A 57,671-nucleotide genomic window follows, 5' to 3' on the forward strand; every position below is an offset into this window, starting at 1 on the left:
TTATTTGGTCGATATTAATTGAAATTAGCCGGCTATTATTAGGCATGCACAGTCCAATTGATCTAATAACAAGCATATTAATCGCTTGGATAATTTCATTAATCAGCTATTTTTATGCTAGAAAATGGCATATAGTAGACAAATAATTTTTAAATATTATTTTTGAAAAACTGCCATTTATTACAGGCGGATTTTATTTTTGAATGTCATTGATAACTGTTTAACTAATCAAAGCAATTTGTATAAACAGTCTAGTATAATAACCAAAACGTTTAATTAAAAATAAAAAGAAAGGTCAACATTATGAAGTTTGTTATATCAATTTTATTGATAATTATCATCTTTGCTATCTCAATAGCAATAGGTTCAGCTAATGATCAAATCGTAACTTTTAATTATTTGGTGGCTAAAACTGACCTCCGCTTATCGGTGTTATTAGCCATTTTATTTGGTTCGGGTTTTATTGTCGGTTGGATACTAACAGGCATCTTCTTTTTAAAAGCTAAATTTCAACACTCATCAACAAAACGTAAACTGAGCAAATTACAAAAAAAATATGATGAAGATATGGCTAATCATCAACAAATACACTTAACTAAAAGCAATTAAGAATAGGTTACTATGTTTGAACTGTTATTTCTGTTACTTCCTATCGCCGCCGGATACGGTTGGTATATGGGAGACAGAAATGCAAAACAAAAATATCTAAATCAATCTAATCGGCTATCGCGTGAATATGTAGATGGTTTAAATTTTCTATTGTCTAACCAAAAAGATAAAGCTGTCGATCTTTTCTTAGACTTGTTAAAAGAAGACGATGGTACACTTGAAGCACATTTAACATTAGGCAATCTATTTCGCTCTCGGGGTGAACTTGACAGAGCGATACACATCCACCAAGCATTGTTAGAAAGCTCATCTTTAACATTTGAACAACGATTATTAGCTATTCAACAACTAGGGCGGGATTATATGGTTGCAGGCCTTTACGATCGTGCCGAGGAGATGTTTTTGCAACTCATTGATGAAGAAGACTTTCAACAATACGCACTACAGCAACTTATCATCATATACCAATCAACCAGTGAATGGATAAATGCCATCAATATGGCAACTAAATTGGTCAAACTTGGCAATGAAAAATACAAAACCGATATCGCACAATTTTATTGTGAATTAGCGTCACAAGCTATTGCTAATGATGACCTTGATAAAGCAAATGGTCTATTACAAAAATCAGCAATGGCAGATGCTAAATGTGCTCGCACTTCGCTCATGTTGGGTCGAGTTTTTATGGTACAAGATAAAACAGAACAAGCTATCCAATCTTTTCAACAAATATTGCAACAAGACAAAGCCTTTATTGGCGAAGCACTACCTTTATTAAAAGAGTGCTATTTAATACTAAATAACCAACATGAATTTCAGCAATTTTTACAATTATGTGTCGATCAAGATACCGGTAATGTAGCCGAATTGATGCTTGCTGATCTTATTGAAAAACAAAAAGGCTTAGATGCTGCACAATACTTTATGTATCGTGAATTACTTAAACATCCTAACTTAAAGGGATTTTATCGATTAATGAACTATCATGTTGCTGATGCAGAACAAGGTAAAGCCAAAGAAAGCCTTTTACTTTTAAGAAACATGGTTGGCGAACAAATAAAAACTGTGCCCAATTATCGATGCCAAAAATGTGGATTCACGGTTAACTCAATCTACTGGTTATGCCCTGCTTGCCGTTCGTGGTCTACAATAAAACCTGTTCGTGATTTTGAACAACATTCAGATAAATAAAAAAGAGATTTTTATGTTTTTAATTGACTCTCACTGCCATTTAGATAGTTTAGACCTTAGTGCTAAATCTATCAAAGATGTTTTACAAGAAGCTTCCAAAAACGACGTTAAACATTGCCTAAGCGTGGCAACAACGCTGTCGGGCTATGAAACCATGAAACAAAAGCTTACACCTTATCAAAAACAATGCTCTTTTTCTTGTGGAATTCACCCACTTAACCTTGATGACGAAATATACGATGCCGAGCGCTTTCAAAACTTAGCCCAAGAAGATAACGTCATAGCACTAGGTGAAACTGGTCTTGACTATTATTACCAACAAGATAATTTTGAGCAACAACAAGAGAATTTTAAAGAACATATTCGATTAGGTCGAAAATTAAGTAAACCCGTCATTGTCCATACACGTAATGCCAAAGAAGATACCTTAAAAATCTTAAAAGATGAGCATGTTCATTCAGGCGTGTTGCACTGTTTTACAGAAGATATCGAAACAGCAAAACAACTATTAGATATCGGTTTTTATATCTCATTTTCAGGAATAATCACCTTTAAAAATGCCGAAGCTCTACGAGAAGTTGCCAAATATGTACCGCTTGATCGTATCTTGGTCGAAACCGACTCACCTTACCTTGCTCCCGTTCCATACCGAGGCAAAGAAAACCAACCCGCTTATGTTCGCGAAGTGGCACAATATTTATCCGCTTTAAAAGGTGTCTGTTTAGAAGAGATAGCACAAAAGACTACATCTAACTTTTGTCAATTATTCAATCTTCAAGGAAAATTAAATGAATTATAAGTTAGCTATTGATTGGGATGATTTTTTAACAAACTATTGGCAAAAAAAACCGGTAATCCTACGCAAAGCATTTGCAGATTTTATTGATCCCATTACACCAGACGAACTAGCGGGTTTAGCGATGGAAGAAGAAATCGATAGCCGAATTGTTTCTAATAAAGATGGTGTTTGGGATGCTAGATTTGGGCCATTTGCTCAATATGATAACTTAGGCGAAGATCATTGGAGTTTGCTAGTACAAGCTGTTGATCACTGGCACGAACAAGCTGCCACACTACTTGAGCCTTTTAAATGCATGCCACAATGGCAATTTGATGATCTAATGATTTCTTACGCAACACAAGGTGCTGGCGTTGGGCCGCATATCGATAATTATGATGTGTTTATCATTCAAGGCATGGGCAGCAGACGTTGGCAAGTTGGCGATCGTAACCAACATTATAAACAATTTAATGCACACAAAGCATTATTGCATGTTGAAGAATATCAACCCATCATTGACGAAGAAATCACTGCTGGAGACATCTTATACATTCCACTAGGTTGCCCACATAATGGCACATCCATTGGTGAATCACTCAGTTATTCTGTTGGTTTTATGACACGAACCTCACAAGAGTTATTAAGTAGCTTTGCAGATTATGTCATTGATAATCTGCCAAATGGTATTTATTATCAAGATCCAAATTTAAAACGACCTAAAGATCCATACCAAGTTCAGCCTTATGAACTAACAAAACTACAAGATCAAATCATCGATTTAATCAAAAAACCTGAGTTATTTAACGATTGGTTCGGTAAACACATTACACTACCAATGCACGATTTAAATATTGTGCCAGTTGAACCACCATACGATTATAACGAATTTGAATCACTGCTAAAAACTGGAGAAAAACTACACCGAGTACAGAGTATTCGAATCCTTAAGGTGGGCGATTGTGGCTACATCCATGGCGAACAAATTAATCTACCTATGCCCGTCATTGATCTTCTTTGTAAAACTGAAACACTCTATTACGAGCAGTTACAAGATAAAAACACACTGCAAGTCATGCACGATTTTGTGAACAAAGGCTATTGGTACTTTGCCGAAGAGTAACATACCATCTCTGCCGATAATAAAATCGGCAGATAAAACGACTATTTAGTGCTTTAAGCTTGGCTTTTTTTAACTTTTAAGGATATACTTGCCCCGCTTTAATTTACCCGCCGTTTAATCAAAAATTAAACATCATAAAATGGAAATTTTAAGTAACTATCTAATTTTAAAAACTAGAGGTATACATGAAAACCGAAGCAAACGCAGCCCTGCAAGCAGAAAGTGAAAGCAAATGCACAACCCCATATCAAAAAAGAACTCTATTTGCATCCACCGTTGGTTACGCACTAGATGGCATGGATATGATGATTTTAGGTGTTTGTTTTAGTCTAATTTCAGTCAGCTTCAACTTAACAAAAACAGATTTAGGCACTTTAACCTCAGTAACCTTACTTGGCGCCGTATTAGGTGGCATTTTATTTGGTATACTTGCCGATAAATATGGTCGAGTAAGAGTCTTTTCATGGACTATTTTAATATTTTCTCTTTTTACTGGATTATGTGCAATTTCACCTAATTACGAATGCTTTTTAATATTTCGCTTTTTAAGTGGACTTGGCCTGGGTGGTGAATTTGGGATAGGAATGACTTTAGTTTCTGAAAGCTGGCCTAAAAATAAACGCTCAAGAGCAACATCTATTGTTGCATTAGGTTTTCAAGTCGGCATTATTTTAGCTGCACTAACCGTCAATTTTATTGGCGAAATTTATGGTTGGCGCTGGGCTTTTGCGATGGGCGTGCTACCTGCGCTATTTGTTGCATGGACACGTAAAGGTCTAAAAGAACCAGAAATCTGGCAAAATCTAAAAGACCAAAATAAAAACAAAATAGCCGTTGGCAAATTATTTAAAAACCCAAGAACCATAGCAACCACAATAGGATTAACCATCGCTTGTGCAGTACAAAACTTCGGTTTTTACGGACTTATGGTTTGGATGCCAAATATGATTGCAACTGAGCTCAAATTGCCATTTAAAAATACCATGTTTTGGACTATTTCAACCACTATAGGTATGTCGTTAGGAATTCTAATTTTTGGTTGGTTATGTGATAAGTTTGGTCGTCGCCCTTCTTATATCTTCTTTTTATTCATCTCGGCCGTTTCAATTTGGTTCTATTTTCATCAAACCGATATGTTTATATTAATTATCTTTGGCTCAGTAATTGGCTTTTTTGTCAATGGCATGATGGGCGGATATGGCGCGCTACTTGCTGAACATTACCCAACAGATGCCCGTTCAAGTGCTGAAAATATTATTTTCAATGTCGGGCGAGGCATTGCCGGTGTATCGCAAGTACTAATTGCTTATTTAGCCACCGTTTACTCAATTAGCTACGCATTAGCTTTACTATCAGCCGCTTATTTATTATCGGCCGCTGCATTTGTCTTTTTAATACCTGAAACAAAAGGCAAAGAGCTCGAATAAAATTACGCAAAAAAACAGGGCAATTGCCCTGTTTTTTATCTCATATAAATTACATCAAAAAACTAAATCAAACTATCTTTAGTTAGCAGTACAAGAAGCTGGCGTCAATTGAACACTAAACAATTTTTCATCATGAATATAGTAATTATGACTAACACCATTTGGAAAGGCATCTTTAAGTTGTTTAACTTGTGCGCTATTACTACAATAAAGTGTTTTTAGACTTTCTGTCGTCATTTTTTGAGTTTCAGGGATTGATACCTCATCTTTTGAACTATTAATTACATATTTATAATTAATTAAATCATTCTCTTTAGTGATATCAATCAAATTGTTTTTTTCATCAACTTTAACTGGAAGCATTTTTTTGGCTTCATTAATAATAGTTTCTTGCAAACGACTAAGTTCAGTGTTTTTTGAAGAATCACTACTTGTTTGATTAGCATTAGATTTTGAATTATCACAACTGCAAAGAACCAAGCTTATCAAAATTGCTGGCACTGTTTTTAAACTTTTCATCATTATTCCTTTAAGTGAATTTTATAAATTACATGTTTACCGCTTATTTAAAGGCGGACGATAAAATTGTAAAATATCAGTGAGAAAAGTACATAAAAACTTTGCAATTTAAAATAAATAACAAATAAAAAAAGGCTTTAATAAGCCTCATTTAGTACCGATGATTTCTACTATTTTTTAAATTGAGTAATAGTTATTTAGAATCACAATCACTCGGTTTCAAATCAAACGACATAATTTTTTCATTGGCAAGATAATAATTATGACTTACTCCATTTGGGAATAAAAGTTTTAACGCTTTAACATTTGGGTCATTACCACAATATAAAGTAACTATCGTGTTTAATACAGATTGCTGATTTTGCTTTAGCAATATCACTTCTTTAGGCATACCTTTAATAATATATTTATAGATAAGTTTATCGTTATCTTTTGATATATCATCGAACATCGTAAATTTATCAACCACAATAGGTAACTTTTCTTTTATACCTGCAACAACCGAATCTTGAGCCAAACTATAATCACTATCTTTTTGATTATTAAATTGTTTGATTTTTTCAGGTGTTGATTGAGCTATAATTTTTATTCCTCTATCAACAACATCCACATTTTCTTGAATATCGGTTTGCTTAGTATCTATAACTTTTGCTTCTGAATTATCAAAACCAAATAATGTTATTGCCATTAACATTACAACTGTTGCTTTAATACCTTTCATATTTATTCCTATCCAAGCTAATTCATGACCACCCGCTATCTTATAAAATACTCATAAAGTTGTAAAAGATAAACTAAAAAATACACAATACTAATAAAAAATTTTAATTATCCGTTAAAAATTAGCAAATGAACAATCTTAAAAAGAATGGCAAAAATAAAAGGGCTTCAAGTAGCCCTTTTATTATGAATAAATTCTAACTATTTGTTAAAGTTAATCCAAATATATCTAGTCATCATCACAATCATTCGGTTTTACATCCACTGAAAAAACTTTATCATCATTGATATAGTAATCATGATTAGCTCCTCGTGGAAATACTAATCTTAGTGTCTTCATACTAGAATCATCACCACAGTAAAAATCTAGCAATTTATTATGTAACTCTTTTTGATTGCTTTCAGCCTGTAATGCATCTTTAGTGCTATTATTCACCACATATTTATAATTAATAGTTTTGTTATCTGTCGATACATCAACTAAAGTTGTGTTCTGATCAATTGTCGCTGGTAATTTTGCTTTAATCGCCTTGATCATCAAATTTTCAGCTACACTATAATTACCTTCTTGTACTTTCTTAAGCATATCTTCTTTTTCAGATTTTGTTTGTTCATACAAATCTTTCGCTTTACCACTAATGGCTGCAGTTGTTTGTTTAGCTTTATCGCTAATCTCAGCACCTATTTCCTTAGCTTTGTCACTAACATCGGCGCTCATTTGCTTAACATTATCGCTCAATTCTGAACCCATTTGCTGGACTTTGTCGCCCATGTCTGAGCTTGTTTGCTCGGCTTTTTGTTTTGTATCATCAACAGTTGATTTTGAATTATCACAATTAACTAAAAAAATTGCTAACACTGCTAAAGTGATCACTTTAAAAAGTTTCATTTTATTGCCCTTTTTGTTTTCTATTTTATATTGTGACGATGATGAATTGATTCATCATCGTCCGTTGATTTTAAAAATTAATAACTTATAACATTAACACCTTTTACCGTCTCAAATATTAATTAATATGCATACCGCCGGTAACACCATAAGTTTCGCCAGTTGTATAGCTTGATTCTTCCGAGGCTAGATGCACATAAACACCAGCAAGTTCAACTGGTTGACCTGCTCGTTGTAATGGTGTTTGTTGACCAAACTCAGGAATAACATCACTTGGTTGACCACCACAAATTTGTAATGGTGTCCAAACTGGACCTGGTGCAACACTATTTACACGAATGCCCTTTGGCGCTAATTGCTTAGCTAAGCCACGAGTAAACGCGATAATAGCTGTTTTAGTTGCAGCATAATCTAATAAATTACCACTAGGTTGATAAGCCTGAACAGACGAAGTTGTAACGATGGTTGAACCTGGTTTTAAATACCCTAAAGCCGCTTTTGTGATCCAAAAAAGCGAAAACACATTAACTTCAAAGGTTTTCTTAATTTGCTCGGTGGTAAGCGCCATAATATCTTCAACTGCAGTTTGCTTACCTGCAACCAATGTCAAATTATCTAATCCACCTAATTTATGGTGTGCTTCATCAACTAATTTTTTACAAAAAGCCTCGTCGCTTAAATCACCAGGAATTAATACGGCTTTGCGCCCAGCAGCTTGAATAACTTTAGCGACTTCTTCCGCATCTTTTTGTTCAACAGGAAGGTAATTTATTGCTACATCGGCCCCCTCTTTAGCATAAGCTATTGCAGCTGCTCGGCCGATGCCTGAATCGCCACCAGTCACAAGCACTTTGCGCCCTTCTAAACGATTATGACCTTGATAGCTTTTTTCCCCACAATCAGGAAGCGGATTCATTTCGCACTGTAAAGCTGGCGCCTCCTGTTTTTGTTTTGGAAATTTATCATGATGATATTTGGTAAGTGGATTATAGATTTGTTTGTTCATAATTTTCTCCTAAGTTAAACATGTATTTGAAAACAAATTCAATATAACTTAAATGAAATCAATTAATAATCACAAAATCCTATTGCTAAGCATATTTTAATCTTTAAAATACCCAATTAATTCAATAAATTATATTTACTGACAACATAAATTAGAATATTCTTTCTTAAAACTTAATCGTATTGTTCAATATCATCCCCAAAATTTAAAAATAAACAACTGAGGCTAATAATTAATAAAGGTGGCTTTCCATGATAGGCTTGGCGAGGTCAGTGAAATTAGTAATGCCTAAGCCATGAGTATTGCATAATCTTGCACCTGATTTAGTGTATCAAATTAAATTTAACTAAGCTAGCGATAACAAATTAAATTATTTTAATTAACATATTGATTTTATATAAAATATTTAAGTTTACTTATTATTAATATCGTAGCGATAGTTAACACCATTAAAAAATCGTTCTTAAGCATGTCTATTTCATCACTACCTTCACTATGCCTCTTTATTAAAGTAGCTATTCCTTTCGGTTTTCCTATTCATTTTAGGTCAAGATGTTTTTGTGAGTGAGTTATTGATTGTTACGATATTTATCGCACGTTTTAACTAATAGATGCTACGAATGCTCAATTAATCACGAAACGGTATAGGATCCTGAATATTTTTTACAAAAATATAATCTAAAAGTAAATACTGCATCTTCATTAAAGTATCTATGGCATTCGGCTTTGCCATTTGTTTGCGGTCAGGTTATTTTTAAGAGTTTTTGATTGATACGATGTTTATCGCACGTTTTAACTAATAGATGCTGCGAATACTCAATTAATCATGAAACGGTATAGGATCCTGAATATTTTTTACAAAAATATAACCTAAAAGTGAATACTACATTTTCATTAAAGTATCTATGGCATTGGGCTTTGCCATTTGTTTGCGGTCAGGTTATTTTTAAGAGTTTTTGATTGATACGATGTTTATCACACGTTTTAACCAATAGATGCTGCGAATGCTCAATTAATCACGAAACGGTATAGGATCCTGAATATTTTTTACAAAAAAAAATTTAACTTTAACCTGACGTTTAATACCACACCTCATGGTTTTATAAGGTTCGTTGTTACTGGTCATGAGAAAGAACACACACCTTCAATCAGGCTTTTTTAGCACGTTATACATGGTCAGCTAACTGACCATAAAGCATTTAGCCAAATCGGTAACAGCTATTTTTTCTTTTTGATATAAGCGTCACATCTCTTGTCTGTAAACGGTGTTAGTTTTGTTTTTTGTATATTCATTACCGCCATTTCTCAAATTACTGTAAACAACACGAACAATTCCTACAGCTACATTATAAAAAATACCAAAATAAATCATTATCCCATAATATTTTTATACTAAAACACCAGCTTTCCTGAAACTTTTTTACAGCTGATTTATTCTACATAACAAAAACGACAAAAAACTATTGCACTTTTTTTTAAAACGAGTATTTTGTTAAAAATAATTTTTAAAAATGACAAAAAAGTTAATTATATCGCATTATGAAATTTTCACTCAAAATCGTCCTCATCAACATTATTGTCAGCGTGGTCATTATTCCAACGCGGGGGCGTTTTTTGAATTAAAAATGTGTTCATACATAAAATCAAAAACCCCCGCTCCCCAAAAAGCGGGGGTTTTTTTATGAATATTTTTTACAAACAGCTTATAAGCAATGTTTTATAAACAGTAAATGAATAAAATAAGAACAAGTGAGGAATAAATGTTAGGAACACAGTGGATAGTAAAAACCTTAAAAGAAAAAGGCGTTACCACCGTTTTTGGATATCCCGGTGGACAAATTATGCCTCTATATGATGCGCTTTATGATGGTGGAATTGAGCATGTACTTTGTCGTCACGAACAAGGTGCTGCAATGGCTGCAATCGGCTATGCTCGTGCAACCGGAAAAACTGGCGTTTGTATTGCCACATCAGGCCCAGGTGCTACAAATATTATTACAGGGCTTGCCGACGCGTTAATTGATTCAGTACCTATTGTTGCCATTACAGGACAAGTGCCAACCAAACTTATTGGTACTGACGCCTTTCAAGAAGTGGATGTATTAGGATTATCACTAGCCTGCACCAAACACAGTTATTTAATTGACGATGCAAAAGACTTGCCCAATACCTTAGAGCAAGCATTTAACTTAGCCTACTCGGGTAGGCCAGGACCAATATTGATTGATGTGCCCAAAGATATACAGCTTGCAAATCTTGACTATCAACAATATTTTACGCCATCCTCATTAAAAACCGCACAAGATAACAATCAACTATACCCAATCTTGCCTGATGATATAAAACAAGCCAAAGAAATGATCGCCCAAGCCCAAAAACCGATACTTTATATTGGTGGTGGTGTTGGGCTTTCTGGTGCCATATCCGAGCTAAGAGACTTTATGGCCTTAACACACATTCCAAGTGTATCAACCTTAAAAGGACTTGGTGTTGCCGATTTGAATAATCCTTATTACTTAGGATTAATTGGTATGCACGGCGCCAAAGCCGCCAATTTAGCCGTACAAGAGTGTGATTTATTAATTGCCTTAGGTGTTCGATTTGATGATAGAGTGACCGGCAATCTTAATGAATTTGCGCGACATGCTAAAGTGCTTCATATAGATATTGATCAGGCCGAAATCAACAAATTACGCCAAACCCATTTAGGATTACAAGGTGATATAAAGCAAGTTTTACCACAACTAAATCAAACGGTTTCGATTCAAGAGTGGCATAAAAAAGTTAATCAATTAAAAGCAGAGCACCCAACTCGTTACGATCATCCTGGCGAAGCTATCTACGCACCGGCTTTATTAAAAACTATCTCAGAAAAAAAATCAGCAACTACAATTATTACTACCGATGTTGGACAACACCAAATGTGGACAGCCCAGCATATGCGCTTTACTCACCCGCAAAACTTCATTACATCAAGTGGACTTGGCACAATGGGATTTGGTTTACCGGCTGCAGTTGGCGCACAAATGGCAAGGCCTAATGACTGTGTGATTTGTGTATCGGGTGATGGATCTTTTATGATGAATGTCCAAGAACTCACCACCATTAAACGTAAAAAACTACCCATAAAAATCGTATTAATAGATAACCAACGTCTAGGCATGGTTCGCCAATGGCAAGAGTTATTTTTTAATGAAAGATACAGCGAAACAAATCTATCAGACAACCCCGACTTTTTAATGTTAGCCAACGCGTTTGACATACCGGGGCAAAGCATCAGCAAAAAATCACAAATTGATACAGCGCTTGATAACCTATTTAACTCAACAGGCGCTTACCTGTTACATGTCTGCATAGATGAATTAGAAAACGTATGGCCACTGGTACCTCCTGGGGCAGCAAACGAAAACATGCTAGATAAAAGTTGCAAGGAGTAAGTGATGAACGAACAAGCGCAATATCAATTGACCATAAGGGCTTATGACAAATTGGGATCACTTGAACGTATATTACGAGTTATCCGGCATCGAGGTGGGCATATTCAATCATTGCAAATGCAAACAATTGAAAATAATGTACTGACTATGACATTAATATTAACCACCGAAAGACCACTATCGACACTACAAAATCAAGTAGCAAAATTAGAAGATGTCATAGCGGTTGAATAATAATTTTTACAAACAACTTATTTTTAAATAATAAGTTAAATAAACAAGTATAGTGTAATGCTTGACCGTTAAAGCGAAAATACCTAAAGCAAAGTACTTACTTAGCAAATTGAAAAAATAAAGAGGAAAACAACATGAGTTCTACAGCAAAATCGGATTATATTTGGTTTAATGGCGAAATGGTTCCATGGGCAGATGCCAAAGTACACGTCATGTCACACGCCTTACATTATGGCACATCGGTATTTGAAGGTGTCCGTTGTTATAACACACACAAAGGACCGGCTATATTTCGTCATAAAGAACATGCACAACGATTATTAAACTCTGCCAAGATTTATCGTTTTCCTGTACCTTATTCGCTTGAAGAAATCATGGAAGCCACACGCCAAACAATCAAGAAAAACAAATTAGAAAGCGCCTATATTCGGCCATTAGTCTTTATTGGCGATGTAGGTATGGGCGTAAACCCGCGTGAGGGTTATAAAACCGATGTCATGATTGCCGCATTCCCATGGGGTGCCTATTTAGGCGACGAAGCCTTAGATCAAGGTATTGATGCCATGGTCTCTTCTTGGCATCGCGTGGCATCTAACACTATTCCTGCTGCGGCTAAAGCGGGCGGTAACTATTTATCGTCATTATTAATTGGATCTGAAGCGCGCGCTAACGGCTTCCAAGAAGGCATTGCGTTAGATGTGCATGGTCACCTATCTGAAGGTGCTGGCGAAAACCTATTTATTATTAAAGACGGTATTTTATATACCCCTACTTTATCGTCATCGGCTCTACCGGGCATTACACGTGATGCAGTATTAACGCTAGCGCGTGATATGGGTATTGAAGTACGTGAACAAACGCTATCACGTGAATCACTTTATTTAGCCGATGAAGTATTTATGACTGGTACCGCAGCCGAAATTACCCCAGTGCGTAGTGTTGATCGCATCCAAGTTGGCATTGGTCGCTGTGGCCCAATCACTAAACAAATTCAACAAACATTCTTTGGCTTATTTAATGGTAAAACCGAAGATAAATACGGTTGGTTAGATCTGATCAAATAAAAAGAAAAATCAAAATCCGCCAACTCACTTGGCGGATAACATTTTCATTTAATGATTGATTTTAAAGAACAACAGACCGTTAAACACGGTCACTTGCATAAAAAATTGGGAGCAAGAAATGCCTAAATATCGTTCAGCAACGTCAGTCGAAGGCCGAAACATGGCTGGCGCCCGCGCATTATGGCGTGCAACTGGCGTAAAAAATGAAGACTTTGGTAAACCCATCATTGCGGTGGTTAACTCATTTACGCAATTCGTACCGGGACATGTCCATTTAAAAGACATTGGTCAACTGGTTGCCAAACAAATTGAAGCATCGGGTGGTATTGCCAAAGAATTTAACACCATCGCCGTTGATGACGGCATCGCCATGGGGCATGGTGGTATGCTGTACTCATTACCATCGCGTGAACTCATTGCTGATTCTGTTGAATATATGGTTAACGCGCATTGTGCCGATGCTATGATCTGCATCTCAAACTGCGACAAAATCACCCCCGGCATGTTAATGGCTTCTCTTCGTTTAAATATTCCAACCATATTTGTATCTGGTGGGCCAATGGAAGCGGGTAAAACCAAACTTTCTGATCAAATTATTAAATTAGATCTGGTCGATGCCATGATCCAAAGTGCTAACCCAAATGTCAGTGACGAAGATAGCAAAGCGATTGAAGAATCCGCTTGCCCTACTTGTGGATCTTGCTCTGGCATGTTTACCGCCAATTCCATGAACTGCTTAACCGAGGCATTAGGTCTTTCACTGCCGGGCAATGGCTCATTAGTTGCTACCCACAAACAACGTGAACAACTCTTTTTAAACGCCGCAAAGCGCATTGTTGAGATCACAAAACGCTATTACGAACATGATGATGCTTCGTATCTACCACGCTCAATTGCCACTAAAGCCGCTTACGAAAATGCCATGTCACTTGACATTGCTATGGGTGGTTCAACCAATACGGTACTGCATTTACTTGCCACAGCGCAGGAAGGCGAAATCGACTTCACCATGTCTGATATCGACAGACTATCACGTAAAGTGCCACATTTATGTAAAGTCGCACCGAGTACTCAGTTATATCATATGGAGGATGTACACCGTGCTGGTGGCGTTGTCGCCATTATGTCTGAATTGGACAAAGCGGGTTTACTCAATCGCAATGTTCATAATGTACTTGGTCTTTCATTAGAACAAACCTTGGCAAAATATGATATCAGGCAAACGGATGACGAAGCGGTCAAAAAAATGTATCGCAGTGGACCTGCTGGCATTCGCACTACCAAGGCGTTCTCGCAAGATTGCTATTGGGATTCACTTGACGATGACCGTGTAAATGGTTGTATTCGCGATAAAGCTCACGCCTATAGTCAAGACGGCGGGCTTGCAACACTCTATGGCAACGTAGCCCTTGATGGCGCAATTGTTAAAACCGCAGGCGTTGCTGCTGAAAATTTAATTTTCCAAGGCCCAGCCAAAGTATTTGAAAGCCAAGAAGATGCTGTTGAGGCCATTTTAGGGGGCAAGGTTGTGGCTGGTGATGTAGTTGTTATTATTTACGAAGGTCCAAAAGGTGGCCCCGGTATGCAAGAAATGCTCTACCCAACAAGCTACCTAAAATCAATGGGGCTTGGCAAAGCCTGCGCTCTGATCACCGATGGCAGATTTTCGGGCGGATCTTCGGGCTTATCTATTGGCCATATCTCACCCGAAGCCGCAAATGGCGGTATTATTGGTCTTGTGCGCAATGGAGATATTATTGATATTGATATTCCAAATCGCAAATTAGTATTAAAAGTCCCTGATGACGAACTTGAACGCCGCCGCGTAGCCGAACTTGCCCGTGGCGACAAAGCCTTTACTCCTCATAATCGCGATCGCTATGTCTCTTATGCACTAAAAGCTTACGCAAGTTTAGCAACAAGTGCAGATAAAGGTGCCGTTCGTGATAAAAGCAAACTAGGTGGTTAACGTGAAACAACAAAATAACAAGCTCACTGGTGCTGATTACTTAAAAGCAACACTCTGTAGCGCCGTATACGACGTGGCCGAAGTCACCCCGTTAGAAAAGATGGAAAAAATCTCGACACGATTAAACAACCAAATTTTTGTCAAGCGCGAAGACCGCCAACTCGTCCACAGTTTCAAAATCCGTGGTGCCCAAGCAATGATAGCTAGTCTAAATGAAGACGAACGTAAATGTGGCGTTATTGCCGCATCGGCTGGCAACCATGCGCAAGGAGTGGCTTTTTCGGCTACAAAATTAGGCATCAGTTCTTTAATCGTCATGCCACTAACAACGGCCGATATCAAAGTTGAAGCAGTCAAAAGCTTTGGTGGCGAAGTACTCCTTTATGGCGCCAATTTTGACGAAGCCAAAGCGAAAGCCATGGAACTGGCAAAAGAGCAAAAACGCATCTTTATTCCACCGTTTGATCACCCGCTTGTGATTGCTGGGCAAGGCAGTATTGCCATGGAATTATTACAACAAAATGCCAAACTCGATCGTATTTTTGTGCCGGTCGGCGGGGGCGGGCTTGCTGCGGGTGTGGCGGTATTAATCAAACAAATCATGCCATCAATCAAAGTCATTGCCGTTGAACCTGCTGATGCCGCTTGCTTAAAAGCTGCATTAGATGCTGGGCATCCTGTTGATTTAGAGCATGTTGGACTCTTTGCCGAAGGCGTAGCTGTCAAACGAATTGGCGAGGAAACTTTCAGGCTTTGTCAGCAATATATTGATGATATTATTACCGTTGATAGCGACGAAATTTGCGCCGCAGTGAAAGACTTATTTGATGATGTGCGAGCCATTGCTGAACCCTCTGGTGCTGTTGCATTAGCGGGTTTAAAAAAATACGTTGAACAACACAATATTTGTGGCGAAAACCTTGCCCATATATTATCTGGCGCCAATCTAAACTTCCATAACTTACGTTATGTGTCTGAACGGTGCGAACTCGGTGAAAAACGCGAAGTCCTGCTAGCAGTCACTATCCCTGAAAAAAAAGGCAGTTTTTTAACATTTTGTCAGCTTCTAGGTGGGCGTTCGGTAACCGAATTTAATTATCGTTATCATGATGATAAATCCGCTTGTATTTTTGTAGGGATTAAAATGTCTCAAAGTAATGAGAAAGATGAAATCATACAAGAATTAAGTGCAACAGGTTATTCGGTTGTGGATCTAACCGAAGACGAAATGGCAAAACTACATGTACGCTATATGATTGGTGGCAAGCCTTGCAAACCAATACAAGAGCAAGTATACAGCTTTGAATTCCCAGAATCGCAAGGGGCTTTGCTTAAATTTTTACAAACATTAGGCACTAATTGGAATATTTCAATGTTCCATTACCGTAGCCATGGCACCGATTATGGACGTGTACTTGCCGCGTTTGAAATCAACCAAGCAACCATTAGCCAGTTTAACCAACACCTAACCGAGCTGGGTTATGGTTTTCATAACGAAACGCATAATCCATCGCTCAAGTTGTTTTTAACTAATTAAGTGTCATAATTACTCGCGTTGTTTATCGTAATTTGAAAAACAACTGTAAAGCATCGACATAACGCCATATCCCATACAAGCGATATGGCGTTATATCATAAAAAAATCCTCATCACCAATTTGGCTAACCGCTTGATGGTCATTCGTCCAACCATTTATTGCACTGAAAGACTTCATTAAACATTAAATCACACGACGCAATTACATATAAACAACATAATTTTTCAGGTGAATTGCGTGTTTACTATGGGCATTTACATAACTATTCACTTTTTAGACCATATTTTTTTGTAAAAAATATTCAGGATTCTATACCGTTTGGTGATGAACTGAGACGTTGCCGTCTCTTATTTGTTAAAACATGTGCTCACCACCGTATCAATTAAAAATTCACCACACTGGCAGCCCTAAAATAAATGGGTAAGTCGAAAGTGTGACAAGTACTTTAATAAAGTATGTACCATAATCAGCAAATATTCGAAGATTCAAAAGATAGCAAGCTAAAAATTTAAGCGATTTCAGGCAAAACGTCTTATGCGTTTTTAGAAGATTATTTTCATCACCAAGTTAAAGCAACCCGAGGTTTTCCTACATATGAGGGATTTAAATAGTGTTTTTTTATCAAAAAAATAATTAAATAAAATCAATATCTTTTCTGATTTTTTTGCCTAATATTGAGTTCTTGTTTTGGAGGGTGGCGTGGATTGGCTAAAGTGGTTTCGGTCATTTGCTGTTTAAATGTTCAAAATAGCTATAGTGACCACATCTGAAACCTTGCCACACTAAAATAGACTATGGTTTTCAGTCATTAAAACTCAAGACTCTCAGGCTTTGCCTGCTCAGCGCCCCAACTTACGCGGGTGCTTTATTCTTTGTTATATTATCCTCTCAAGCACCATAACCACCCCCGCGACCTAAGGATTAAGAAATAAACGCTAAAAGCTAAGGTGCGGTGCAAAGGCCATAGCGGGAGTTGCTGGCAAAGAGGCTGGTGAAGTAGCCGTCGTCCGAGAAGACATCGAACTGGCCGCTATCTGTTGCGTCGCTCGTCCAGAAGAAGCTGCGGACGAAGCCCGCATCAGTGTAGAAGTTCATGCTGCCCCACTCCGTGAAAAAGCCAGCGCCTATGTGACGCTTGTAATGATTACCTGATGAACTAGGTGTTGCACCTAAATTATTATAGTTTGAATTGGTTAAATCTCTTACCCGTGGCATTCGATAACCCAAACTATTACACCATGCTAACTGGTCACTATAAGTTTTCAATTGACCACCACGATTGACGAACCACTGCCTTAATACAAATCCATATTTTACTACCTCACCGCCATATATATCTCTACCCACTAACTCAAACGTCTGCGGTAACCATGGCTTAGCTATTCGACTAGGATTCGGATTATCCCATTGATTGCTTGCCTCTGGACCTGTTAGCCTAACACGTGCTACAACTTGTCCCTTATCCTCACCAGGAACCCACCATTCACGAGCTACAACATTTGTCACTGTCGCAGTGATTCCCTCATGCGTGACTGGTTCCCATGTCAATTGTTCTACATCTCCAGTTATGAGTAAATCAAAATATAAATTATGCGCACCCGTGGTCGGGAAATTTAGATTGTATGATTCAGGATTGATTGATTGAACTAAGAAGCCTTTACTAGGATTCCATATGTCAACTGGGCCTGCATATCTGCCGTTACCCCAATATAGAGTCGGCCTTACATAATCAATAACTGCAACTACCGTTGAAGGTAAAATTATCGCATCACTACGATTATCCGCTCGAGCTATTTTACCATTCAATGCCTGTAAATTCGATGAAGATGACAATAATAACAATGCTAATACTAGCAAAGCTGTTTTAGGTGATTTGAGCGATAATTTCGAAGATATAAATAAGTTTTGTGTAAAAACTCGTCGAATAGGATTATTTGATAAATTTAAGACATAGGTTTGCCAGTGCTTGTGCCTTGTGCCTTGTGCCTAAAATGATAATGCATTATGGCTCACCTGTCAAGTAAATTGTTGTTTTATTTATCTTTTCCGTGTTCTTTCGCTTATTAAATAATCCGTTTTTAAATTGATCAAAGTATAACCATTAAAAAAAAGCTTGGCTAGTTTTTTTTGGGGGATTTTTGGTAAAAATTATTTAGGTGTGACTTCGATTCAGTTTTACGGAAAGATTTAAAGTATTGAAATTTATTGTTTTTATATAAAAAACAATAAAATAAAATCAATATTTTTTCTGACAAGTTTTTGCCTGATATTGAGTTTTTGTTTTGGTGGCTGAAGTGGATTTCAGTCATTTGCTGTTTAGATATTCAAAATAGCTATAGTGACCACATCCAAAACCCTACCACACTAAAATAGATTATGGTTTCAATCATTAAAACTCAGGACTCGCAGGCTTTGCCTGCTCAGCGCCCCAACTGGGTGGGGGCTTCATGCTTTGTTATGTTTTCCGCTATTTGCACCATAAGCCCCCCCCTGCTGCGCCATAAGGATTAAGAAATAAACGCTAAAAACTAAGGAGTAACGCACATAGCATAGTGGATACCTCGTACAATGTCGATGCCGACGTAGCCATCGTACGAGGCGACAATGAGATCACCATGCTTATAACTACCATCTTTTACTGGCATACCATCACTCGTCCAGTAGCTATAGTAAAGGTACGCTCTACTGTAGCGGTTCATGGGGCTCCACTCCGTGAATAATCCAGAGCCAAGTCGTCTCTGGTAATGATTACCACTTGATGATGGTGTAGCACCAAAACGTCCTGCTCTAGCATTAGTCAGATCCCTGACCTGTGGCAAACGATAACCTATACTACTACACCAAGATTGTTGCTCGGGTAGGCGTTTTAATGCCTCCCCCCGAGTCACGAACCACTTTTGCAATACAAACCCATATTTGAGTATCTCATTACCGCCACTATCTCTACCCACTAACTCAAAGGTCTGCGGTAAATTTGGCTTAGCAATTAAACCGGGATAAGGATTAAACCATTCATTTTTTGCCTCTGGACCTTTTAGAAAAACACGATACACGACATTGCATTTGCGATCACATCCTGTTATTAGCCTCACTGTAGCTGTAATTCCCTCATGCGTGACTGGTGCCCATGTTAATTGACTTGCTTCTCCCTCTATGATTAAATCAAAATATAATTCATGAGCCCCAGTAGTTGGAAAATTAAGCGCGTATGATGCTGGATTGGTTGATTGAACTAGAAATCCATTATCAGGATCCCACATGTCCGCAGGACCCGCAAATTCGCCAATGCCGTAGTCATGATCAAAATTAACCCCATCCGACTTTGCGAATTTGATTTCTCCCCATTGTGACGGTGGCAGCATTATGGCATCACTGCGATTTACTCCTCGACTATTTTGACCCGATAATGCTTGTGAATTCAACGAAAACGACAATAATGATAGGAGTATCAACGCCAATGGGATTTTTGGGGATAGCTTTGATAATAATTTGAGGGATAACTTCGGGGATATCAAAGAGGCGAGAGTAAAAATTCGTCTGATGCGTCTATTTAATAAATTTAAGACATAGGTTTGCCAGGTTTGGTGTTTGGTGTTTGGTGTTTAAAATGATAATGCATTACGGTTTACCTGTCAAGTAAATTGTTGTTTTATTTATCTTTTCCGTGTTCTTTCGCTTATTAAATAATCCGTTTTTAAATTGATCAAAGTATAACCATTAAAAAAAAGCTTGGCTAGTTTTTTTGGGGAATTTTTGGTAAAAATTATTTAGGTGTGACTTCGATTCAGTTTATGGAAAGATTGAAAATATTGAAATTTATTGTTTTTATATAAAAAACAATAAAATAAAATCAATATTTTTTCTGACAATTTTTTGCCTGATATTGAGTTTTTGTTTTGGTAGGTGGAGTGGATTGGCGGAAGTGGTTTCGGTCGTTTGCTGTTTAGATGTTCAAAATAGCTATAGTGACCACATCTGAAACCTTGCCACACTAAAATAGACTATGGTTTTCAGTTATTAAAGTACAAGACTCGCTGGCTTGGCCTGCTCAGCGCCCCAAATGCGCGGGGGCGCTACACTAGGGCTTTGTTCTATGATTAATTATCCTTAATCAGTGCCATAAGGCCAACTAGGGAGCAAGGATTAAGAACTACGGCGTGGCGCAAATTCCGCGCGGACTATTACTTGTTCTGTTGAAGTATACGTCGCCGACATCCGAGTCCACATCAAACTGAGTATTTCCCGATGTGTCACTCGTCCAGTATTGGTAATCATAGACGAAGCCAGCTCCAGCATAAAGGTACGTGCCACCCCATTCAGTGAAAAATCCTGCCCCTATTCGACGCTGGTAATGATTGCCACTTGATGATGGCGTAGCACCGACAGAGCCTTTACACCAATCACCTTCCCATGTGCCCAAACAGACTGCGTTGGTGAGATCCCTTACCTGTGGCACTCGATAGCCTAAATCGTTACACCACGCTTCGGTATTAGGATAGTTATCTTCTCTATCTCCGCGATTCACGAACCACTTCTGTAATACAAATCCATATTTTACCAGCTCATTGCCAGTACTAACATCTCTACCCACTAACTCGAATATCTGCGGTAAACTTGGCACAGCAATTCGATTAGGATGAGAATTGTTTATTTGAGCGTTTGCCTCTGGACCTTTTAGTGTAACGCGCGTCACAATTTCACCTCCAGATGGAAGCCAATCATCTTCAGCCCATATCCATGTCACTATGGCAGTTATTCCCCCATGTGTAACTGGCTCCCATATCAATTGACGTGCATCAATGCCCTCTATAACTAAATCAAAATATAATCCATCAGCTCCCGTGGTTGGAAAATTAAGGTTGTATGATGCACCATCGGTTGATTTAATAAGGAATCCCCCTTCGGGATTCCATATATTAGCTGGACCGGCGAAGTTGACTCCGCTAATCTCCGAACCATTTTTACCAAATAGCAAATTCGGCCTTGCAAAATGGAGTACCGGTATTGATGGCGGTAGTATTATTGCATCGCTATGATTATCGACTGTTCGACTATTTGCCTGAGAATCCAATGAATACGGCAATAACAAGACCAACGTTAGCAAGATTTTCGGGGATAATTTTGATAGTAATTTAAGAGATAACTTCGAGGATATAAACGAGGGGAGCGTTAAAACGCATCTAAGGTGTCTATTCGATAAATTTAAGACATAGGTTTGCCATGTCTGGTGTCTGGTGTCTGGTGTCTAAAATGATAATGCATTATGGTTCACCTGTCAAGTAAGTTTATGTTTTATTTGTCTTTTTTTCTTTCATTTGATTGTTAAATCAGCTACTTTTTAATTAATTGAAGTATAACCGTTAAAAAAAAGCTTGGCTAGTTTTTTGGGATGTTTTTTAAAAGAAATGTCACTGTCAGCATTAATTAAGCTTTTGTAAAACACTTAAATGATTGAAAAATTTTCATTATATTATTTTGATAGAAATCATTTCGGCGTGGTTAGGTTTCGGATATTTTAACCTTTTAATAAAATAAATAGTAACAGTAACAACGTCCAACTTAGGGGATTTTGTGCGAAATCCTCAACATTACAAGTATCATCCTGATACTCGCCTCTTCGAGGCTACTTTCGCTTTGTTCAGATGTTCAAATTTGTTCCACAAGACACAAACTCGCCAAACACCCCAGCTTGACATGCTAACCTCACTGAGGTGTCGGTCGGAATGTACCAACAATGAAACAATGTTTTACTTAATAGACTTTATTTAGTATAGGATTAAAGTTTTATTTACCGATACAAAACGAACTGAATATACGACCTAATAAATCATCAGAGGTAAATTCTCCTGTAATTTCGCTCAGGGCTTCTTGTGCTAGTCTTAGCTCTTCAGCTAGCAATTCGCCAGCATGGAAAGTGATAAGTTGGTACTTACCATTATTTAAGTGTTCTGCTGCTTTTTCTAATGCTTGTAGATGACGTCGGCGTGCTAAAAATCCACCTTCGGTGCTACTGGAAAAGCCCATGACTTGTTTAAGATGATCACGCAATAAAGTCATTCCCTCTCCTGTTCGTGCTGAAAGCTGAATCAGTGAGTAGCCATTTACTTCACTGTATCCTAGTGCTTCGCCAGTTAAATCGGCTTTGTTGCGGATGACAGTGACGGGCATCTGTTTTGGTAAGCGTTCAATAAATTCTGGCCATAGTTTTTCTGGATTGGTTTCTATTGTCGTTGTGCTGTCGACCATAAATAATACACGATCAGCTTGCTCTATTTCTTGCCAAGCGCGTTCAATGCCAATGCGTTCTACTTCGTCACTCGCTTCGCGCAAACCAGCAGTATCGATAATATGTAGTGGCATACCATCAATGTGAATATGTTCACGTAGAACGTCTCGAGTTGTGCCGGCGATATCGGTCACAATGGCGGCATCACGTCCTGCCAGTGCATTTAGCAAGCTAGATTTACCGGCATTAGGCCGTCCTGCTATAACGACTTTCATGCCTTCTCGTAATAGCGATCCTTGTTTCGCTTCTTGCCGCACTTCGCTTAAGCGAGTAATTACTTCGTTTAGCTGTGCTTCAATTTTACCGTCTGATAGAAAGTCAATCTCTTCTTCGGGGAAATCAATTGCTGCTTCGGTAAAAATGCGTAAATGGATTAATGACTCAACCAGTGAATTTACTTTTTTAGAAAATACACCTTGTAAGGATGATATAGCTGATTTTGCTGCTTGTTCCGAACTAGCATCAATTAAATCAGCAATCGCTTCGGCTTGAGCAAGATCTAATTTATCATTTAAAAATGCCCGTTCTGAAAATTCACCTGGGCGAGCAATACGGACATGTGGTACTTCAAGAACACGTTTTAAGAGTAAATCTAAAATAACAGGTCCACCATGTCCTTGTAGTTCAAGCACATCTTCGCCAGTAAATGAATGAGGATTTGGGAAGAATAAAGCAATTCCCTCATCTAAGGTTGAACCATCTGAGGCTAAAAAAGGTAAATAATCAGCATGTCGAGGCTTAGGTAATTTGCCTAATACAGCTTGGGCAACAGCCTGAACCTTTGGTCCTGAAATACGTAAAATACCGACACCACCACGACCGGGTGGGGTTGCTTGTGCGACAATAGTATCTGAAGTCATATGTATCAATTTCTAAATTAAACAGCAATACATCATAATACCATGGACAAGACGCAAAAACAGCTTTTGCTTATTTAGCTAATCATGCAAATATACGCCATTTTAAAAATCAAGCGGTTTAAATAAATAGTCAAAAAAGAGCCTGTCTAAAGCTAATTTTTAGGATGATCAAATAACCACGAATTAGCTAATGCTAAAGGCTCTCTTATCATTGCAATATATTTATCAAAATTAGAAAAACGTAATGGCGCCGATAATCCCGATACATCTGTAACTCCTGAACGTTTAGCTAGCATTACCGAGCGTAATAAATGAAAATCATTAGTAACAACAACCGTTTTCCCTAATGGTAATACCTCATTGGCATATATAAATTGTTGGGCTGTTCGGGTTGATTTGTCTTCAATATAGATTCGCGAAGCGTCTATTCCTTGATTTACCAAGTAATTAAACATCACACTAGCTTCAGTGGCTGATTCGTCTTTGCCTTGTCCACCACAAACAACAGCTTTCGTATTGGGATTATTTTGCAAATAAGTGGCAGCTACATCTAAGCGAATTTGTAAGGTTAAAGGCGCCATTGCTGGCGTGCCAACAACTTGTGAACCCAACACAACTAATGTATCAGCGTTATCAATGGGCTTTTGTTGCGCATAGATAAAAATAATAATATTACAAACAATAAAATAACCTAAAATGGCGATAACAGCATAATTGAATAATTTTAAAATTTTCATTAAATCAATATCCTTTTTTAAAGCAATCGTCAAAATGGTCATTGATTAGTCCCATTGATTGCATAAATGCGTAACAAATCGTTGAGCCAACAAAACTAAAGCCCTTCTTTTTTAATGCCTTTGACATCTGGTCAGATAGTTCGGTGCTCACGGGGACTTCACTTTTGTCTTTATAGTGGTTGATAATCGGTTTACCCTTAACAAAAGACCAAATAAGTTGTGAAAAATCTTCGCCATTATTTTGCATAGCTAAATAAGCCTGTGCATTTTTTACAATACTATTAAGCTTTAATCGATTACGAATTAATCCTTTGTTTTCAAGCAATTTTTCGATATCGCCAGACGATAATTTTATAATTTTTTGAGGATCAAAATTGAAAAAACAACGTCGATACTCGTCTCGCTTTTTTAATACCGTGATCCACGACAAGCCGGCTTGTTGTCCTTCTAAACAAATTTTTTCAAATAGCTTAAGGCTATCATATTGGGCTATGCCCCACTCGTTGTCATGATAAGCAATATACAGCGGATCGTTTGTCACCCAACTGCAACGCTTTACTTTTTGGTCTATCATTAAATCATCCTTTTGGATTAACCACCATGGTATGGTAAATGATGATATCTTTTATCCAATAAAATATAAATATATTAAGATTATAAATTAAATACACAGTTTAATCTCATTCATTAAATTTTTTTATGATAGGAAAAAAGGCATCTTTTTGTGGCAGAATGAGGATTCTTTATAAGATTTGGTCAAAAAAAATAAATTTTCTTGATTTTTTATCTCTATTTAACAATAAGAATAAGGTTAGTTCATGAATCAGTCTGAAATCAATGTTCGGTTACAACCCAATTCACGACCATTAAATAGTAAAGATCTAAAAACGTTAGTGTTATCTTCTTTAGGCGGTACGCTAGAGTTTTATGATTTTGTTATTTATGCGCTTTATATCGATACCATCGTTAAACCGCTATTTTTACCTCATACATTATCCCCTTTGACGTTAGATCTGTTTGCGTGGGGAATTTTTGCTGCTGGTTATTTAGTCCGTCCTGTGGGTGGTATTATTATGGCACATTTTGGCGATAAAATGGGCCGTAAAAAGATGTTTACCCTAAGTGTCGCAATGATGGCGCTACCGACTTTCATCATTGGGGTTTTACCCACTTACGAAATGATCGGTATTTTTGCACCACTATTGCTTTTGATTATGCGCATGTTGCAAGGTGCAGCGATCGGTGGCGAAATGCCAGGTGCTTGGGTATTTATTGCAGAGCATGTGCCAAAACAACGTTATGGACTTGGTGTTGGCACATTAACATCAGGAATTACTGGCGGTATTTTTGGGGTGATTTCGGTTTATTTGCGACGTTTTTTATCTGAAACACCTATTTTCAAGGAATTAGCGGCACGTAAAGCGATTGAAAAAAATATTCCCGTTGTTACTGTGCTACAAAAACACAAAACAGCCTGTTTGATTGTTGCATTGTTAACGTGGTCATTGTCCACAGCAATTATGGTGGGGATTTTAATTACCCCGGGTCGTATTGTTGGTGGAATGTATCATTTTGCCAACCTTGATTGGCGGATCGGTGGTTGTATTGCGGCTTTGACCTTAACATTAGGTTGTATTATTTTTGGTTGGTTAGATGATAAGCTTGGTTCAACAAAAACTGGGATGATTTGTTGGGGTGGACTTGCTGTTTCCGGTCTCTATTTTTATAGTTCTTTATCGCCTGATATGTCAATCACTAAGCTTTATTTGATTTGGGCGGTGTTTGGGCTTTTTATCGGCTCTGTCGCCATGACACCAATTATTGGAACAAGGACATTTCCACCAGCAATCCGCTATTCAGGTTTGTCGTTTTCTTATAATTTAGCTTATGCGTTATTTAGCGCTATTACGCCAACGTTAACGATTTATCTATTAAGTCCTGAACACTTATTAGGAGAATATAGTTATTTGGGTGCGGGTATTTATATCTCTTTTGTGGCATTAATTGCAATTGGAGTTGGTTTCTATCCTTTAGCAAAAAAGGGCTGGAGCAGTAACTCAACTAATCATTAACAGTAAGATTTCTTTGCAATAAAAAGCAGGGAACTCCCCTGCTTTTTATTTAATTTAGTGCTATACAGTAGCTACCATATTAACGCATAGTAACAAACTCTTCAGCAGCAGTTGGGTGAATCGCAACGGTGTTATCAAAATCCTTTTTCGTTGCACCCATTTTTAGTGCTACAGCAAAGCCTTGTAACATTTCGTCCATACCATAACCAATACCATGAATACCAACAATTTTTTCATCTTTACCGACGCATACTAACTTCATACGACATGGTTGACGATGTTGTGTAACTGCGGTGTACATGGCCGTAAAGGTGGATTTATAGACTTTGACGTTTTCTTCACCATATTGCAGTATCGCTTCTGGCTCAGTTAAGCCTACTGTACCAATAGCTGGGTGAGTAAATACGACGGTTGGAATATTGCTATAATCTAAATATTCATCAGGTTTATTGTTAAAAAGCCTTTCTGATAAGCGACGACCCGCAGCAACCGCAACCGGCGTTAATGCCATGGCACCTGTATCATCACCGACTGAATAAATGCCCGGTACATTGGTATTTTGATATTTATCCACCACCACGAAGCCTTTATTATCAATTTCAATTCCTGCTGCCTGTAAATTCATGTCATTTGTAGCAGGTTCACGACCAATTGCCCAAATTAAACAATCGACAGTATAACTTTCGCCATTTTCTAGTGTTAACGTTAATGATTCATCACTGTTTTTAGTAACGGATTTTGGCACCGCAAAAGTATGAAGTTGTTGCCCTTCTGTTTTTATCACTTCCATTAAGGTTTCAACAATTAATGGATCAAAAGATCGTAGTGGTGTGGCATTGCGAACAAATTGATGAGTTTGTGCGCCAAGTGCATGCAATACACTTGCGATTTCGCAAGCAATATAACCAGCGCCAACAACTGCCACACGCTTAGGTAAGGCTTTTAGCGCAAAGAAACCATCAGAAGTAATACCATATTGTGCACCTGGGATATTCGGAATCGTTGGTTTACCTCCGACAGCTATCAAAATATGATCGGCACTATAATGTTCACCATTTACCTCAACTGTATGAGAATTAACAAACTTAGCATATCCATGAATCACATCAACGTTGTTATTATTCAGGACGCGATCATAAGATTGATGGATTCTATCAATATAAGCAGTTCGGCTAGCAATTAATTTATCCCAACTGAATTGATTAATAGTAGTATCAAAACCATAATCAGGGCCATAGTGATTAATGGCTTCAGCAATTTGTGCACCATACCACATCACTTTTTTAGGTACACAACCAACATTTACACAAGTTCCACCTAATAATTTTGCTTCAATAATGGCACACTTTTTTCCATAGGATGCAGCTCGGTTAACTGATGCTATCCCACCACTACCGCCACCAATGGCAATATAATCATAATGTTTGGTCATAAAATATCCTTAATACTCATTTTCATAATTTGGTTATTAGCTTTGCATAAAGCGCATAATAAAAAAAGTATTAATTTTGAAATTTAATAATAGTTATTAACGATTGATCATACTAATAATTATTAACGTTCTATATTATTAAGGGATTTGATTAAAGTGATGACCAGTTTTTAACAATTTTTAAGTTATGCTGAAAACAAAATAATAGCTAAATGAGGTTATAAAGATTTGAAAAAACAATCGGCTACTTAGCCTAGTAGCCGATTTTATCTACTACGATTTAGCGATTCTTTATTGCATTAATAATATTAGTTGTGGAACAACCATCTTCAAAGTTAAGCACTTTAACCGTTCCACCTGCGGCAATTACTTCCTTTCCACCTGCAATATCCTCAGGTTTGTAATCACCACCTTTGACTAGAACATCAGGCAAGACGCTAGCAATTAATCGTTGTGGTGTTTCTTCTTCAAATGGCACAACCCAATCAACTGAATCAAGCGCACCTAATACAATCATACGTTGCATTAGTGGGTTAATTGGGCGAGATTCTCCTTTTAACTGCTTCACCGAAGTATCACTGTTCACCGCAACAATTAAACGATCTCCTAGTTTACGCGCATTAGCAAGGTAAGAAACATGACCCGCATGTAAAATGTCAAAGCAACCATTGGTCATAACAATTTTTTCACCACGCATGCGCGCCTTTTGAACTTCTTCTTTAAGTTCATCTTCTGTCATTACCCCAAAACCGTCATCGGCACGGGCTCGAATAGCATTACTTAGCTCGACCTGCGAAACCGTTGATGTACCCAGTTTACCAACAACAACACCGGCTGCAGCATTGGCTAGAAAGCAACTTTCTTCTAAAGATTGCCCCGCTGCTAACGCCGCTGCTAAGGTGGCAATTACAGTATCGCCCGCACCAGTCACATCAAACACTTCTTTGGCTTGAGTCGGTAGATGATAAATCGGTTTATCTAATTGGAGTAACGTCATGCCTTTTTCACTTCGTGTTACTAAAAGCGCTTTTAGATCGTACTGTTTAATCAATTGATAACCTTTTTCTACGATATCTTCTTCGTTTTGGCAATGGCCGACTACTGCTTCAAACTCCGACATATTAGGTGTTAAGATTGTTGCACCACGATAACGCTCAAAGTCCGTACCTTTAGGATCAACTAAAATCGGTACATTGGCTTGATTGGCAAGCTTAATCATTGCTTGAACTGCCGATAATGCACCCTTAGCATAATCCGACAGAACCAACACTTTATGGGTCATTAATGCTGTTTGAATGCGTTCAAGAATCGGCGTTGCATCAACATTGCCAAATCCTTCTTCAAAATCGATTCGAATTAATTGTTGATTGCGTGATAGGACTCGCAGTTTGGTGATGGTTGGATGCGTTGAAACCGATACAAAATCACAGTGAACGTTATGTTTACTGAGTTGTTCATCAAGAATTTTAGCTGGTTCATCAATGCCTGTTAAGCCAATAAGTCGCGCGTTACCACAAAGTGAAGTTATATTCATGGCAACATTGGCTGCACCGCCTGGGCGTTCTTCTAAAGAGTCAATTTTAACGACGGGTACTGGGGCTTCTGGTGATATTCGATTAGTCCCCCCATACCAATAGCGATCTAACATAATATCGCCCACAACTAATACATTGGCACAATTAAAATCAGGTAATGATGTTTTCATTATGACTCGTTATCCTTACTTGTTCAGTTTAATTCATTGTGTATCTGATTCAGACTCTTGGCTGTCGTCTTCTATATTGTCATGTTGACGCGGTTGGTAAAAACGGGCAAAAAAGGTGCCAATTTCAAACAGGAAACAGATAGGTACAGCTAATAATATTTGTGAAAAGACATCCGGAGGCGTTACAAACATCGCGACAGCAAACACCCCAACAATAATATAAGGGCGTTTTTTACGTAGGCTTTTAGGTGTAGTGATTCCAGTCCAGCAAAGCAAAATAATAGCGACTGGCACTTCAAAAGCAAAGCCAAATACCACAAAAAGGGTCATAACAAAATCAAGATACTTGGTAATGTCCGTATTAATAGCCACATCAACCGGCGCCGTATGAATAAAAAAGTAAAATGCCAGTGGAAACACCACAAAATAAGCAAAGGCTATACCAAGATAAAAAAGGATCGTGCTTGATACAATTAGTGGCATCACCAGACGTCTTTCATGTTGGTAGAGTGCTGGCGCAATAAAGCCCCAAATTTGGTACAGTACATACGGAATTGAGATAAATATCGCCACCACGGTTGTTAGCTTAATTGGCGTAAAAAACGGGGCTGTAATATCGGTTGCTATCATGCTACTACCTTGAGGTAATTGGCTGATGAGTGGATTTGCCACAATGTAGTAAATATCATTGGAAAAATAGAGTAAACAAGCTAATACCAACAATATACAGATAATGCAACGTAGTAGTCGTGTTCTGAGTTCAACAAGATGACCAATTAATGGTTGAGTAGCGTCGTCTGTCATGATTTATTTTTATCTGAGTCAATTTGGGGATCAATTTGCGTTGCAGAGTCAATTTCATTTTTTAATGATTCTGTTACGCGCTTTAAATCATCGATAGATTCTTGAATTTCTGGCGTAAGTGTTGTTAAACCACTTTGTTCGGCCTTTTTTAAACTATCTTGTAATTCTTGTAGTTTAAGTTCTTTATTTAACTCTAACTGTACAGTGGCTGACATGCGGCGTAACATCTTTATCCAACCTGCAACTGTTTTTATCGCAACAGGTAACCGTTCTGGACCTAATACTACCAGACCAATAATTAATACTAATAATAATTGACCAAAGCTGATATCAAACACGACTTACTCTTTTTTGTTGTGATTATTAACATCAGATGATGTCAATATTATCGACTTTTTGTGAATTGTCTTGTTGTTTTTTATCGTCATTATCATCGTCATTTATTGCTTTTTTAAAGCCTTTAATTGATTCACCAAGATCAGAACCCAATGAACGTAATTTCTTTGTTCCAAATAACAACACAACAACAGCAATTAATATAAGGAGCTGAGGCAAGCTTGGCATCATGATAATTATCTCCAATGGGGGTACATAACCAAATTATACACGCAAATTAGAATATTCCCAAATAATTAGCTCAACGCACTATCAATATCATAATACATAAAGCGCAAACTAACCCAAGCATTCCATATAGCGTTCGTTCACGCTTTTTACTATGCTGTAATTCTTGATTAATTTGTTTTAATTGAACATTCATCTGTTTGGCGGTTCGTTCAAAATCATTTAATTTTTCTGGTAACTGTGGCAATAGAGTGCGCCACTCGGGCAACGATTCCCAAGCTTGTTGCAGTATTTTTTTTGCACTATATTTATCTTGATACCATTTTTCTAAAAATGGCTTTGCTGTTTGCCATAAATCAAGTTCTGGATAAAGTTGACGACCAAGTCCTTCAATATAAAATAGCGTTTTTTCAAGAAGGGTTAATTGAGGTTGAATATCCATGTCAAATTGGCGGGCAACTTGAAATAATTGCAATAAAATCTGTGAAAATGAGATTTCAGCTAGAGGTTTTGCAAATGCTGGCTCACACACATTGCGCATTGCCATTTCAAGCGCTATAGCATCGGTAGTTTCTGGTACCCAACCTGATGCGATATAAGTTTCAGCTATTTTTCGATAATCTCGATTAAAAAATGCCAAGAAATTCTCGGCAAGATAGCGCTGATCATCATTACTTAATATGCCAACAATGGCACAATCAATACCAATATAGCGAGGATTTTGTGGATCGGTAATATCGACAAAAATATTACCCGGATGCATATCAGCATGGAAAAAGTTATCACGAAATACTTGGGTAAAAAAAGCTTGAACACCTCGTTCTGCAAGTAATTTCATATTGACATTATTTTGCTTAAGTTGCTCGATATCTGAAATGGGAATCCCTTTAATGCGCTCTTCAACAATTACATTTTTTCGACAAAGATCTTGATAAACATAAGGGATATATAAAGTATCACTATTGATAAAATTATCACGCAATCTAACGGTATTATAAGCCTCTTTTTGTAAATCCAACTCTTTTAATAGCGTCATTTCATAATCATGCACTATTTCAACCGCTCGCAATTTTTCGCCTGATTTGATACGTTTAGTAAATTGTTTAGCCACCCAATACATTAAACCGATATCAGCTTGAATAACCGGTAAAATATTAGGACGCAAGACCTTGATGACAACTTCGGCTTGGCTACGTTTTAATACTGCGGTATGGACCTGTGCTATTGACGCTGCCGCTAATGGCTTTTCATCAAAATCGGAAAAATAATGATCTATCGGTTGCTCTAATGCAGACTCAATCAATTGTCTAGCCATTTTTCCATCGAAAGAAATCACTTGGTCTTGCAATCTAGCCAAAGCTTCGGCTATATGTTTTGGTAAAACATCACGCCGAGTTGAAACCATTTGTCCAAACTTTATCCAAACTGGTCCTAATTCTTGCAGCCCTTGTCGTAAACGTTCACCAATTTCTTGATTTTTTGCCTTAGGTCTAACCCAAAATAGGCAGAATAATAAAGTACGAAGCCACTTTGATGAACGATGTTTCGGCAACAGTTCATCTAATTGATAGGCTCGAAATACGGTTAATATTTTAAATAGTCGAAAAAATGTCATTGTTATTCATCGCATCAAAATTTAAAGCCAGTATGTAACGCGACAATACCACCGGTCATGTTGTGATATTTCACATCGACAAATCCTGCATCTTCCATCATTTTTTTCAATGTTTTTTGATCGGGATGCATACGAATTGATTCAGCTAAATAACGATAACTTTCCGAATCATTTGCCACAATTTTCCCCATTAGTGGTAACATGGTAAAAGAATACAGATCATACGCTTTATTTAGGATCTGATATTGTGGTTTAGAAAATTCAAGGATTAATAAGCGTCCACCGGGCTTCAATACTCGCCACATAGAGCGTAAAGCCTTTTCTTTATCAGTGACATTGCGTAAACCAAATGAGATAGTGATACAATCAAAATAGTTATCAGCAAAAGGTAATTCTTCTGCATTGGCTTGTACATATTCAATATTTTTAAATAAGCCTTTGTCTCGCAGTTTATCTCGCCCAACCTTTAACATTGATTCGTTAATGTCAGCTAAAACAACTAATCCTTCATCACCGACCAATTGAGAGAATTTTGCCGTTAAATCACCTGTGCCACCAGCAAGATCTAGAACTTTTTGGCCTTTACGCACACTGCTATATTCAATAGTAATTTTTTTCCAAATTCGATGGATACCAAATGACATGAGATCATTCATGACATCGTATTTATCGGCAACAGAGTGAAAGACTTCGGCAACACGTTTTACTTTTTCTTGTTTTGGTACTTGCTGGTAACCAAAATCAATTTTTTCTTGATTTGTATTGTCTTGTTTATCAGAAGATTGAGACATAGAAATTTACCTATCCAAAGATTTACCTTATTTTAGCATAAGCCACAATAAATGTGATGAACTAAATCAATAATGCTTCAACCTTCTTAGAGACGATTTCAAAATATCCCTGTTGTGAACATTGTGGGGTTAAATCTTTTTCGTGAATAACTAAATCAAAATGGTAACTGTCTTTAAAGGCTTTTAAAACATCATTATCTTTTTGGAAGATTTGACTGTAATATTGCATTAGTGTTGCAAAATCAATTGAGGTAAAAACAAGTTTATTAGCGGTTTCAACAGCTTTTGAAATTCGTTCGACATGTAACATCGCAATTTTAATATAATCAGATTCGCTTAAATAACGCTTGTTATGATGGGTTGAGATTTCCCGCTCAATATAATTAATATAACCATTAGGCACATATTGAGTATTATAAATATTAGCCAGTTGAATAGATAAGTCACAAAATCTACCTTGACCGATAATAGCTACTTTTTTAACAAAAAAAGGTTTTGCTGCTTGGGCAATAAAAGACCAATTTTTATAGGGGTTTTCACGGATTTGTGTCGCGCTGATATTCATAAACTCTCGATTAGCATCGACAATGACTACCGGACAGCCAAAATAGAACTCGTGATTTTTGACATCTTGTGGCTCACTAGTAAAAACCACATCAGGTTTAATTTTATGTGCTGAAAGAATCTGCTTAACACGACAGCTCCAATCTTGCCAACCATTCGGATAAAATTCAATACCCGCTTCATCAAGTACATGGATATGGATATTGTGACGATCTTTAAACGTCTCTTTTAACCAAGAAAAACGGTCGCTTACTTGAGGTTGTTTTGGTAAATGGCTTTTATCAAAGAGTAGCTTATCGCGCGATGCTTCGCAACCAAGAAGAATATGTAATTCATCAACTTGGCTCATGGCTTTTTCAATCAAATAAATATGACCACAATGTAAAGGATAAAACTTCCCAAAAATTAAACCAACTTTATGCTTAAAAGCCATGACAATTACCAAAACACTCAAAAATTAATAACAATTTACAGAAAAAAAAAGCAATTTCTAATCAAATTATGCTATTGGATATATTTTATCAATTAGTAAAATAACTTTTATAACCTAACTAATTGATAGCAAAAATATAAACTAATATTTTCTTATTTTTGCAAGTTAGATAATAAAATACCCGTAGCAACTGAAATATTCAATGCAGGCATGTTATCATTGCCCTTTAAATGTACAACCACATTAGCACAATCGATAAGTTTCATATTAATTTGTTGGAATATGACTAATGCAACTTTTTTATTAAAACGAATTTTATGTAATTCACTTGATGCAATGGACTTTGCTTGACAAGGTAATAGTGCAACAACTTGGTAACCCTGTCGTTTAAGCATATCAAGTGAAGCAACAAAATCATCACTTTTAATTGCTTCAACAGCCTCTACTCCGCCTTCGGCCACACGCATAGCTGCACCACTATCAAGTAAATTTGTTTGGCGCAATATCACACCATTAACACCATAAAATGCAGCACTACGCATTAATCCGCCTAGATTATGAGGATTGTTAATATCGTCAAGGGCTAACACACAATCATGTTCTCTATCACTCTTTTCTTCTAAATAATCTAATAATGTGAGAGGAACACGCTTTTTAACAATTAAACAGACGCCACCATGGTGTTGGGTTTGGGTTATTTTGCTAATTTGTTCACTAGAGACAACATCATAACCTAACCGCTGTTTAACCAACCAGTCGATTATATCTTTAAACTGATAAGCCATCTCTTGAGTAATAAATAGTTTGACAATGGCTGTACGTCGATGTTTGAAAACAGCCTTACAACTATTTTCACTATAAACCAAAGTTTCTTCTTTTCGTTGACGATATCCATCATAACCAAATGTAGGCGTTTGTTCATTAGTGCGAACTTTTTTTTGCCATGGAGAATCGTTAGCGATGAAAGATTGAGATTGATTAAGTTCAACACTAAACTTATTTTTTATAAAATCAGATTTATCATTTCGAGGTTTGAATGTTTCAATACGGTCTTGACGATCGCGTTTAGGTTTCGACTGAAATGAATCATCTTTACGCTTACCTTTCCATCCGGTAGACTTTTCTGTAGCTGAGCGAGCAGACTTCTTTGGTGCACTATTTGTGGCGTAAAAAATAGTAGGTTTGCTTTTTTCGGTATTGTCGTTCATATCAATCTCACAGTTAATCGGTTATCGCGTACGGATGGTTGGGGCTATTTTATCTAATACGCCATTAACAAATTTATGGCTGTCAGCAGCACCAAATGTTTTAGTTAATTCAATAGCTTCATTAATGACCACTTTATAAGGTACATCTTGACGTTTCATTAATTCATATAGTGCGATTCTAAGTACCGCTAATTCAATTTGCCCTAATTCATCAACAGTGCGTTCAGTGAGATAAGGCGCCATTTTATCATCTAATTCGGCGGTATTTTTGGCTACTCCATTCAACAATTCACGAAAATACTTAGCATCAACGCCTTTCATATCTTGTTCTGCAATAAAACTTGTCTCAACATCAGCAAGATCATTTCTGGAAACTTGCCAAGAGTAAATGGCTTGTACTGCACATTCTCTTGCTCGACGACGAGGATTTACTAATGCCACTAAATTACTCCTTAATTGCTTTAATAATATTTAGCATTTCCAGTGCAGTTAATGCGGCTTCAGCACCTTTATTGCCGGCCTTGGTACCTGCACGTTCAATAGCTTGTTCTATACTTTCGGTAGTTAAAATACCAAATCCAACTGGAATGGTGTTATCTAAGCTTGCGCTTAATAAACCTGAGCTTGATTCGCCCGCGACAAAATCGAAATGCGCCGTACTACCCCGAATGACAGTACCTAACGCCACAATTGCGTCATATTTTTTCGACTGTGCTGCAACTTTTGCGGCAAGTGGAATTTCATAAGCTCCAGGAACCCAGATAACCGTGATATTTTTATCATCGACTTGACCAATACGTGTTAATGCGTCAATTGCACCATTTACTAGGCTATCATTAATAAAATGATTAAAACGTGCCACCACAATTGCAACTTTCGCTTTTGGCGCAGCCACTTTACCTTCAATTGTTTGCATATTAATTCCTTACCAATTCTATTATGAATGTCATTTCACTCTCTTTTAAGTGAAAAGAGACTTAATAAATTGTATCATGAAAGAAAAACTTATCCTATTGGCAAATAACGCTACGGCCAAGTTCTGTCCAAGATATTATTTAAAATAAACGCAAAGAATTTTGCTATTGCAAATGTATTATTTGTTAAGTTTAAAATTAATTTAAATTTTGTCGTTATTTCAACTGTCATTATTAAAAATTACCTTAATTTATTTTTATTTTAATGTTTATTTTTACACTTAACGGCATACATTCCTGAAAGTTTTTGACAAGATAGGAAATATTATCGCTTGCAAGCTATTTTGAAAAAATTACAATAGAGAATAAATTTATCGATGGAGAAATATCCGTGTACATTAACAATATTCGCAATGAATTAAACCAAGCTATTGACGTATTAACTAATTTTGTCTCAGATAATAAAAATCTGCAACAAATTCAACAAGCCGCAATCTTAATTGCCGATTCGTTTAAACAAGGCGGCAAAGTGTTATCGTGTGGTAATGGTGGTTCTCATTGCGATGCTATGCACTTTGCTGAGGAGCTAACCGGCCGCTTTCGTGATAATCGCCCTGCTTACCCAGCCATTGCCATATCAGATGTAAGTCACATTTCATGTGTCGGTAATGATTTTGGATTCGATTCCATTTTTTCACGATATGTTGAAGGTGTTGGTCAAAAAGGTGATGTGCTTTTAGGTATTTCAACCTCAGGAAATTCAGCTAACGTACTTAAAGCAATTGAAGCAGCAAAACAAAAGGACATGAAAATCATTACATTAACCGGTAAAGATGGCGGTAAGATGAATGGACTTGCCGATGTTGATATTCGTGTTCCGCACTTTGGTTATGCCGATCGCGTGCAAGAAATCCATATCAAAGTGATTCATATTCTTATTTTGCTGATCGAAAAAGAAATGGCTAAATAATATGTGTGAATTATTAGGTATGAGCGCTAATGTGCCAACTGATATTTGCTTTAGTTTTACTAGCCTAATTAAACGAGGTGGGGACAAAGGTCCCCATAAAGATGGCTGGGGAATTACTTTTTATGAAGGAAAAGGCTGCCGGACATTTAAAGATCCCGAGCCTTGCAGCTATTCACCTATTGCTAAAATGGTGAAAGAATACCCCATCAAATCTAAAGCCGTGATAGCCCATATTCGACAAGCTAATCGAGGCGGTGTCGCCCTAGAAAATACCCACCCATTCACCCGCGAACTATGGGGAAAGAACTGGACTTTTGCGCACAATGGGCAATTAACCGATTACCAACATTTAGATACAGGGCTATTTCAACCCATTGGTGAAACCGATAGCGAATATGCTTTCTGTTACTTAATAAATCAACTACATCAAAAGTATTCGCAAAAACCGACTAATGATCTTGAGCTGTTTAATTTTATTCAACAATGTGCCAATCAGTTAAGCCAACTTGGTATATTTAATATGCTATTGTCTGATGGGCAATATGTGTTTGCCTACTGCTCAACCAATTTACATTGGATAACCCGTAAAGCGCCTTTTGGCAAAGCAAAATTGCTGGACGAAGATGTCGAAATTGACTTTCAAAAACATACAACACCGAATGATGTCGTTACCATTATTTCTACACTACCATTAACTTCGAATGAAACATGGCATAAGCTCAATACTAACGAGGCTATTTTATTTAAAGATGGTGAAATTAGCCAATCTTCCTCATTTTAACGTGTGGCATTGGTGGCTCATTTTTAAATTGATATTGTAGATAACTTAAAGTTAATAGCCCAATGGTAGTCAGCACTATCCATGGAAGATGTGGAAATCCCATTTGCTTAGCAATATCATATAACCAACCCGCACCGGTATAACCTAGAAACCCACCTAGAGCAAGCCCTAAACGACTAAATCCCATATAACTACCTTTTGCCTTAGGATTACTTAGTATTGTTGATAAAGTTTCACGGGCAGGTTCTGCAATAATTGCTCCTAAATAAAATAACGCAATCAGTGATAATAGCACTGTTAATTGTGATGTAAAACCTATGATAATAAAAGCAAATGACATTAAAAATAGACCAAATTTAAGGCGCTGATCTAATCTGAAATATTTTTCACTCCAACGAGCAAGTGGATAAAGCAGTGCAAGCGAAATACCAGCTTGAATAGCATACATCCATTTTACATAACTAGGGCTACCTGATACGCTTGTGATTGTTAAAGGTAACATCAACATAATTTGCACCCATAGTACATAATAACCGGTTAACGTAAGTACATAGCGAGTAAATTTTTTATCTTTTACAACCATTTTCATGCCATTAATAATAGGAGCTTTGCCAATGGCAATGTGATAAGCAGGTAGGAAGAAAATATTAAAAATCCCACATAAGAAAAAAATAAAAGCGCCACACCAACACACTAAATGGAAGTCATAATCAATTAAAATGCCACCGATAAGAGCACCAATCACAGCACCAGCATTATCTTGTATCATTAACAGTGATATGAACTTACCACGCTCATGTGGGCGGGTAAATTTAATAGTTAGTCCCATACGAGGCGGATCAAATAATAGTCCTCCTAACGCTGAAAGTAAGCAAGAAAGTAATAATAACCAAGGCTCGCTAGCAATCGCCATTGAGATAAAACCAACGCAACGTAAAAACATACCCGTCACAATCATAGGCTTTGCACCAAAGCGATCGGCAATAGCACCACCAATAATCCCAAAGCCTTGTTGAACAAATTGCCGAAATCCTAACGCAAAACCAACAAATAGAGCGCTCCAACCGACTTGGTTAACAAAGTGGGTTGAAACCAGCGGAAACACCACATAAAACCCTAATACAATAAACAAATTATCAAGCAGAAGTATTTGCCGGCCTGTTTTACGAATTTGGGATGGTATTGGCATTTACTTCACTCTTTGCGCTAAATAGCTTTGATAATCAGGAATTTCAATGTCAACTTCTTGCGTAAAAATAGAAGATTGGATCAATGCATTGGCTGTAGCTTGATTAGTAGCAACGGGAATGTTCCAAACCGTAGATAGCCGTAACAACGCTTTGACATCGGGATCATGAGGTACGGCATTAAGTGGATCCCAAAAAAAGATTAAGATATCAATTTTACCTTCTGCAATTAATGCACCAATTTGCTGATCGCCCCCCATAGGGCCACTTAGCATTGGTGTGATATTTAGTCCTATTTCTTGTTTTATCAATGTGCCTGTCGTCCCTGTACCACATAAATTATGTCGAGAAAGTTCTTCACGATTTTTTTTACACCAATTTAATAAAGAATCCTTTAAATGATCGTGAGCAACTAAAGCAATATTTTTTTGAGCCGATAATTTACGTGTGGTATAAAGCATCATTGTTATCCTAATTTATTATTATCTTTCTAGATTTTTTAACAGAGTATTAATTAAAGTGCAAGGGATATTTAATCGATAGCAAATAATAAAAAAGGCACCGAAGTGCCTTTTTATACAATATCAAAAGAGATTAGAATTGGTAGATTAAACCAAGTGCCACTGTGTCTTTTGTTGTGCCATTGATTTGTGATTTAGTAAATGAGCCGTCTTCATATAAAGCATGACGTGCACCGATGTCATCTTTATCTAACAAGTTGATTTTATAATCGATAATAGCTTGTAAGTTTTTGTTAAAGTCATAAGTTAAACCAACATCAACATATTTAGCTACATCATTACCTTTAAGCCCTGCATCATTTGAATAATGAGATGCATCTTTAACTTTATGTTGGATATAAGCAACAGATGGCGTTAAACGACCCACTTCAAAGTCAATACCGTATTGCGCAACAAATTCATAACCTTTGGTTTTTAAATCATCAGCGCGGTGATTCGTCGATGCATTATCCCAACCATATTTTTGTTTACCTTGAATATATAACGCAGCTAAATAAAGGTTGTCGTTATCATATTTGATACCAGCTGACCATGTTTTAGCATCCTTATGACCACCCGTTTGTGCATAACCAGCACCAACCGATAAACCTGTATCAAGTACATCCCAATCAACAACAGAACCCCATGCTTCAGCACTATCATGTTTTGCATTACTATTCTGTTTGTTGAAATGATTTGTTGAGCTGTTATCGCCATTATCCGCGTATTGAACAGCAAAACGCAAACCATTTACTAAACCAAAGAAATCTGAATTACGGTAAGTCGCAACGGCCTTTGTACGAGCTGTTAATGCATAAAGATTATTATCTGAAGCATCACCACCAAATTCTGGTAAAACATCAGTATAAGACGTTAATGTTTTTAACACACCATCATTACGACCATAATCAAATGATCCAAAATCACCAAAATTTAAACCAGCAAATGCATAACGCGTTTCGTTATCTGCATTTTTACCAGTATTGGCTTCGTACTCCCAACGGCCATAGCCAGTTACGCTATCTGTCACTTGTGTTTGACCTGACATGCCTAAACGTGCAGTGGTTTTGTCACCTTCACCAGTTTGATTATTACGATCGGTAATATAATTTAAAGCATAAACTCGACCATAAAAGTCCACTTTATTACCGTCTTTATTCCACACTTCGATAGAAGCGTTTGCCGTACCTGCAATTAAAAGCGCAGGAATAGCGATTGCTAATAGATTACGTTTCATTTTGTTACCCTCGTAGGTATTTTATATTATTAAAGACGCAAATTATTTTGCTCTTGTTTTAATAAATAATTGTCAATAAATAACAATCATATTATTACTGTGATATCTATTTTTATTAGATAACAAATAGATTTTATTGCACTTATTGCCTATTTAACAATGTTAACTAGATTATTTCTGCGAATTTACGAATATTTTAATATTTAATGTAGATTTTTTTAGACATAAAATGTGTTTTTAACAAGAAAAGCATTTAGCAGGCGAAAAAAAAGGCACCTAAGTGCCTTTTTATAAGATATCAAGAAATTAGAATTGGTAAATTAAACCAACACCTAACACGTCTTTAGTACCCGGTTTGTATGGATGACGACCATTGCTCTCACGAACAGTATTTGCTTCTGCACCAATGTCGTATTTCTTAAGTAGATTGAATTTATATTCTACGATAGCGCTAAAGTTTTTGTTTAGATCATATGTTGCACCAAGTGAAACATATTTAGCTAAATTACGACCTTCTTTATGATCATCATCATAATAACCATCTTCAACATTGCTCACCTTATGCTGCACATAAGCTAAAGAAGGCGTTAAACGACCTACTTCTAAATCAATACCATATTGAGCAACTAATTCAATACCTTTGATTTTTGGATCTTTATATTTTTCACCATCAGTGCGATCATTCCAAGTATTGAATTTAGATTGGAAGTAGTTAGCAGCTAGATACAAGTTGTAATTATCATATTTGATACCAGTAGTCCATGTTTTGACTCTTTTAAATTCACCTGGTTCGTACGCAGATTTACCAGCTGTTTGAGCATAACCTGCCCCCAGAGTTAAACCTGTATCAAAAATATGCCATTGGACATTTGCACCATAGGCTTCACGGCTTTCACCACTAAATCCATCGAAATCACCGTCTGCATCCTCTTTTATGCTAGCAAGTTTACTATCATAAGTTGCAGCGTTATCACCATTATCAGCATACTGTAATGCAAAGCTTAAATCATCAGTTAAACCGAAGAAGTTGTTGTTACGATAAGTTGCAACAGCTTTAGTACGTGCAGATAACACGTTCCAATCGTTGTTTGCTGCATCACCACCAAATTGTGGTAATACGTCAGTATAAGCTGTGATTGCTTTTAACACACCATCGTTACGACCATAGTCGAATGAACCAGCATCACCAAAATTTAAACCAGCAAATGCATAACGTACTTCGTTGCTAGAATTTTTACCAGCTTTCGCTTCGTATTCCCAACGGCCATAGCCAGTTAGGCTATCAGTAATCTGAGTTTGACCAGACATACCTAAACGAGCAGAAGTATCATCACCTTCACCTGCTTGTCCACGGTCAGTAATGTTGTTAGCTGCTTTTACTCGACCATAAAAGTCAACTTTATTACCATCTTTGTTCCAAACTTCAATAGATGCATTTGCGCTAGCTGCAGCTAAAAGCGCAGGGATAGCGATTGCTAATAGATTACGTTTCATTTTTTACCCTCATGGTTATTTTCTAAAAAGACACTTTCCATTAGTTTAGTGTCAATTTTCATACAATAATTATTCATCCAAAAAATAATATTTTTATCTATTATTTTTATCTACTTTTTACAGTATCGTAAATTATGTATAAATTTTTTATAAAATCAAGCGAACTTTTCATTAAATGTGATGTCTAAGGCTAAAAATGAGCCTGTTTGATTATTTTTTGCACATAAAACTAGTTTTTTAATTTTTATCCCCCAACCAAATTTTGGTTGGGAATTTAATCAACTTAAAAATTCGCATTACGTGGCGTTCTTGGGAATGGGATCACATCGCGTACATTTTGAACACCTGTTACATACACAATTAAGCGTTCAAAACCAAGTCCAAACCCCGAGTGCGGCACTGTGCCGTAACGGCGTAAGTCACGATACCACCAATAATCTTCTTTCTTCAGCCCCATTTCTTCCATTCGTTTATCCAACATATCTAAACGCTCTTCACGCTGAGAACCACCAATAATTTCACCAATCCCCGGTGCTAAAACGTCCATTGCTGCAACGGTTTTACCATCATCATTCATACGCATATAAAACGCCTTAATGTCTTTAGGGTAGTTTTTGACAACCACTGGTGCTTTAAAATGTTGTTCCGCTAAGTAACGTTCATGCTCTGAGGCTAAATCAATTCCCCAACTGACAGGGTTTTCAAACTGAGCATCACAGTTTTGCAAAATGGTAATAGCATCGGTGTAATCCACTTGCGCAAAATCAGCATTAATAAAGTTCTCAAGGCGATTGATTGCTTCTTTATCAACATGCTGGGCAAAAAATTGCATATCATCAGCCCGTTTTTCTAACACGGCTTTAAACACATATTTCAGCATGTCTTCGGCAAGTTTAGCATTGTCATTGAGATCAGCAAATGCCACTTCAGGCTCCATCATCCAAAATTCAGCTAAATGGCGAGTGGTATTTGAGTTTTCAGCTCTAAATGTTGGACCAAAAGTATAAACTTTAGAAAGCGCACAAGCATAAGTTTCGGCATTTAATTGCCCAGAAACAGTTAAAAAAGCTTCTTTACCGAAAAAGTCTTTATCAAAATCAACCTTACCGTTGTCCGATTTAGGCAGATTTAACATGTCCAGTGTTGAAACGCGGAACATTTCGCCCGCTCCTTCGGTATCTGATGCAGTAATAATTGGTGTTGATAACCAATAAAAACCACGTTCATCAAAAAACTGGTGAATTGCTTGTGCAAGCGTATGGCGTACACGCGTTATCGCACCAACAATATTGGTTCTTGCTCGTAAATGAGCCACTTCTCGCAAATATTCAATAGAGTGACGTTTAGCTGCCATTGGATAAGTTTCAGGATCATCAACAAAGCCATATACTTCAACTTGCGCTACTTGTAATTCATATTTCTGACCTTGACCTGGTGATTCCACCACTTTACCCGTGACTTTAACCGAACACCCAGCCGTTAAACGTAAGATCTCTTGTTCATAATTAGGTAAATTATTTTCAATAACCGCTTGAATAGGATCAAAGCAAGAACCATCATAAACGGCTAAAAATGATATGCCTGCTTTAGAATCACGCCGAGTTCTTACCCAACCTTGAACAGAAATTGTGCTACCAACAGCAATTTTGCCTTGTAACACATCAACAATAGGTGCAACTGAAGTCATTTTAATTATCCATCTCTACATTAATTGTTTAAGTAATCTTTAAAGTAATACAGATCTATTCTAACGGTTATTCCATAGCAAAATGGAATTTTTGAATAATAAAATCTTGATTACTGATTTCTATTTTCTAATATGAACATAGGTTAAATATGAATTATTATCAAATTTTAACGCTAAAAGTTCGTTTTAATTCATCAATAAAATCTAAATCCTGAGATATCGTTTTCCCAGGGCTATCTGATAGCTTCGCAACGGATTGATTATTACATTCCGTTAATTTAAGCACAATATTCAATGCTTTAGTATTGGCATTTTTAGAGGGAATATCACAAGCTAAAAAACCACCCACGCCAAAAGATAATTTTACGCGGTGATTAAAATGCTGATAGATGTTAATCGCTTTATCAAAATTTAAGCTGTCTGAAAATACCAATAACTTTGTTTTAGGATCAATGCCTAACTGCTGGTAATGCGCAATCGCTTTTTCGCCCCATTCAATTGAATCGCCCGAATCATGGCGAAGCCCTTGGTAGTGAGATGCAAAATATAAATTAAAATCACGTAAAAACGCATCCATTGTAATACAATCGGTCAATGCTATCCCCAAGTCATGAGGATATTCATCTAACCAAACCTGAAGCGCATTTGTTTGGCAATCCTGAAGATTATGGGTTAAACGCTGATGAGCTTGAAACCACTCATGTGCTTGCGTTCCAACAGGCGTAAGCCCTAAACGATAGGCGAGTAAATAATTGCTAGTGCTATGAAAGTTATTAAAATTCGATTTCAAATAACTAACAACAGCTTCTTGCACCGCAAACGAATAACGCCTACGAGTACCAAAATCCATTAAATTAAAACCCGACATATCCATATTAGCTGTTTTTTCATTAAACAAGGCTAATTTATCTTTTAGCCTTGCCAATGCTTCAGGAACGCCAATATTTGGCGAACGATCTTTATGGACAACCTCACTAATAACAGCAAGTAATGGCACTTCCCATAAAATGACATCTAACCATTTTCCTTTAATTGTAATGGAAAGCTTCCCATCTTCATTTTTTATAGTAAGCAAATTACTATTGAAACGCCATTTTTTAAGCCAATTTAAATAGTCAGATTTAAAAAAGGAGATATTTGATAAATAGCTAAATTCATCATCAGACAGCGCTAATGATTCCATTAATTTCACTTGATGTATTATTTGATCTGCATATTGCCCAAGTAGATCATCACTACGACAACGAAACTGTGCAACCACGGTTGCTTCAGGATAGTGATGAAATACGGCCTGTTGCATATGCAACTTATAAGCATCAGTATCTAATATTGATGTAATTATCGCTGGTAACATGTAAATTTAATGCTATTACTTTAAAGAAAATTCTAGAGATTATAGCAGAATAATAATGAAGATATAGATTAATTATGTAATAAGATTGTTTTTAATCGGCTATAATATTCACTAGCACAACGTATAAATTGAGTCCAAACCAAAAGGTCATAACAACATGAATACAAAAACACCTGAATCGCAACCTATTGCAAAAAACCGTCTTGATTATAAAGCGCCTAATTTTACTATTACCGACATTGATCTTGATTTTGATTTAGCGCCCGAAATAACAACAGTAACAGCTCGTAGCCACGTCGTTCAAAAAAACCAGCAAGTGAGCGATTTAATTTTAGATGGCGAAGACCTTAAATTGATTTCCATTAATATCGACGAGCAACCATGGCATGATTACCAAATCACGAAAACAGGATTAATCATTCAAAACGTGCCTGCTGAGTTTACTTTAACGATTGTTAACGAAATCAAACCAATTGATAATACCGCACTTGAAGGATTATATGTATCAGGCGAAGCGCTTTGTACACAATGTGAAGCGGAAGGATTTCGTCATATCACCTATTATCTTGACAGACCCGATGTACTTGCACGCTTTGCAACACGCATTACCGCCAATAAACAACGCTATCCTTACCTACTTTCGAATGGTAATCGCATCGCGCAAGGTGAACTTGCTGATGGACGTCATTGGGTACAATGGCAAGATCCCTTTCCTAAACCAGCCTACTTATTTGCTTTAGTTGCTGGTGATTTTGATATTTTAAAAGATCAGTTTATCACGCAATCCAAACGCAAAGTTGATTTAGAAATTTATGTTGATAAAGGTAATTTAGATCGTTCGCACTGGGCAATGACAAGCTTAAAAAATGCCATGCGTTGGGACGAAACACGTTTTGGACTTGAATATGATTTAGATATTTTTATGATCGTTGCAGTCGATTTTTTCAATATGGGAGCAATGGAAAACAAAGGATTAAATATCTTTAATTCAAAATATGTGCTTGCCAAACCACAAACAGCAACAGATGATGACTATCTAGGTATTGAAGGGGTAATTGGTCATGAATATTTTCACAACTGGACCGGTAATAGAGTCACCTGTCTTGACTGGTTCCAACTCAGTTTAAAAGAAGGATTAACGGTATTTCGTGATCAGGAATTTAGCGCCGATATGGGATCTCGTGCAGTCAAACGGATTGAAGATGTAAAACTTTTACGTACCGTTCAATTTGCCGAAGATGCCAGCCCTATGTCTCACCCTATTCGCCCTGAACAAGTCATTGAAATGAATAACTTTTATACAGTCACCGTATACGAAAAAGGAGCTGAAGTTATTCGTATGATGCATACCTTGTTAGGTGAAGATAAATTCCAAGCAGGCATGAAACTCTATTTCAAACGCCATGATGGCAGTGCCGCAACGTGTGATGATTTTGTTGCAGCCATGCAAGATGCCTCAGGTATCGATTTAACTCAGTTTAAATTATGGTATAGTCAATCAGGTACACCTGAACTAACCGTTACCGATAATTACGACGAAAAAAACCAACAATATACTTTAACGGTAGAGCAATATACGCCAGCAACACAAGATCAAAATCAAAAACAAGCATTACATATCCCGATTGATATTGAATTATATCAACATGATGGCAAAGTTATTGCCTTGCAATATCAAGGTCAACCTATTCACCATGTTTTAAATTTAACACAGAGCACACAAAAATTTATTTTTGATAACGTGACTGAAAAGCCGATCATTTCATTATTACGTGATTTTTCAGCACCCGTTAAGTTGACTTATGATTATCAAGATAATGATCTCATTTTCCTAATGCAGCACGCGACTAACGCATTTAGCCGCTATGATGCAGCGCAAATGCTATTGGCAAAATATGTTCGTTTAAATGTAAAGAATTATCAAGAAAATCAAAAATTAGCACTACCTGATTCAGTATTAGATGCATTTCGAGCGGTACTGTTATCAGAAAATACTGATCCTTTCCTTATCGCGCAGATCTTGACCTTGCCATCTGAAAACGAATTAGCTAATTTATTTACTGTGGTTGATCCAATCGCTATTCATGAAGTCCGTCTGTTTTTACTAACTCAGTTTGCAAACGAACTTTATGATGAATTATTAGCCGTTTATCACCACAATAACACTTTACAATATCAAATTAAACATAATGATATTGCTAAGCGATCACTTAAAAACTGTTGTTTAACTTTATTAGCCTATGCTGATGACAATTCGCGCGCCAATACATTAGTGAGCCAACAATATCATCAAGCCAATAATATGACTGATTGTTTAGCCGCCTTGAATGTAGCGGTAAAAGCTGAACTTGATTGTCGAACAGAGCTATTAGTAGACTTTGATGATAAATGGCATCAAGATGGACTGGTTATGGACAAATGGTTAGCATTAAATGCAACAAGCCCTGATAAGAATGCCCTTGCTACAGTGAAAAAATTATTAACTCACCGATCATTTACGCTCAGTAATCCAAATCGCATCCGCGCATTAATTGGTGCCTTTGTAAATAATAACCCTGTGGCATTTCATGCTAAAGATGGTAGTGGTTATCAATTCTTAGTTGAAATCCTCACAGAGTTAAACCAAAAAAATCCGCAAGTTGCAGCAAGACTCATCGATCCGCTGATTCGATTAAAACGTTATGACGAAAAACGTCAACAACAGATGCGAAAAGCACTTGAAGCCTTACTAAAAATTGAAAATTTATCTAAAGATTTATTTGAAAAAATTAGTAAAGCATTAGCTGTATAGGTGGTAAAAATATCATCCGGCAATATCATTGCCAGATGATATTAATTAAATTAAAATTTAAGTTTTATACTGAAACACATACCTACCTGAAACTTTTTGACAATTATTCTAATGAGCTTTACATAATGACAATAAAAGAAATCACCCCAGCCGAACTTGTACAAAAATTAAAGCAACAAGATAATCTATTTTTACTTGATGTACGCGAACCCAATGAAGTAGCCATCTGCAGTATCAATCACGCAACGCATATTCCAATGAATATGATCCCGCTATATTTAGATAAAATCCCAGACGAAATAGATATAGTTATTTATTGTCATCATGGCAGGCGAAGCCTAAATGTTGCTTATTATTTAGCAGAAAATGGCTTTGATCCCAACTTCCTATATAACCTTACGGGCGGGATTGATGCTTGGGCATGCATAATTGATCAACAAATGCCAAGATATTAAAATGCCCGTTATCAAACGGGCTTTATTTTTTCTCGTTTATTCTTTAGGCATTACCCAATAACCATTTTGATTATGTGTTTTCATATAATATTTAAAGTATAAAAATTATTTATTTACAAACTATTCACAAATTGGCGATGCGTTTAATTGATTTCTTTATTTACAAATATCAAGTAAAATAGGCACAATTATAATTTTAGTAGTATAGGAAATAATGGTGGGCAAGGCATTACAGCAGAATTTGGTTGAAATCCATGATATGTCTTTTTATCGTGGAACAAGACCTATTTATAAAAATATGAATCTGAATGTCCCAAAAGGAAAAGTCACGGCAATTATGGGACCATCTGGCATTGGTAAAACCACCTTATTACGCCTAATTGGTGGACAATTAAAACCGCAATCAGGAAAAATTTTATTTGATGGTGAAGATATACCCAGCATGTCACGTTCAAGATTGTATGAAGTACGTAAACGCATGAGCATGTTATTTCAATCTGGTGCCTTATTTACTGATCTAACGGTATTTGACAATGTAGCCTATCCATTACGTGAACACCTTAATCTACCTGAACCTATACTGCATAATTTAGTATTAATGAAATTACAAGCGGTTGGCTTACGGGGCGCGGCTCAAATGATGCCAGCCGAACTATCTGGTGGTATGGCAAGGCGAGCCGCTTTAGCTAGGGCTATTGCGCTTGATCCCGATCTAATTATGTTTGACGAACCGTTTGCAGGACAAGATCCTATCTCAATGGGCGTAATTGTTAAGCTGATATCTGAAATTAACCAATCATTAGGATTAACCTGCATTGTTGTGAGCCATGATGTGAGCGAAGTACTCAGTATTGCAGATCATGCTTATATTGTAGCTGAACAGCATATTATTGCAGGCGGTACACCACAGCAACTGCGTGATAATAACGATTTACGCGTTAAACAGTTCCTTGACGGTTTGGCTGATGGACCAGTTCCTTTTCATTATCCTGCTGATGATTACCGATTAGACCTAAGCAGAGGTATAAAATAATGTTGAATTTACTGGCAAAATTAGGGCAATGGTTTATCAATATCATTGCGATGATTGGTCGTTCCGGTGTTATGCTGTTTGGAGCATTGATTGGCAAGCCACAATTTAATAAACAATTTCCATTACTCGTTAAGCAATTTTATTTTGTTGGAGTACAATCTCTCACTATTATTATTGTTTCTGGTCTTTTTATAGGCATGGTTTTGGCTCTGCAAGGTTATTTTATTCTGACTACTTTTGGAGCCGAAGCAAGCCTTGGGATGATGGTTGCGCTAGCCCTACTTCGCGAATTAGGGCCTGTTGTCGCAGGTTTACTGTTTGCTGGGCGTGCAGGCTCTGCTTTAACAGCCGAAATCGGCTTAATGAAAGCAACTGAACAGTTATCAAGTATGGAAATGATGGCAATTGATCCATTACGGCGTATTATCGCTCCACGTTTTTGGGCTGGATTTTTTAGTATGCCGTTTTTAACTGCAATTTTTGTCACCGTTGGCATTTTAGGTGGTGCGCTTGTTGGTGTTGATTGGAAAGGTATTGATGCGGGCTTTTTTTGGTCATCTATTCAAAGCAATGTTGATTGGTGGCATGATTTAGGAAACTGCTTTGTCAAAAGCTTCGCATTTGCCATCGCTAGCACTTGGATTGCACTTTTTAATGGTTATGATTGTGTACCAACATCAGAAGGAATTAGTCGAGCAACAACAAGCACTGTTGTTTATTCATCATTAGTTATTTTGGGGTTAGATTTTATTTTAACCGCATTAATGTTTAGTCATTGAGGTCATTAAACATGAGTCGTAAAATCGAAATTACAGTAGGATTATTTATGGTGCTGGTCATTTGTTCAGTGCTATTTTTATGTTTTAGAGTAACCGATCCAACATCATTTGCTAGCCATAATTCCTATCGAGTTTATGCTGTATTTGATAATATTGGGGGATTAAAAGCACGTTCTCCTATCAAAATTGGTGGCGTTGTAATTGGTCGAGTAAGCAATATAACGCTAAAATCATCAGATCTTGATGTGTATAAACCCTATGTGACAATGGATATTGATGCGCAATACAATCAAATTCCAAGCTCAAGTTCTCTCTCAATTAAAACATCGGGTTTATTAGGCGAACAATTTATTGATATCAACTTTGGACTTGACAAAAATACTGAAATGGAGCTCGATTCATTAGATAGCGAAGGTATAAACAATAGTTTGCCAATAGATCAGCATGAACCAGCCTATTTTCACGACGGTTTTGTAATAAACAACACTAAACCCGCTATGGTTATTGAAGACTTAATTGGTCAGTTCCTTTATAGTGCTGGGGGTTCGACTGATAAAGATAAAAAACAAGATACGCAAGATACAAACGAAAAGTAAGGAGTGACTATGTTAACCAAATTCAAACAAGCCGTTTTTTTAGTATTAGTTTTAATGTTTAGTGCTACAGCCTTTGCTGAAAACGATCCCTATAAAGAAATGCAAGTTTCTGCTGATAAGATTTTTAGCACCATGAATGCACAATCCGCAGCATTAAAATCAAACCCTAACAAACTCAAAGAGATTGTAAGATCGGATCTATTACCTTATGTACAAGTCAAATATGCTGGCGCATTGATTTTAGGTAATTATTATAAAAGTGCAACAGAAGCACAACGTACAGCTTATTTTGCGGCTTTTGAAAACTATCTGGTACAAGCTTTCGCTCAAGCATTATCTATGTATAATGGTCAAACCTATCAAGTTGAATCGCCAAAAGATTTAACTGGCAAAACACTTATTTCTATTCGTGTTTTATTAAATCAACCGGATAAAAATCAACAACCATTACGTATTGATTTTCAATGGCGTAAAAACTCTGTCACTGGCGAATGGAAAGCTTATGATTTAGTTGCTGAAGGTGTAAGCATGATCACCACAAAACAAAATGAATGGTCAACTATTTTACGTCAAAACGGTATTGATGCATTAACTAAGCAATTAACTGATCTTTCAAATCGCAATATTGATCCAAATGCTAAACAAAAAGGTTAGTCGATAATGTCGCGAATCAAAACAGAACAACTACAAGATATATTATGTTTACAGGGTGAACTTGATGTTCACTCTTTAAACGATTTATGGTCAACACAAAACACCATTTTAAACAGTGTCAAATACATTGATGTAGGGCAACTTACTCGAGTTGATTCTTCAGGACTCGCGACGTTAATTTATTTTTGCAATAAATATGATGTAAAGCTCAAAGGTATTAATCCTCAGCTACAAACATTAATTACCTTGTATGATCTACAACCTGTGATCAATGTTTAAAAAGTTAGGTTTTATACTAAAACGCATAGTTACCTGAAACTTTTTAACAAAAATAACTTCCATAATTTACATTAATAATGAGTATGAGTAATGAATAAAGAAGAAATAATCAATAAATTAAAAAATTCGCTTGAGCTTGATGATGTACATGTTTTGACCGACGATGGTAGTCATTTTCAAGTTATTGCTGTCGGTGAATTATTTGCCGATTTAAGCCGCGTAAAAAAACAACAAGCAATTTATGCCCCTTTGGCAGAATTCATCCATGACAACCGTATCCATGCTCTTTCTATAAAAACTTATACCCCTACTGAATGGCAGCGTGAACGCAAATTGATGGGATTATAATGCTTCCCAAGCATGACATTCTCTTGAATTAACTGAATTTGCCACCATATTATGTTCTATCAATAGACAACCCATGTGTATAAAGGTATCGCTACATGACTAATCCATTATTAACAGATGCACCATTACCACTCTTTTCACAAATTAAGCCCGAGCATGTTTTGCCTGCTATACAAGAGACATTAACAAACTGCAGAAATACGATTGAAACAGTACTAAAACAAAATAGCCAATACACTTGGGATAACTTAATCCAACCAATTGATGAAATGGACGAAAAATTTGGTCGAGCTTGGTCGCCAGTTAGCCATCTTAATTCAGTTAAAAATAGCCCTGAATTACGTGAAGCTTATGAAGCTTGTCTGCCATTATTATCTGAATACAGCACATGGGTTGGACAACATAAACCTTTATATCAAGCCTATAAACAACTCAAAGAAAGCGAACAATACGCAACATTAAGCAAAGCACAGAAAAAAGTTATTGATAATGCATTACGTGATTTTGAATTATCTGGAATTGGTTTACCTGATGATAAACAAAAACGCTATGGTGAAATTGTCGCAAAATTATCAGAATTATCCTCAAAATATAGCAATAATGTACTTGATGCGACCATGGGTTGGTCAAAATTAATTACTGATATCAAAGAACTTTCTGGCATGCCTGAAAGCGCGCTTGCTGCTGCTCAAGAACAAGCCAAAATAAAAGGCGAAGAGGGTTGGTTACTGACTTTAGATATGCCAAGTTACCTTCCTGTTATGACTTATTGTGATAACCGTGATTTACGATTTGAACTTTATCAAGCCTATACGACTCGTGCATCAGATCAAGGCCCTCATGCTGGTAAGTGGGATAATACAGAGATCATCAAACAAATCTTAACACTACGTAATGAGCTTGCACAATTACTAGGCTTCAATACCTATGCAGATAAATCACTTGCAACCAAAATGGCTGAATCCACCTCGCAAGTCATCGAATTTTTAACCAATTTAGCAACTAAAGCTAAACCTCAAGGCGAAAAGGAGCTTGCTGAACTTAAACGTTATGCTTATGAGTTTTTTGGTGCTAGTGATATCAAGCCATGGGATGTGGCTTATTATAGTGAAAAACAAAAACAGTACTTGTACACCATTAACGATGAAGAGTTGCGACCTTATTTTCCACAGCAAAGAGTAATTAGTGGTTTATTTGAGGTAGTACACCGCATCTTTGGTATTACAGCCAAAGAACGACAAGGCGTTGAAGTTTGGGATCCTGAAGTAAAATTTTATGATCTGTTTGCCGCTAACGGTGAATTAAAAGGTAGCTTCTATCTTGATTTATATGCACGCGAACATAAGCGTGGTGGCGCTTGGATGGATGATTGTATTGGTCGTATGCGTTTTGCTGACGGACATGTACAAAAACCGGTTGCCTATTTAACCTGTAACTTTAATCGCCCGGTTGGCGACAAACCAGCGCTATTTACGCACGATGAAGTCACCACCCTATTCCATGAGTTTGGTCATGGTTTGCACCACATGTTAACCGAAATTGATACTTCATCTGTCGCAGGTATTAATGGAGTACCTTGGGATGCCGTTGAATTACCTAGTCAATTCCTAGAAAACTGGTGTTGGCAACCTGAAGCGCTTGCATTTATATCAGGACATTATCAAACTGGCGAACCTCTGCCCGCAGACATGTTAGAAAAGATGCTAGATGCTAAAAACTATCAAGCCGCGCTATTTATTTTACGCCAATTGGAATTTGGCCTTTTTGACTTTAAATTATATACACAAAAAGATCCAGATATTTTAAACACATTAGCCGAAGTAAGAAAGCAAGTCGCTGTTGTACCTACTGTTGAATGGGGTCGATTCCCACATGCATTTAGTCATATCTTTGCTGGTGGTTATGCTGCAGGTTATTACAGCTATTTATGGGCAGAAGTATTATCTGCTGATGCATTTTCACGTTTTGAAGAAGAGGGCATCTTCAACGCCAAAACGGGGAATGCATTTCTTGATAACATCTTGTCGCAAGGCGGTAGCGATGAACCAATGACACTATTTAAAAATTTCCGAGGCCGCGAACCTCAACTTGAAGCATTACTTCGTCATTATGGTATCCACTAGTCCTAACTTAGCTCAGCTAAAATTATTAGCTGAGCAGTGGTTATCGGCACATGCCGATTTACCGTTCACTCTGATTACCCAAAACAATCAACTTGAGTTACAAAAGACTGACGAAGCAAAATTAGGTTCGATATGTGTTAATTTCGTTTCAGGAGCAATGGCTCACCGTCGTCAATTTGGTGGTGGTCGTGGTGAAGCAATTGCTAAAGCAGTCGGGGTAAAAGGTGAGTATTTACCTACAGTTGTTGATACCACAGCTGGGCTTGGTCGAGATGCCTTTGTTTTAGCATCTATCGGTTGTCATGTCACTATGTTTGAGCGGCACCCTGTCGTTGCTGCATTATTAGAAGATGGTTTACAGCGTGCCTATCAAGATCCCCACATTGGTAGTTGGCTTGAGCAGCATTTACGTTTAATTTATCATTCAAGCATTGAGGGATTAAGTACTTACCCAGAAAAACCCGATGTGATTTATCTCGATCCCATGTTTCCACATCGTCAAAAAAGTGCACTTGTCAAAAAAGAGATGCGCATTTTTCAACAACTGGTTGGTAGTGATAATGATGCAGATAGCTTATTAGAGCCAGCAAGAAAATTAGCCCAAAAACGGGTTGTGGTCAAAAGACCCGATTATGCACCGTTTTTAGCTAATCAAAAACCAACGGCTGAAATAAAAACTAAAAATCACCGTTTTGATATATATACACCTTTAAAGTAATACAGGAACATGTTTTAAATTATGCGATTAGATAAATTTCTTGCTCATCACTTAGGCGCCAGTCGTACAATTGTCACCAAAGAACTCAAAGCGAAAAAAGTAACTGTTGATGGTGAGATTATAAAATCAGGCGCTTATCAATTATCGCCAAAACAGATTGTTCATTATGATGGTTATCAAATCGAACAAGTTACCAGCCAACGCTATTTCATGCTCAATAAGCCTCAAGGTTATGTTTGTTCAACCGATGATCCCGACCATCCCACTATTCTTTATTTTATTGATGAGCCGATGCCTGAAAAATTGCATGCAGCTGGCAGGCTTGATCTTGATACGACTGGGCTGGTATTGCTGACCGATGATGGTAAATGGTCACACCGAATTACCTCACCTAAACATCATTGTGAAAAAGTCTATGCCGTCACGGTTGAACAACCATTAGACATTGAACTGATTGATATATTTAACAATGGCATTCAATTAAAAAGTGAGAAATCACTCACTAAACCCGCTAAATTACATATTATCGATGATTTTCACGCTGAATTAACCATTAGTGAAGGGCGATATCATCAAGTTAAACGCATGTTTGCTGCAGTCAATAATCATGTTGTTGCGTTGCATCGCATACAGATAGGCAAAGTAATCCTAGATATACCCGAAGGGGAATATCGACCACTTACACAAGATGAAATTGACTCGTTTAATTGATAGGTATAATTTACTGAGATCTGAGCCACAACTTTCCATTTAGATAATTAAAGATTTTTTAAATAATTTTGTGTCATTTATGGTCACGCATTTTGTTATGCGTATTTTGAATACAATTTGAAGGAAGTACGACGTGCCACCCCAAAATACTTTAGTTAATCTTAAAATTTCTAAAAAAGCACTGATTTTTATTCTTGGATTACTCTCTATGCTAATGCCTTTATCCATAGATATGTATTTACCAAGTATGCCAACTATCGCTCGTGATTTTAATGTAGCTGATTCGGCTGTACAGTTAACCATTAGCTGCTATTTATTAGGATTTTCTGTTGGTCAACTTTTATTTGGACCGCTCACTGACAGTTATGGACGGCGTAACGTATTAATTTTTGGTCTAATTATTTTTATAGTTGCAGCGTTAAACTGTGGTATTGCGGCCAATATTAATCAATTAATCACTGCTCGATTTTTTCATGGCATTGCAGCAGCGGCAACAACAATCGTGATTAATGCATTAATGAAAGATATTTATCGTGACCGTGATGAATTTTCTAAAATGATGTCATTTGTAATGCTGATATCCAATGTTGCACCGTTATTAGCACCAATTATTGGTGGTTTTATTTTATATTGGTTTAATTGGCAAGCCAATTTCTACACTATTAGCCTAATTGCTTTGACCTGTTTTGTTCTAGTCATTACATTGATTCCTGAAACACTAGCCAAAGCAAAACGAGATAAATTCAGTTTAATGCGTATATTAAGTAATTTCATTACACTATTTCGCCATAGACAAGTATTAACTTATATGATGATAGGTGCGTTTTCTGGTGCGGGATTGTTTTCATTTTTAAGTTTAGGGCCTTTTGTTTATATGAATCTGCATGGTGTTGCATCAATTAATTTTGGTTACTACTTTGCGTTCAATATCATAGTGATGGTTTTCATGAATACATTAAATAGTCGATTTGTTAAACATGTTGGCGCTATAAAAATGATGCGGCTCGGTCTTTTGCTCCAATTTATTATGGCAATAGGGCTGATGCTCGTCACAGTATTTAATTTGGGATTTGCCTATCTTGTTGCTTGTGTTGCTGGTTATATTGGTTGTATGTCAACCATTGGAGGCAATAGCATGGCCGTCGTTTTAGATTTTTACCCGCATATTGCTGGCACGGCGTCTTCTCTTGCGGGTACAATTCGATTCGCTGTCGCGGGTGCATTAGGAATATTATTATCAACATTGGTAGCAACGCATACCGCTACAACCATAACGATTGATAATACAACAGAGTGGTTAATGGTTGGCTCTATGGTGTTATGTAATTTTCTTTCTGTTAGCTTATTTTTGAGTGTCAAAAACAGCAAAAGGTGATCATTATGATTTATCAACTAGGCGATTTATATCCACAAATTCATCCAAATTGTTTTATTGCAAAATCTGCCGATATCATTGGTGATGTTGTATTACAAGAAGGCGTATCTA

At 37.0% G+C, this 57,671-nt stretch carries 53 protein-coding genes and 1 pseudogene (2 of these 54 cut by a window edge); 27 read left to right on the forward strand and 27 right to left on the reverse strand.

All coding sequences use genetic code 11. From position 1 onward, the window contains the following. The 6 genes from ACYIAM_RS02445 to ACYIAM_RS02470 form a co-directional block, all read left to right on the forward strand. On the forward strand, positions 1–146 hold the final stretch of the coding sequence (locus ACYIAM_RS02445) for a phosphatase PAP2 family protein (RefSeq protein WP_483747118.1). Its footprint begins 574 nt before the window's first position; the window shows 146 of its 720 coding nt (coding positions 575–720); its start codon lies beyond the left edge, outside the window; it ends in the stop codon at positions 144–146. Positions 147–303: 157 nt separating this feature from the next. Continuing rightward, positions 304–609 carry a LapA family protein gene (locus ACYIAM_RS02450; protein ID WP_194240574.1) on the forward strand — a complete coding sequence of 102 codons (306 nt, stop codon included), beginning with the start codon at positions 304–306 and terminating at the stop codon, positions 607–609. A 12-nt stretch (positions 610–621) separates the two neighbouring features. Further along, positions 622–1,800: a lipopolysaccharide assembly protein LapB gene (gene lapB, locus ACYIAM_RS02455; protein WP_483747119.1), complete on the forward strand. Its 1,179-nt coding sequence runs from the start codon at positions 622–624 to the stop codon at positions 1,798–1,800. A gap of 13 nt (positions 1,801–1,813) precedes the next feature. Next, the gene (locus tag ACYIAM_RS02460; protein WP_483747120.1) at positions 1,814–2,599 is read left to right on the forward strand and encodes a YchF/TatD family DNA exonuclease; all 786 of its coding nucleotides are present in this window, start codon (positions 1,814–1,816) and stop codon (positions 2,597–2,599) included. Further along, positions 2,589–3,701, forward strand: a complete 1,113-nt coding sequence (locus ACYIAM_RS02465; RefSeq protein WP_483747121.1) for a ribosomal protein uL16 3-hydroxylase — start codon at positions 2,589–2,591, stop codon at positions 3,699–3,701. The genes ACYIAM_RS02460 and ACYIAM_RS02465 overlap by 11 nt, the downstream gene beginning before the upstream one ends. Before the next feature lie 185 nt (positions 3,702–3,886). Continuing rightward, a complete protein-coding gene (locus ACYIAM_RS02470) occupies positions 3,887–5,128 on the forward strand; it encodes an MFS transporter (RefSeq protein ID WP_174795943.1) in 1,242 nt (413 codons plus the stop codon). 78 nt (positions 5,129–5,206) lie between these two features. On the opposite strand, the gene ACYIAM_RS02475 is transcribed toward ACYIAM_RS02470, so the two are convergent. The 4 genes from ACYIAM_RS02475 to ACYIAM_RS02490 form a co-directional block, all read right to left on the reverse strand. Further along, positions 5,207–5,650 carry a hypothetical protein gene (locus ACYIAM_RS02475; RefSeq protein ID WP_483747122.1) on the reverse strand — a complete coding sequence of 148 codons (444 nt, stop codon included), beginning with the start codon at positions 5,648–5,650 and terminating at the stop codon, positions 5,207–5,209. A gap of 190 nt (positions 5,651–5,840) precedes the next feature. Next, complete coding sequence (locus ACYIAM_RS02480; protein ID WP_483747123.1) at positions 5,841–6,368, reverse strand: protein K; 528 nt, start codon at positions 6,366–6,368, stop codon at positions 5,841–5,843. Positions 6,369–6,596: 228 nt separating this feature from the next. Continuing rightward, positions 6,597–7,256: a hypothetical protein gene (locus ACYIAM_RS02485; RefSeq protein WP_483747124.1), complete on the reverse strand. Its 660-nt coding sequence runs from the start codon at positions 7,254–7,256 to the stop codon at positions 6,597–6,599. A gap of 118 nt (positions 7,257–7,374) precedes the next feature. Then, a complete protein-coding gene (locus ACYIAM_RS02490) occupies positions 7,375–8,265 on the reverse strand; it encodes an SDR family oxidoreductase (protein ID WP_483747209.1) in 891 nt (296 codons plus the stop codon). A gap of 1,757 nt (positions 8,266–10,022) precedes the next feature. Between ACYIAM_RS02490 and ilvG the strand changes: the two genes are divergently transcribed. The 5 genes from ilvG (at position 10,023) to ilvA (ending at position 16,503) form a co-directional block, all read left to right on the forward strand. Beyond that, positions 10,023–11,699, forward strand: coding sequence for an acetolactate synthase 2 catalytic subunit (ilvG, locus tag ACYIAM_RS02495; RefSeq protein WP_483747125.1), 1,677 nt, complete (start codon positions 10,023–10,025; stop codon positions 11,697–11,699). A 3-nt stretch (positions 11,700–11,702) separates the two neighbouring features. Further along, entirely contained in the window at positions 11,703–11,933 is a 231-nt protein-coding gene (gene ilvM / locus ACYIAM_RS02500; RefSeq protein WP_160431106.1) for an acetolactate synthase 2 small subunit, read from the forward strand. 134 nt (positions 11,934–12,067) lie between these two features. Further along, positions 12,068–12,997, forward strand: coding sequence for a branched-chain amino acid transaminase (locus ACYIAM_RS02505; RefSeq protein WP_483747126.1), 930 nt, complete (start codon positions 12,068–12,070; stop codon positions 12,995–12,997). A 118-nt stretch (positions 12,998–13,115) separates the two neighbouring features. Beyond that, positions 13,116–14,966, forward strand: coding sequence for a dihydroxy-acid dehydratase (gene ilvD, locus ACYIAM_RS02510; RefSeq protein ID WP_483747127.1), 1,851 nt, complete (start codon positions 13,116–13,118; stop codon positions 14,964–14,966). 1 nt (position 14,967) lies between these two features. After that, complete coding sequence (gene ilvA, locus ACYIAM_RS02515) at positions 14,968–16,503, forward strand: threonine ammonia-lyase, biosynthetic (RefSeq protein WP_483747128.1); 1,536 nt, start codon at positions 14,968–14,970, stop codon at positions 16,501–16,503. A 942-nt stretch (positions 16,504–17,445) separates the two neighbouring features. On the opposite strand, the gene ACYIAM_RS02520 is transcribed toward ilvA, so the two are convergent. From ACYIAM_RS02520 to ACYIAM_RS02545, 6 genes are all read right to left on the reverse strand, one after another. Further along, the gene (locus tag ACYIAM_RS02520) at positions 17,446–18,336 is read right to left on the reverse strand and encodes a hypothetical protein (protein WP_483747129.1); all 891 of its coding nucleotides are present in this window, start codon (positions 18,334–18,336) and stop codon (positions 17,446–17,448) included. A gap of 695 nt (positions 18,337–19,031) precedes the next feature. Further along, complete coding sequence (locus ACYIAM_RS02525; RefSeq protein ID WP_483747130.1) at positions 19,032–19,925, reverse strand: hypothetical protein; 894 nt, start codon at positions 19,923–19,925, stop codon at positions 19,032–19,034. A gap of 728 nt (positions 19,926–20,653) precedes the next feature. Beyond that, the gene (locus ACYIAM_RS02530; protein ID WP_483747131.1) at positions 20,654–21,586 is read right to left on the reverse strand and encodes a hypothetical protein; all 933 of its coding nucleotides are present in this window, start codon (positions 21,584–21,586) and stop codon (positions 20,654–20,656) included. Between the two features lie 701 nt (positions 21,587–22,287). Next, the gene (mnmE, locus tag ACYIAM_RS02535; RefSeq protein WP_483747132.1) at positions 22,288–23,649 is read right to left on the reverse strand and encodes a tRNA uridine-5-carboxymethylaminomethyl(34) synthesis GTPase MnmE; all 1,362 of its coding nucleotides are present in this window, start codon (positions 23,647–23,649) and stop codon (positions 22,288–22,290) included. 152 nt (positions 23,650–23,801) lie between these two features. Further along, entirely contained in the window at positions 23,802–24,386 is a 585-nt protein-coding gene (locus ACYIAM_RS02540) for a YdcF family protein (protein ID WP_483747133.1), read from the reverse strand. 4 nt (positions 24,387–24,390) lie between these two features. Beyond that, the gene (locus ACYIAM_RS02545; protein ID WP_483747134.1) at positions 24,391–24,960 is read right to left on the reverse strand and encodes a DNA-3-methyladenine glycosylase I; all 570 of its coding nucleotides are present in this window, start codon (positions 24,958–24,960) and stop codon (positions 24,391–24,393) included. Positions 24,961–25,204: 244 nt separating this feature from the next. Between ACYIAM_RS02545 and ACYIAM_RS02550 the strand changes: the two genes are divergently transcribed. Beyond that, positions 25,205–26,458: an MFS transporter gene (locus ACYIAM_RS02550; RefSeq protein WP_483747135.1), complete on the forward strand. Its 1,254-nt coding sequence runs from the start codon at positions 25,205–25,207 to the stop codon at positions 26,456–26,458. Positions 26,459–26,537: 79 nt separating this feature from the next. Here the strand turns inward: ACYIAM_RS02550 and gorA are convergent, their stop codons facing one another. The 11 genes and pseudogenes from gorA to ribH form a co-directional block, all read right to left on the reverse strand. Continuing rightward, entirely contained in the window at positions 26,538–27,890 is a 1,353-nt protein-coding gene (gene gorA, locus ACYIAM_RS02555) for a glutathione-disulfide reductase (RefSeq protein ID WP_483747136.1), read from the reverse strand. Positions 27,891–28,170: 280 nt separating this feature from the next. Continuing rightward, positions 28,171–29,595 (reverse strand): bifunctional D-glycero-beta-D-manno-heptose-7-phosphate kinase/D-glycero-beta-D-manno-heptose 1-phosphate adenylyltransferase HldE, encoded by a 1,425-nt coding sequence (gene hldE / locus ACYIAM_RS02560; RefSeq protein WP_483747137.1) that lies wholly within the window; start codon positions 29,593–29,595, stop codon positions 28,171–28,173. A gap of 33 nt (positions 29,596–29,628) precedes the next feature. Beyond that, complete coding sequence (gene tatC, locus ACYIAM_RS02565) at positions 29,629–30,399, reverse strand: twin-arginine translocase subunit TatC (RefSeq protein ID WP_483747138.1); 771 nt, start codon at positions 30,397–30,399, stop codon at positions 29,629–29,631. 59 nt (positions 30,400–30,458) lie between these two features. Continuing rightward, positions 30,459–30,737, reverse strand: a pseudogene (gene tatB, locus ACYIAM_RS02570) (Sec-independent protein translocase protein TatB); the annotation flags it as partial. A gap of 31 nt (positions 30,738–30,768) precedes the next feature. Then, positions 30,769–30,963 carry a twin-arginine translocase TatA/TatE family subunit gene (gene tatA, locus ACYIAM_RS02575; protein ID WP_483747210.1) on the reverse strand — a complete coding sequence of 65 codons (195 nt, stop codon included), beginning with the start codon at positions 30,961–30,963 and terminating at the stop codon, positions 30,769–30,771. A 73-nt stretch (positions 30,964–31,036) separates the two neighbouring features. Next, positions 31,037–32,578: a ubiquinone biosynthesis regulatory protein kinase UbiB gene (gene ubiB / locus ACYIAM_RS02580; protein ID WP_483747139.1), complete on the reverse strand. Its 1,542-nt coding sequence runs from the start codon at positions 32,576–32,578 to the stop codon at positions 31,037–31,039. A gap of 14 nt (positions 32,579–32,592) precedes the next feature. Continuing rightward, a complete protein-coding gene (gene ubiE, locus ACYIAM_RS02585) occupies positions 32,593–33,369 on the reverse strand; it encodes a bifunctional demethylmenaquinone methyltransferase/2-methoxy-6-polyprenyl-1,4-benzoquinol methylase UbiE (RefSeq protein WP_174795921.1) in 777 nt (258 codons plus the stop codon). Between the two features lie 61 nt (positions 33,370–33,430). Next, complete coding sequence (nadR, locus tag ACYIAM_RS02590; protein WP_483747140.1) at positions 33,431–34,366, reverse strand: multifunctional transcriptional regulator/nicotinamide-nucleotide adenylyltransferase/ribosylnicotinamide kinase NadR; 936 nt, start codon at positions 34,364–34,366, stop codon at positions 33,431–33,433. A 152-nt stretch (positions 34,367–34,518) separates the two neighbouring features. After that, complete coding sequence (locus tag ACYIAM_RS02595; RefSeq protein WP_483747141.1) at positions 34,519–35,574, reverse strand: TrmH family RNA methyltransferase; 1,056 nt, start codon at positions 35,572–35,574, stop codon at positions 34,519–34,521. Between the two features lie 21 nt (positions 35,575–35,595). After that, positions 35,596–36,015: a transcription antitermination factor NusB gene (gene nusB, locus ACYIAM_RS02600; protein WP_174795918.1), complete on the reverse strand. Its 420-nt coding sequence runs from the start codon at positions 36,013–36,015 to the stop codon at positions 35,596–35,598. 4 nt (positions 36,016–36,019) lie between these two features. Next, entirely contained in the window at positions 36,020–36,490 is a 471-nt protein-coding gene (gene ribH, locus ACYIAM_RS02605; protein WP_065586460.1) for a 6,7-dimethyl-8-ribityllumazine synthase, read from the reverse strand. 389 nt (positions 36,491–36,879) lie between these two features. Here ribH and lpcA point away from each other — a divergent pair, with 389 nt between their 5' ends. Beyond that, positions 36,880–37,458 (forward strand): D-sedoheptulose 7-phosphate isomerase, encoded by a 579-nt coding sequence (gene lpcA / locus ACYIAM_RS02610; protein WP_483747142.1) that lies wholly within the window; start codon positions 36,880–36,882, stop codon positions 37,456–37,458. Position 37,459: 1 nt separating this feature from the next. After that, a complete protein-coding gene (locus ACYIAM_RS02615) occupies positions 37,460–38,239 on the forward strand; it encodes a class II glutamine amidotransferase (RefSeq protein WP_483747143.1) in 780 nt (259 codons plus the stop codon). Here the strand turns inward: ACYIAM_RS02615 and mdtH are convergent. The 6 genes from mdtH to pncB all read right to left on the reverse strand — a co-directional run bounded on the left by mdtH (position 38,217) and on the right by pncB (position 45,698). Continuing rightward, positions 38,217–39,428, reverse strand: coding sequence for a multidrug efflux MFS transporter MdtH (gene mdtH / locus ACYIAM_RS02620; protein WP_483747144.1), 1,212 nt, complete (start codon positions 39,426–39,428; stop codon positions 38,217–38,219). The two genes, ACYIAM_RS02615 and mdtH, sit on opposite strands and share 23 nt — an antisense overlap. Then, positions 39,429–39,887 carry a methylglyoxal synthase gene (locus ACYIAM_RS02625; protein ID WP_483747211.1) on the reverse strand — a complete coding sequence of 153 codons (459 nt, stop codon included), beginning with the start codon at positions 39,885–39,887 and terminating at the stop codon, positions 39,429–39,431. A gap of 133 nt (positions 39,888–40,020) precedes the next feature. Continuing rightward, the gene (locus ACYIAM_RS02630; RefSeq protein ID WP_174795913.1) at positions 40,021–41,163 is read right to left on the reverse strand and encodes a porin; all 1,143 of its coding nucleotides are present in this window, start codon (positions 41,161–41,163) and stop codon (positions 40,021–40,023) included. A 306-nt stretch (positions 41,164–41,469) separates the two neighbouring features. Then, positions 41,470–42,657, reverse strand: a complete 1,188-nt coding sequence (locus ACYIAM_RS02635) for a porin (RefSeq protein WP_483747145.1) — start codon at positions 42,655–42,657, stop codon at positions 41,470–41,472. Positions 42,658–42,940: 283 nt separating this feature from the next. Continuing rightward, on the reverse strand, positions 42,941–44,344 hold the full coding sequence (gene asnS, locus ACYIAM_RS02640) for an asparagine--tRNA ligase (RefSeq protein WP_483559630.1): 1,404 nt from the start codon (positions 44,342–44,344) through the stop codon (positions 42,941–42,943). Positions 44,345–44,504: 160 nt separating this feature from the next. Next, entirely contained in the window at positions 44,505–45,698 is a 1,194-nt protein-coding gene (gene pncB, locus ACYIAM_RS02645) for a nicotinate phosphoribosyltransferase (RefSeq protein WP_483747146.1), read from the reverse strand. Between the two features lie 157 nt (positions 45,699–45,855). On the opposite strand from pncB, the gene pepN reads away from it, so the two are divergent. From pepN to ACYIAM_RS02710, 13 genes are all read left to right on the forward strand, one after another. After that, positions 45,856–48,489 (forward strand): aminopeptidase N, encoded by a 2,634-nt coding sequence (pepN, locus tag ACYIAM_RS02650; RefSeq protein WP_483747147.1) that lies wholly within the window; start codon positions 45,856–45,858, stop codon positions 48,487–48,489. Between the two features lie 125 nt (positions 48,490–48,614). Next, positions 48,615–48,944, forward strand: a complete 330-nt coding sequence (locus ACYIAM_RS02655; RefSeq protein ID WP_174795908.1) for a rhodanese-like domain-containing protein — start codon at positions 48,615–48,617, stop codon at positions 48,942–48,944. A 214-nt stretch (positions 48,945–49,158) separates the two neighbouring features. Next, positions 49,159–49,977: a phospholipid ABC transporter ATP-binding protein MlaF gene (gene mlaF / locus ACYIAM_RS02660; protein ID WP_483747148.1), complete on the forward strand. Its 819-nt coding sequence runs from the start codon at positions 49,159–49,161 to the stop codon at positions 49,975–49,977. Continuing rightward, positions 49,977–50,756, forward strand: coding sequence for a lipid asymmetry maintenance ABC transporter permease subunit MlaE (mlaE, locus tag ACYIAM_RS02665; protein ID WP_194240573.1), 780 nt, complete (start codon positions 49,977–49,979; stop codon positions 50,754–50,756). Before mlaF ends, mlaE begins: the two co-directional genes overlap by 1 nt. 11 nt (positions 50,757–50,767) lie before the next feature. Further along, on the forward strand, positions 50,768–51,352 hold the full coding sequence (gene mlaD, locus ACYIAM_RS02670) for an outer membrane lipid asymmetry maintenance protein MlaD (protein WP_483747149.1): 585 nt from the start codon (positions 50,768–50,770) through the stop codon (positions 51,350–51,352). Positions 51,353–51,361: 9 nt separating this feature from the next. Beyond that, positions 51,362–52,006, forward strand: coding sequence for a phospholipid-binding protein MlaC (gene mlaC / locus ACYIAM_RS02675; RefSeq protein WP_174795905.1), 645 nt, complete (start codon positions 51,362–51,364; stop codon positions 52,004–52,006). A gap of 6 nt (positions 52,007–52,012) precedes the next feature. Further along, positions 52,013–52,285 carry an STAS domain-containing protein gene (locus ACYIAM_RS02680; RefSeq protein WP_174795904.1) on the forward strand — a complete coding sequence of 91 codons (273 nt, stop codon included), beginning with the start codon at positions 52,013–52,015 and terminating at the stop codon, positions 52,283–52,285. A gap of 90 nt (positions 52,286–52,375) precedes the next feature. After that, positions 52,376–52,633 (forward strand): BolA family iron metabolism protein IbaG, encoded by a 258-nt coding sequence (gene ibaG, locus ACYIAM_RS02685; RefSeq protein WP_174795903.1) that lies wholly within the window; start codon positions 52,376–52,378, stop codon positions 52,631–52,633. Between the two features lie 95 nt (positions 52,634–52,728). Continuing rightward, entirely contained in the window at positions 52,729–54,756 is a 2,028-nt protein-coding gene (gene prlC / locus ACYIAM_RS02690) for an oligopeptidase A (protein ID WP_483747150.1), read from the forward strand. After that, a complete protein-coding gene (locus ACYIAM_RS02695; protein ID WP_174795901.1) occupies positions 54,743–55,474 on the forward strand; it encodes a class I SAM-dependent methyltransferase in 732 nt (243 codons plus the stop codon). The genes prlC and ACYIAM_RS02695 overlap by 14 nt, the downstream gene beginning before the upstream one ends. A gap of 21 nt (positions 55,475–55,495) precedes the next feature. Then, positions 55,496–56,185, forward strand: coding sequence for a 16S rRNA pseudouridine(516) synthase RsuA (gene rsuA, locus ACYIAM_RS02700; RefSeq protein WP_174795900.1), 690 nt, complete (start codon positions 55,496–55,498; stop codon positions 56,183–56,185). 133 nt (positions 56,186–56,318) lie between these two features. Continuing rightward, on the forward strand, positions 56,319–57,560 hold the full coding sequence (locus ACYIAM_RS02705; RefSeq protein ID WP_483747151.1) for a Bcr/CflA family multidrug efflux MFS transporter: 1,242 nt from the start codon (positions 56,319–56,321) through the stop codon (positions 57,558–57,560). A gap of 5 nt (positions 57,561–57,565) precedes the next feature. After that, positions 57,566–57,671: the start of a gamma carbonic anhydrase family protein gene (locus ACYIAM_RS02710; RefSeq protein WP_483747152.1), read on the forward strand. The gene runs 419 nt beyond the window's last position; only the first 106 of its 525 coding nucleotides appear in the window; the start codon lies at positions 57,566–57,568; its stop codon lies beyond the right edge, outside the window.

This window comes from Gilliamella sp. X-60 (genome assembly GCF_057063585.1).

Coding starts and splice junctions, on each gene's coding strand:
- ACYIAM_RS02450 (WP_194240574.1), top strand. CDS start 304: ATGAAGTTTGTTATATCAATTTTATTGATAATTATCATCTTTGCTATC.
- lapB (WP_483747119.1), top strand. CDS start 622: ATGTTTGAACTGTTATTTCTGTTACTTCCTATCGCCGCCGGATACGGT.
- ACYIAM_RS02460 (WP_483747120.1), top strand. CDS start 1,814: ATGTTTTTAATTGACTCTCACTGCCATTTAGATAGTTTAGACCTTAGT.
- ACYIAM_RS02465 (WP_483747121.1), top strand. CDS start 2,589: ATGAATTATAAGTTAGCTATTGATTGGGATGATTTTTTAACAAACTAT.
- ACYIAM_RS02470 (WP_174795943.1), top strand. CDS start 3,887: ATGAAAACCGAAGCAAACGCAGCCCTGCAAGCAGAAAGTGAAAGCAAA.
- ACYIAM_RS02475 (WP_483747122.1), bottom strand. CDS start 5,650: ATGATGAAAAGTTTAAAAACAGTGCCAGCAATTTTGATAAGCTTGGTT.
- ACYIAM_RS02480 (WP_483747123.1), bottom strand. CDS start 6,368: ATGAAAGGTATTAAAGCAACAGTTGTAATGTTAATGGCAATAACATTA.
- ACYIAM_RS02485 (WP_483747124.1), bottom strand. CDS start 7,256: ATGAAACTTTTTAAAGTGATCACTTTAGCAGTGTTAGCAATTTTTTTA.
- ilvG (WP_483747125.1), top strand. CDS start 10,023: ATGTTAGGAACACAGTGGATAGTAAAAACCTTAAAAGAAAAAGGCGTT.
- ilvM (WP_160431106.1), top strand. CDS start 11,703: ATGAACGAACAAGCGCAATATCAATTGACCATAAGGGCTTATGACAAA.
- ACYIAM_RS02505 (WP_483747126.1), top strand. CDS start 12,068: ATGAGTTCTACAGCAAAATCGGATTATATTTGGTTTAATGGCGAAATG.
- ilvD (WP_483747127.1), top strand. CDS start 13,116: ATGCCTAAATATCGTTCAGCAACGTCAGTCGAAGGCCGAAACATGGCT.
- mnmE (WP_483747132.1), bottom strand. CDS start 23,649: ATGACTTCAGATACTATTGTCGCACAAGCAACCCCACCCGGTCGTGGT.
- ACYIAM_RS02540 (WP_483747133.1), bottom strand. CDS start 24,386: ATGAAAATTTTAAAATTATTCAATTATGCTGTTATCGCCATTTTAGGT.
- ACYIAM_RS02545 (WP_483747134.1), bottom strand. CDS start 24,960: ATGATAGACCAAAAAGTAAAGCGTTGCAGTTGGGTGACAAACGATCCG.
- ACYIAM_RS02550 (WP_483747135.1), top strand. CDS start 25,205: ATGAATCAGTCTGAAATCAATGTTCGGTTACAACCCAATTCACGACCA.
- gorA (WP_483747136.1), bottom strand. CDS start 27,890: ATGACCAAACATTATGATTATATTGCCATTGGTGGCGGTAGTGGTGGG.
- hldE (WP_483747137.1), bottom strand. CDS start 29,595: ATGAAAACATCATTACCTGATTTTAATTGTGCCAATGTATTAGTTGTG.
- tatC (WP_483747138.1), bottom strand. CDS start 30,399: ATGACAGACGACGCTACTCAACCATTAATTGGTCATCTTGTTGAACTC.
- tatA (WP_483747210.1), bottom strand. CDS start 30,963: ATGCCAAGCTTGCCTCAGCTCCTTATATTAATTGCTGTTGTTGTGTTG.
- ubiB (WP_483747139.1), bottom strand. CDS start 32,578: ATGACATTTTTTCGACTATTTAAAATATTAACCGTATTTCGAGCCTAT.
- ubiE (WP_174795921.1), bottom strand. CDS start 33,369: ATGTCTCAATCTTCTGATAAACAAGACAATACAAATCAAGAAAAAATT.
- nadR (WP_483747140.1), bottom strand. CDS start 34,366: ATGGCTTTTAAGCATAAAGTTGGTTTAATTTTTGGGAAGTTTTATCCT.
- ACYIAM_RS02595 (WP_483747141.1), bottom strand. CDS start 35,574: ATGAACGACAATACCGAAAAAAGCAAACCTACTATTTTTTACGCCACA.
- ribH (WP_065586460.1), bottom strand. CDS start 36,490: ATGCAAACAATTGAAGGTAAAGTGGCTGCGCCAAAAGCGAAAGTTGCA.
- ACYIAM_RS02615 (WP_483747143.1), top strand. CDS start 37,460: ATGTGTGAATTATTAGGTATGAGCGCTAATGTGCCAACTGATATTTGC.
- mdtH (WP_483747144.1), bottom strand. CDS start 39,428: ATGCCAATACCATCCCAAATTCGTAAAACAGGCCGGCAAATACTTCTG.
- ACYIAM_RS02625 (WP_483747211.1), bottom strand. CDS start 39,887: ATGCTTTATACCACACGTAAATTATCGGCTCAAAAAAATATTGCTTTA.
- ACYIAM_RS02630 (WP_174795913.1), bottom strand. CDS start 41,163: ATGAAACGTAATCTATTAGCAATCGCTATTCCTGCGCTTTTAATTGCA.
- ACYIAM_RS02635 (WP_483747145.1), bottom strand. CDS start 42,657: ATGAAACGTAATCTATTAGCAATCGCTATCCCTGCGCTTTTAGCTGCA.
- asnS (WP_483559630.1), bottom strand. CDS start 44,344: ATGACTTCAGTTGCACCTATTGTTGATGTGTTACAAGGCAAAATTGCT.
- pncB (WP_483747146.1), bottom strand. CDS start 45,698: ATGTTACCAGCGATAATTACATCAATATTAGATACTGATGCTTATAAG.
- pepN (WP_483747147.1), top strand. CDS start 45,856: ATGAATACAAAAACACCTGAATCGCAACCTATTGCAAAAAACCGTCTT.
- ACYIAM_RS02655 (WP_174795908.1), top strand. CDS start 48,615: ATGACAATAAAAGAAATCACCCCAGCCGAACTTGTACAAAAATTAAAG.
- mlaF (WP_483747148.1), top strand. CDS start 49,159: ATGGTGGGCAAGGCATTACAGCAGAATTTGGTTGAAATCCATGATATG.
- mlaE (WP_194240573.1), top strand. CDS start 49,977: ATGTTGAATTTACTGGCAAAATTAGGGCAATGGTTTATCAATATCATT.
- mlaD (WP_483747149.1), top strand. CDS start 50,768: ATGAGTCGTAAAATCGAAATTACAGTAGGATTATTTATGGTGCTGGTC.
- mlaC (WP_174795905.1), top strand. CDS start 51,362: ATGTTAACCAAATTCAAACAAGCCGTTTTTTTAGTATTAGTTTTAATG.
- ACYIAM_RS02680 (WP_174795904.1), top strand. CDS start 52,013: ATGTCGCGAATCAAAACAGAACAACTACAAGATATATTATGTTTACAG.
- ibaG (WP_174795903.1), top strand. CDS start 52,376: ATGAATAAAGAAGAAATAATCAATAAATTAAAAAATTCGCTTGAGCTT.
- prlC (WP_483747150.1), top strand. CDS start 52,729: ATGACTAATCCATTATTAACAGATGCACCATTACCACTCTTTTCACAA.
- ACYIAM_RS02695 (WP_174795901.1), top strand. CDS start 54,743: ATGGTATCCACTAGTCCTAACTTAGCTCAGCTAAAATTATTAGCTGAG.
- rsuA (WP_174795900.1), top strand. CDS start 55,496: ATGCGATTAGATAAATTTCTTGCTCATCACTTAGGCGCCAGTCGTACA.